This is a genomic window from Stenotrophomonas sp. ESTM1D_MKCIP4_1, assembly GCF_003086895.1.
Lineage (GTDB): Bacteria > Pseudomonadota > Gammaproteobacteria > Xanthomonadales > Xanthomonadaceae > Stenotrophomonas.
In genome coordinates this window covers 2,703,241-2,759,238 of sequence record NZ_CP026004.1, presented here as the reverse complement: position 1 = coordinate 2,759,238, position 55,998 = coordinate 2,703,241, and the positions used below count along the sequence as shown (strand labels likewise).

At 67.0% G+C, this 55,998-nt stretch carries 51 protein-coding genes (2 of these 51 cut by a window edge); 24 read left to right on the top strand and 27 right to left on the bottom strand.

The window, feature by feature from the left end; all coding sequences use genetic code 11:
* Together C1924_RS12640 and cfa are read left to right on the top strand one after the other, a co-directional pair.
* Nucleotides 1-160: the 3' portion of a DUF3298 and DUF4163 domain-containing protein gene (locus C1924_RS12640; RefSeq protein ID WP_254051135.1), read on the top strand. It extends 695 nt beyond the left edge of the window; only the last 160 of its 855 coding nucleotides appear in the window; its start codon lies beyond the left edge, outside the window; the stop codon is at nt 158-160.
* 17 nt (nt 161-177) lie between these two features.
* Nucleotides 178-1,293, top strand: coding sequence for a cyclopropane fatty acyl phospholipid synthase (gene cfa, locus C1924_RS12635; protein ID WP_108765621.1), 1,116 nt, complete (start codon nt 178-180; stop codon nt 1,291-1,293).
* 124 nt (nt 1,294-1,417) lie between these two features.
* Here the strand turns inward: cfa and C1924_RS12630 are convergent, their stop codons facing one another.
* On the bottom strand, nt 1,418-3,586 hold the full coding sequence (locus tag C1924_RS12630; protein WP_108765620.1) for a M3 family metallopeptidase: 2,169 nt from the start codon (nt 3,584-3,586) through the stop codon (nt 1,418-1,420).
* 141 nt (nt 3,587-3,727) lie between these two features.
* On the opposite strand from C1924_RS12630, the gene C1924_RS12625 reads away from it, so the two are divergent.
* Nucleotides 3,728-4,207, top strand: a complete 480-nt coding sequence (locus C1924_RS12625) for a glutathione peroxidase (protein ID WP_108765619.1) — start codon at nt 3,728-3,730, stop codon at nt 4,205-4,207.
* Nucleotides 4,208-4,332: 125 nt separating this feature from the next.
* On the opposite strand, the gene C1924_RS12620 is transcribed toward C1924_RS12625, so the two are convergent.
* From C1924_RS12620 to C1924_RS12600, 5 genes are all read right to left on the bottom strand, one after another.
* Nucleotides 4,333-4,875, bottom strand: coding sequence for a TlpA disulfide reductase family protein (locus C1924_RS12620; RefSeq protein ID WP_108765618.1), 543 nt, complete (start codon nt 4,873-4,875; stop codon nt 4,333-4,335).
* 122 nt (nt 4,876-4,997) lie between these two features.
* The gene (locus C1924_RS12615; protein WP_108765617.1) at nt 4,998-5,777 is read right to left on the bottom strand and encodes a ferredoxin--NADP reductase; all 780 of its coding nucleotides are present in this window, start codon (nt 5,775-5,777) and stop codon (nt 4,998-5,000) included.
* A gap of 94 nt (nt 5,778-5,871) precedes the next feature.
* Nucleotides 5,872-7,725 carry an ABC transporter ATP-binding protein gene (locus C1924_RS12610; RefSeq protein WP_108765616.1) on the bottom strand — a complete coding sequence of 618 codons (1,854 nt, stop codon included), beginning with the start codon at nt 7,723-7,725 and terminating at the stop codon, nt 5,872-5,874.
* A gap of 143 nt (nt 7,726-7,868) precedes the next feature.
* Nucleotides 7,869-8,318: a carboxymuconolactone decarboxylase family protein gene (locus tag C1924_RS12605; RefSeq protein ID WP_108765615.1), complete on the bottom strand. Its 450-nt coding sequence runs from the start codon at nt 8,316-8,318 to the stop codon at nt 7,869-7,871.
* Nucleotides 8,319-8,354: 36 nt separating this feature from the next.
* Nucleotides 8,355-9,251, bottom strand: a complete 897-nt coding sequence (locus C1924_RS12600) for an RNA polymerase sigma-70 factor (protein WP_108765614.1) — start codon at nt 9,249-9,251, stop codon at nt 8,355-8,357.
* A gap of 147 nt (nt 9,252-9,398) precedes the next feature.
* Here C1924_RS12600 and C1924_RS12595 point away from each other — a divergent pair, with 147 nt between their 5' ends.
* Nucleotides 9,399-10,916 carry a fumarate hydratase gene (locus C1924_RS12595; RefSeq protein WP_108765613.1) on the top strand — a complete coding sequence of 506 codons (1,518 nt, stop codon included), beginning with the start codon at nt 9,399-9,401 and terminating at the stop codon, nt 10,914-10,916.
* A 117-nt stretch (nt 10,917-11,033) separates the two neighbouring features.
* On the top strand, nt 11,034-11,366 hold the full coding sequence (locus C1924_RS12590) for a hypothetical protein (RefSeq protein WP_108765612.1): 333 nt from the start codon (nt 11,034-11,036) through the stop codon (nt 11,364-11,366).
* 357 nt (nt 11,367-11,723) lie between these two features.
* Here C1924_RS12590 and arsC read toward each other — a convergent pair whose 3' ends face one another.
* The 3 genes from arsC to C1924_RS12575 form a co-directional block, all read right to left on the bottom strand.
* Entirely contained in the window at nt 11,724-12,065 is a 342-nt protein-coding gene (gene arsC / locus C1924_RS12585) for an arsenate reductase (glutaredoxin) (RefSeq protein WP_108765611.1), read from the bottom strand.
* Nucleotides 12,065-13,219 (bottom strand): phospholipase A, encoded by a 1,155-nt coding sequence (locus tag C1924_RS12580; RefSeq protein ID WP_108765610.1) that lies wholly within the window; start codon nt 13,217-13,219, stop codon nt 12,065-12,067. The genes arsC and C1924_RS12580 overlap by 1 nt, the downstream gene beginning before the upstream one ends.
* A 123-nt stretch (nt 13,220-13,342) precedes the next feature.
* Nucleotides 13,343-13,828: a DUF456 domain-containing protein gene (locus C1924_RS12575; protein WP_108765609.1), complete on the bottom strand. Its 486-nt coding sequence runs from the start codon at nt 13,826-13,828 to the stop codon at nt 13,343-13,345.
* Between the two features lie 236 nt (nt 13,829-14,064).
* On the opposite strand from C1924_RS12575, the gene C1924_RS12570 reads away from it, so the two are divergent.
* Nucleotides 14,065-14,274: a cold-shock protein gene (locus tag C1924_RS12570; protein WP_108765608.1), complete on the top strand. Its 210-nt coding sequence runs from the start codon at nt 14,065-14,067 to the stop codon at nt 14,272-14,274.
* A gap of 72 nt (nt 14,275-14,346) precedes the next feature.
* Here the strand turns inward: C1924_RS12570 and C1924_RS12565 are convergent, their stop codons facing one another.
* Together C1924_RS12565 and C1924_RS12560 are read right to left on the bottom strand one after the other, a co-directional pair.
* A complete protein-coding gene (locus C1924_RS12565) occupies nt 14,347-14,841 on the bottom strand; it encodes a glycine zipper 2TM domain-containing protein (RefSeq protein ID WP_108765607.1) in 495 nt (164 codons plus the stop codon).
* Nucleotides 14,842-14,969: 128 nt separating this feature from the next.
* Nucleotides 14,970-15,404, bottom strand: coding sequence for a cytochrome c (locus tag C1924_RS12560; protein WP_108765606.1), 435 nt, complete (start codon nt 15,402-15,404; stop codon nt 14,970-14,972).
* A gap of 93 nt (nt 15,405-15,497) precedes the next feature.
* Here C1924_RS12560 and C1924_RS12555 point away from each other — a divergent pair, with 93 nt between their 5' ends.
* Complete coding sequence (locus tag C1924_RS12555; protein WP_108765605.1) at nt 15,498-16,322, top strand: tRNA threonylcarbamoyladenosine dehydratase; 825 nt, start codon at nt 15,498-15,500, stop codon at nt 16,320-16,322.
* A gap of 164 nt (nt 16,323-16,486) precedes the next feature.
* On the opposite strand, the gene C1924_RS12550 is transcribed toward C1924_RS12555, so the two are convergent.
* Together C1924_RS12550 and C1924_RS12545 are read right to left on the bottom strand one after the other, a co-directional pair.
* The gene (locus C1924_RS12550; RefSeq protein ID WP_108765604.1) at nt 16,487-17,260 is read right to left on the bottom strand and encodes a TatD family hydrolase; all 774 of its coding nucleotides are present in this window, start codon (nt 17,258-17,260) and stop codon (nt 16,487-16,489) included.
* A complete protein-coding gene (locus tag C1924_RS12545; protein ID WP_108765603.1) occupies nt 17,257-17,469 on the bottom strand; it encodes a DUF6116 family protein in 213 nt (70 codons plus the stop codon). The genes C1924_RS12550 and C1924_RS12545 overlap by 4 nt, the downstream gene beginning before the upstream one ends.
* A gap of 163 nt (nt 17,470-17,632) precedes the next feature.
* Here C1924_RS12545 and C1924_RS12540 point away from each other — a divergent pair, with 163 nt between their 5' ends.
* The 11 genes from C1924_RS12540 to C1924_RS12490 all read left to right on the top strand — a co-directional run bounded on the left by C1924_RS12540 (nt 17,633) and on the right by C1924_RS12490 (nt 33,390).
* On the top strand, nt 17,633-18,469 hold the full coding sequence (locus C1924_RS12540) for a glycine zipper 2TM domain-containing protein (protein WP_108765602.1): 837 nt from the start codon (nt 17,633-17,635) through the stop codon (nt 18,467-18,469).
* 119 nt (nt 18,470-18,588) lie between these two features.
* On the top strand, nt 18,589-19,131 hold the full coding sequence (locus C1924_RS12535; protein WP_108765601.1) for a GNAT family N-acetyltransferase: 543 nt from the start codon (nt 18,589-18,591) through the stop codon (nt 19,129-19,131).
* 84 nt (nt 19,132-19,215) lie between these two features.
* On the top strand, nt 19,216-19,875 hold the full coding sequence (locus C1924_RS12530) for a glutathione S-transferase family protein (protein ID WP_108765600.1): 660 nt from the start codon (nt 19,216-19,218) through the stop codon (nt 19,873-19,875).
* A gap of 73 nt (nt 19,876-19,948) precedes the next feature.
* Nucleotides 19,949-22,228 (top strand): transketolase C-terminal domain-containing protein, encoded by a 2,280-nt coding sequence (locus C1924_RS12525; RefSeq protein ID WP_108765599.1) that lies wholly within the window; start codon nt 19,949-19,951, stop codon nt 22,226-22,228.
* 3 nt (nt 22,229-22,231) lie between these two features.
* A complete protein-coding gene (gene asnB / locus C1924_RS12520) occupies nt 22,232-24,175 on the top strand; it encodes an asparagine synthase (glutamine-hydrolyzing) (protein ID WP_108765598.1) in 1,944 nt (647 codons plus the stop codon).
* A gap of 63 nt (nt 24,176-24,238) precedes the next feature.
* Nucleotides 24,239-24,799, top strand: a complete 561-nt coding sequence (locus C1924_RS12515) for an NAD(P)H-dependent oxidoreductase (protein ID WP_108765597.1) — start codon at nt 24,239-24,241, stop codon at nt 24,797-24,799.
* Nucleotides 24,800-25,025: 226 nt separating this feature from the next.
* Nucleotides 25,026-26,456 carry a replicative DNA helicase gene (locus C1924_RS12510; RefSeq protein WP_108765596.1) on the top strand — a complete coding sequence of 477 codons (1,431 nt, stop codon included), beginning with the start codon at nt 25,026-25,028 and terminating at the stop codon, nt 26,454-26,456.
* Nucleotides 26,457-26,487: 31 nt separating this feature from the next.
* On the top strand, nt 26,488-26,982 hold the full coding sequence (locus tag C1924_RS12505) for a hypothetical protein (protein WP_108765595.1): 495 nt from the start codon (nt 26,488-26,490) through the stop codon (nt 26,980-26,982).
* A 230-nt stretch (nt 26,983-27,212) separates the two neighbouring features.
* Entirely contained in the window at nt 27,213-32,768 is a 5,556-nt protein-coding gene (locus C1924_RS12500) for an autotransporter domain-containing protein (RefSeq protein WP_159094800.1), read from the top strand.
* Nucleotides 32,769-32,908: 140 nt separating this feature from the next.
* On the top strand, nt 32,909-33,121 hold the full coding sequence (locus tag C1924_RS12495; protein ID WP_108765593.1) for a hypothetical protein: 213 nt from the start codon (nt 32,909-32,911) through the stop codon (nt 33,119-33,121).
* On the top strand, nt 33,118-33,390 hold the full coding sequence (locus C1924_RS12490) for a hypothetical protein (RefSeq protein ID WP_108765592.1): 273 nt from the start codon (nt 33,118-33,120) through the stop codon (nt 33,388-33,390). The genes C1924_RS12495 and C1924_RS12490 overlap by 4 nt, the downstream gene beginning before the upstream one ends.
* 119 nt (nt 33,391-33,509) lie before the next feature.
* Here C1924_RS12490 and lpdA read toward each other — a convergent pair whose 3' ends face one another.
* The 6 genes from lpdA to purB all read right to left on the bottom strand — a co-directional run bounded on the left by lpdA (nt 33,510) and on the right by purB (nt 43,670).
* Nucleotides 33,510-34,946, bottom strand: coding sequence for a dihydrolipoyl dehydrogenase (gene lpdA / locus C1924_RS12485; RefSeq protein ID WP_108765591.1), 1,437 nt, complete (start codon nt 34,944-34,946; stop codon nt 33,510-33,512).
* A gap of 63 nt (nt 34,947-35,009) precedes the next feature.
* Nucleotides 35,010-36,212, bottom strand: a complete 1,203-nt coding sequence (sucB, locus tag C1924_RS12480; RefSeq protein ID WP_108750050.1) for a dihydrolipoyllysine-residue succinyltransferase — start codon at nt 36,210-36,212, stop codon at nt 35,010-35,012.
* A gap of 40 nt (nt 36,213-36,252) precedes the next feature.
* The gene (locus tag C1924_RS12475) at nt 36,253-39,084 is read right to left on the bottom strand and encodes a 2-oxoglutarate dehydrogenase E1 component (protein ID WP_108765590.1); all 2,832 of its coding nucleotides are present in this window, start codon (nt 39,082-39,084) and stop codon (nt 36,253-36,255) included.
* Nucleotides 39,085-39,270: 186 nt separating this feature from the next.
* Complete coding sequence (locus C1924_RS12470) at nt 39,271-40,173, bottom strand: GNAT family N-acetyltransferase (protein WP_108765589.1); 903 nt, start codon at nt 40,171-40,173, stop codon at nt 39,271-39,273.
* A 3-nt stretch (nt 40,174-40,176) separates the two neighbouring features.
* The gene (locus C1924_RS12465; protein ID WP_108765588.1) at nt 40,177-41,589 is read right to left on the bottom strand and encodes a cupin domain-containing protein; all 1,413 of its coding nucleotides are present in this window, start codon (nt 41,587-41,589) and stop codon (nt 40,177-40,179) included.
* A gap of 713 nt (nt 41,590-42,302) precedes the next feature.
* The gene (gene purB, locus C1924_RS12460) at nt 42,303-43,670 is read right to left on the bottom strand and encodes an adenylosuccinate lyase (RefSeq protein ID WP_108765587.1); all 1,368 of its coding nucleotides are present in this window, start codon (nt 43,668-43,670) and stop codon (nt 42,303-42,305) included.
* Between the two features lie 232 nt (nt 43,671-43,902).
* On the opposite strand from purB, the gene C1924_RS12455 reads away from it, so the two are divergent.
* Nucleotides 43,903-45,342, top strand: a complete 1,440-nt coding sequence (locus C1924_RS12455) for a class II fumarate hydratase (protein ID WP_108765586.1) — start codon at nt 43,903-43,905, stop codon at nt 45,340-45,342.
* 82 nt (nt 45,343-45,424) lie between these two features.
* Here C1924_RS12455 and C1924_RS12450 read toward each other — a convergent pair whose 3' ends face one another.
* The 6 genes from C1924_RS12450 to C1924_RS12425 form a co-directional block, all read right to left on the bottom strand.
* Entirely contained in the window at nt 45,425-45,850 is a 426-nt protein-coding gene (locus C1924_RS12450; RefSeq protein WP_108765585.1) for a hypothetical protein, read from the bottom strand.
* A 106-nt stretch (nt 45,851-45,956) separates the two neighbouring features.
* Nucleotides 45,957-46,559 (bottom strand): hypothetical protein, encoded by a 603-nt coding sequence (locus tag C1924_RS12445; RefSeq protein ID WP_108765584.1) that lies wholly within the window; start codon nt 46,557-46,559, stop codon nt 45,957-45,959.
* Between the two features lie 36 nt (nt 46,560-46,595).
* On the bottom strand, nt 46,596-47,483 hold the full coding sequence (locus tag C1924_RS12440) for a hypothetical protein (RefSeq protein WP_108765583.1): 888 nt from the start codon (nt 47,481-47,483) through the stop codon (nt 46,596-46,598).
* Nucleotides 47,484-47,504: 21 nt separating this feature from the next.
* A complete protein-coding gene (locus tag C1924_RS12435; protein WP_108765582.1) occupies nt 47,505-48,527 on the bottom strand; it encodes a hypothetical protein in 1,023 nt (340 codons plus the stop codon).
* Nucleotides 48,524-49,399 (bottom strand): ABC transporter ATP-binding protein, encoded by an 876-nt coding sequence (locus C1924_RS12430; protein WP_108765581.1) that lies wholly within the window; start codon nt 49,397-49,399, stop codon nt 48,524-48,526. The genes C1924_RS12435 and C1924_RS12430 overlap by 4 nt, the downstream gene beginning before the upstream one ends.
* A complete protein-coding gene (locus C1924_RS12425) occupies nt 49,399-49,758 on the bottom strand; it encodes a GntR family transcriptional regulator (RefSeq protein ID WP_108765580.1) in 360 nt (119 codons plus the stop codon). Before C1924_RS12425 ends, C1924_RS12430 begins: the two co-directional genes overlap by 1 nt.
* A gap of 612 nt (nt 49,759-50,370) precedes the next feature.
* Here C1924_RS12425 and C1924_RS12415 point away from each other — a divergent pair.
* The 5 genes from C1924_RS12415 to C1924_RS12395 all read left to right on the top strand — a co-directional run bounded on the left by C1924_RS12415 (nt 50,371) and on the right by C1924_RS12395 (nt 54,326).
* On the top strand, nt 50,371-50,958 hold the full coding sequence (locus C1924_RS12415; protein WP_108765578.1) for a glutathione peroxidase: 588 nt from the start codon (nt 50,371-50,373) through the stop codon (nt 50,956-50,958).
* 96 nt (nt 50,959-51,054) lie between these two features.
* On the top strand, nt 51,055-52,032 hold the full coding sequence (locus C1924_RS12410; RefSeq protein WP_108765577.1) for an FKBP-type peptidyl-prolyl cis-trans isomerase: 978 nt from the start codon (nt 51,055-51,057) through the stop codon (nt 52,030-52,032).
* 21 nt (nt 52,033-52,053) lie between these two features.
* Nucleotides 52,054-53,403 (top strand): UDP-glucose/GDP-mannose dehydrogenase family protein, encoded by a 1,350-nt coding sequence (locus tag C1924_RS12405; protein ID WP_108765576.1) that lies wholly within the window; start codon nt 52,054-52,056, stop codon nt 53,401-53,403.
* A complete protein-coding gene (locus tag C1924_RS12400) occupies nt 53,396-53,635 on the top strand; it encodes a SlyX family protein (RefSeq protein ID WP_108765575.1) in 240 nt (79 codons plus the stop codon). The genes C1924_RS12405 and C1924_RS12400 overlap by 8 nt, the downstream gene beginning before the upstream one ends.
* Nucleotides 53,636-53,645: 10 nt before the next feature.
* The gene (locus tag C1924_RS12395) at nt 53,646-54,326 is read left to right on the top strand and encodes a DUF2058 family protein (protein WP_108765574.1); all 681 of its coding nucleotides are present in this window, start codon (nt 53,646-53,648) and stop codon (nt 54,324-54,326) included.
* A 48-nt stretch (nt 54,327-54,374) separates the two neighbouring features.
* Here C1924_RS12395 and C1924_RS12390 read toward each other — a convergent pair whose 3' ends face one another.
* Both C1924_RS12390 and metH read right to left on the bottom strand, forming a co-directional pair.
* Nucleotides 54,375-55,562, bottom strand: coding sequence for an MFS transporter (locus tag C1924_RS12390; protein ID WP_108765573.1), 1,188 nt, complete (start codon nt 55,560-55,562; stop codon nt 54,375-54,377).
* Between the two features lie 86 nt (nt 55,563-55,648).
* On the bottom strand, nt 55,649-55,998 hold the 3' end of the coding sequence (metH, locus tag C1924_RS12385; RefSeq protein ID WP_108765572.1) for a methionine synthase. The gene runs 2,335 nt beyond the window's last position; only the last 350 of its 2,685 coding nucleotides appear in the window; its start codon lies beyond the right edge, outside the window; the stop codon is at nt 55,649-55,651.

Genomic DNA, 55,998 nt, shown 5'->3' with positions numbered 1-55,998 from the left:
GCTGACCGACGACAAGGGCCAGATCACGGCGCTGCGCTTTGTGTTCCCGCCCTACCAGGTGGGGCCGTATTCGGATGGCACGCAGACCGCGGATGTGCCTGCTGCCGTGCTGCTGCCGCACGTGGCCAAAGAGTACGTGGGGTTGTTCGCACGCGGGTAACCGCAGACGGAGGACACGTGGATACAGGGTTGCAGGAGCGGGTTGCCGGCCTGCTCCAGGAGGCCGGGGTCCGCATCGGCGGTACCCAGCCACAGGACATCCAGATACATGACCGGCGCTTCTTCGCGCGGGTCATCGGCCATGGTTCGCTCGGCCTGGGCGAAAGCTACATGGACGGTTGGTGGGATGCCAACGTCCTGGATGAGTTCCTGGTCCACCTGATGATGGCGCACCTGGACGAGCGCGTGCACGGCTGGCGAGAGGTGGCCGATGCGCTGAAGGCGCGGCTGTTCAACCTGCAGGCCGGGCAGGGCAGCTATGAGGTCGGCCGCCGCCATTACGATCTCGGCAATGACCTGTACCGGGCCATGCTGGGCCAGCGGATGGTCTACAGCTGCGGCTACTGGCGCAACGCGGCCGATCTGGATGCCGCGCAGGAGGCCAAGCTGGACCTGGTGTGCCGCAAGCTGGGCCTGCGCCCGGGCCAGCGCGTGCTGGACATCGGCTGCGGCTGGGGCGAGGCGCTGAAGTTTGCCGCCGAGCGCTATGGCGTGAGCGGTGTGGGAGTGACCATCTCGCAGGAGCAGGCCGCCTACGCACGTGAGTTGTGCGCCGGCCTGCCCATCGAAATCCGGCTGCAGGACTACCGCGACGTGGACGAACCCTTCGATGCGGTGTTCTCCATCGGCATGTTCGAGCACGTGGGTGACAAGAATTACGATCGCTTCTTCGAGGTGGCCCGGCGCTGCCTGTCGCCCCGTGGGCTGCTGCTGTTGCATACCATCGGCAGCAACGTGTCGCGCCACCGCACCGATCCGTGGATCGCCCGCTACATCTTCCCCAATTCGATGCTGCCTTCGGCGGTGCAGATCACCCGCGCGTTTGAAGGGCGCTTCGTGCTGGAGGACTGGCACAACTTCGGCACCGACTATGACCTGACCCTGCAGGCCTGGCGGCGCAATGTCGAGGCGGCATGGCCGCAGCTCGATGCACGCTACGACGAGCATTTCCGCCGCATGTGGCGGTTCTATCTGGCCGGGTCAATGGCCAGCTTCCGCTGCCGGCATGCGCAGCTGTGGCAGCTGGTGCTGTCGCGGGAAGGCGTGCGCGGCGGGTACGTGGCACCGCGGTGAGGGTGCGGCTGGGGTCAGAGCCCTTTCCGTTGGAAAGGGATCCGACCCCGGGCTCTGCCCCCGTCCCAACAAAAAACCGCCCGGTCTCCCGGGCGGTTTTCGTTTCACTCAACCGCGCAGGCGATCAGTTGGCGGCGCCGGTCAGGCCACGCTTTTCCAGCAGCGGTTCGATCTGCGGCTCGTGGCCGGCGAAATCGCGGAACAGCTGCATGGCATCCACGCTGCCGCCCTTGGACAGCAGGGTGGCGCGGAAGTGATCGCCGTTCTTGCGGCTCAGGCCGCCGTTGTCCTTGAACCACTTCTGGGTGTTGGCGTCCAGCACTTCCGACCAGATGTAGGCGTAGTAACCGGCCGAGTAGCCGCCCATGATGTGGCTGAAGTACGGGGTCCTGTAGCGCGGCGGGACCGGCGCGTAGTAGATGCCGTCCTTCTCCAGCGCGGCGCGCTCGAACGCCATGACGTCCTTGGCGGCCGGCACCTGGTCGGCGCCGATCTGGTGCCAGCGCTGGTCCAGCATCGCCGCGCCCAGGTATTCGGTGGTGGCAAAGCCCTGGTTGAACTTGGCGGCGGCCAGCACCTTGTCCAGCAGTGCCTGCGGCATGGCCGAACCGTTCTGGTAGTGCTTGGCGTAGTTCTTCAGGATGGCCGGGTTGTCCGACCACATTTCGTTCACCTGCGAGGGGAACTCGACGAAGTCACGCGGCACCGAGGTGCCCGAGAAGTACGGGTACTTCACGTTGGAGAACATGCCGTGCAGGGCGTGGCCGAACTCGTGGAAGGTGGTGGTCACTTCATCCCAGGTCAGCAGGGTCGGCTGGCCGGCCGGCGGCTTGGGGATGTTGAGGTGGTTGGCCACCACCGGCTTGAAGCCGGTCAGCTTGGACTGCGACACGTACGAGTTCATCCAGGCGCCACCACGCTTGGAGGCGCGTGCGTAGGGGTCGAAGATGAAGATCGCCAGCTGGCTGCCGTCGGCATCGAAGACGTCATAGACGGTGACGTCGTCGTGGTACACCGGCAGGTCGGTGCGCTGCTTGAAGGTCAGGCCGAATTCCTGGTTGGCGGCGAAGAACACGCCGTTTTCCAGCACGTTCTTGATCTCGAAATACGGCTTGAGCTGCGATTCGTCGAAGTTGTACTTGGCCTGGCGCACCTTCTCGCTGTAGAAGGCCCAGTCCCACGGCTCCAGGGCGAAGGTCTTCTTGCCGGCGGCCTTCTGTTCCTTGTCGATCATCGCCTGCAGGTCGGCGGCTTCGCGCTTGGCGTTGGCCACGGCGGCCGGGGCCAGCTTGCCCAGCATCGCGTTGACCGCTTCGGGGGTCTTGGCGGTCTGGTTGGTCAGGTTGTAGGCGGCAAAGTTCGGGAAGCCCATCAGCTTCGCCTTGTCGGCGCGCAGCTGCATGATGCGCGACACCAGCGCGGTGTTGTCGAACTCACCGCCGCGGCTGCCACGGCTGACCGACGCCTCGAAGATCTTCTGGCGCAGCTCGCGGTTGGCCAGGTTGGTCAGCGGCGGCTGGCCGGTGGTGTTCAGCAGGGTGATCACGTACTTGCCGTCCAGGCCGCGGGCCTTGGCGGCTTCGGCGGCGGCGGCGATCTGTTCCTTGGACAGGCCGTCGAGCTGCTTGACGTCGTCGACGGTGATCGCCGAAGCGTTCACTTCCGACTGCACGTTCTGGCTGAACTTCGTGCCCAGGTTGGCCAGCTCGGCATTCATGGTCTTCAGCGTGGCCTTGTCGGCCTCGGACAGCTTGGCGCCAGCGCGCACGTAGTTGTCGTAGTACTTCTCGACCAGGCGCACGCCTTCGGCGTCCAGGCCCAGCTGGGTGCGGGTGTCATACAGCGCCTGGATGCGGGCGAACAGCTTGCCGTTCAGCGCGATCGCATCGCTGTGCGCGGCGAACTTCGCCGAATAGTCGGCCTGCAGCTTCTTGCGCGCATCATTGGTGTCGGCGCCGACCAGGCTGAAGAACACGGTGGTCGCGCGGTCCAGCACGTCACCGCTCTTTTCCAGGGCGATGATGGTGTTGTCGAAGGTCGGCTTGGCCTTGTTGTCGGCGATCGCCGCCACTTCCTTCAGCTGCTGCGCCATGCCGGCGTCGAAGGCCGGGGCGAAGTCCGTGTCCTTGATCCTGTCGAACTGCGGGAAGTGCAGCGGCAGCGGGCTCTCGGCGAAGAACGGGTTGGCCTGCTGGGCGTTGGCAGCGGCGGCCTGGGGGGCGGCGCTGGCCGAATAGGCGGGCAGGGCAAGGCCGAGGGTCATGGCCACGGCAAGGGCAAGGCGGGTGGTCAAGGCGGTACTCCGGTAAGGCAGACAAGTGCCCGAGCGTAACCCGCCTGCACCGGGCGCCACTTGTGTCAAAAGGCATGCCCAGCGGCGCCGGCCGGCGTGGCCTGCGATTACCATGGGGCTTCCCCATTCGGACCGTCTGCCATGCCCAACGCCTTCGACTTCGGTTTCGTGGACCTGGACGGCCAGCCGCAGGCGCTGGCGCAGTACCAGGGCCGCCCGTTGCTGCTGGTCAACGTTGCCAGCCGCTGCGGCTTCACCCCGCAGTACACCGGCCTGGAACAGCTGTGGCAGGACTATCGCGAGCGCGGCCTGGTGGTGATCGGCTTCCCCTGCAACCAGTTCGGCGCGCAGGAGCCCGGTGATGCGGCGCAGATCCGCCAGTTCTGTTCGCTGGATTACCCGGTCAGCTTCCCGTTGTCGCAGAAGATCGAGGTCAACGGCGAAGGTGCCGACCCGCTGTGGCACTGGCTGTCGCACGAAAAGCGTGGCCTGCTGGGCATCGCCCGCATCAAATGGAACTTCAGCAAGTTCCTGCTCGACCGCCAGGGCCAGGTGGTGGCGCGTTATGCGCCGACCACCGCACCGGAACAGCTGCGCGGCGCGATCGAAGCGCTGCTGTGACGGGGTAGTGCCGGCCGCTGGCCGGCAACCCATGACGGCCTGAGAGCCGGCCAGCGGCCGGCGCTAACCGCGCAGGGCTGAGAGCCGGCCAGCGGCCGGCACTACCGGTGCAGGCCTGAGAACGGTCAGGTACGGTCGCCTGCCGGACGGCTGCGCACGTCCTCAGGCAGCATGGCCATGATCTCGTCGATGATCCGCGGCAGGCTGTCTTCCGAGTAGCCGCGGTGCACATGGGCGATGACGCCGTCGTGGCCGATGATGAACATGTGCGGGATCGCCTGGATGCCGTACTGCTCACTGACGTGGCCTTTGCCGTCGTGGATGTAGTCCAGCACCGGCCAGTTGCGGTTGCGTACCAGCGCGGCGAACTCGGCGCGCGGTTCCTTGAAGTTCACCGCATAGACCTGCAGGGCATCGTGGCCGATGACCGACTGCAGCTTGGCCAGGATCGGCAGTTCCTTGCGGCAAGGGCCGCACCAGGACGCCCAGAATGTGACGATGACGACCTTGCCGTGCTGGGTCGACAGGTCGACCATTTCGCCTTTGCGGTCCTTGCCGAGCAGCTGCGGCGGAATGTCGCCAGCTTTCGGCGAGGGCGCAGCGGCGCTGGCGCTGGCCGCCAGCAGGAGCAGCAGGGCAACAAGGGTGGGGTGGATCATCCTGATCATCTGTTTCTTTTCCGCAATACAAAGGGGACGGAGGGGATTATGTCGTTTGTGCACAAACGACATAATCCCCTCCGTCCCCTTTTTGAGGAGAGCCGGCCTGCGGCCGGCTCTACCGTCAACGATTACTTCTCGACGAACGCGCGCTCGAACACGTAGTGGCCCGGCTGGCCGATACGCGGCGACACCTGGAAACCCCGTGCATCGAGCACCGCGCGCAGGTCGGCCAGCATCTGCGGGCTGCCGCAGATCATCGCGCGATCGTTTTCCGGGCTCAGTTCGGGCAGGCCGAGGGTGCGCTGCATCTCGCCGCTTTCCATCAACTGCGTCAGGCGGCCCTGGTTGGCGAACGGCTCGCGGGTGACGGCCGGGTAGTACAGCAGCTTCTCGCCGATCATCTCGCCCAGGAACTCGTGCTCACGCAGTTCCTTCTCGAAGTAATCGCGATAGGCCAGGTCCTTTTCGTAACGCACGCCGTGGCAGAGGATCACCTTCTCGAAGCGCTCGTAGGTTTCCGGGTCCTTGATGACCGACAGCCACGGCGCCATGCCGGTGCCGGTGCCCAGCAGGTACAGGTTCTTGCCGGGGTGCAGGTCGCTGATCAGCAGCGTGCCAGTGGGCTTCTTGCCGACCAGCACCTTGTCACCCGGCTTGATGTGCTGCAGGCGCGAGGTCAGCGGGCCGTCCTGCACCTTGATGCTGAAGAACTCGAGATGCTCTTCCCAGTTGGCGCTGGCGATGGAGTACGCGCGCAGCAGCGGCCGCGCTTCGGTCTCCAGGCCGATCATCACGAACTGGCCGTTCTCGAAACGGAAACCGCTGTCGCGGGTGAGGGTGAAGCTGAAGTAGGCATCGGTCCAGTGGCGGACCTCAAGCACCGTTTCGGCGCCGAAAGCGGAAGACATGGGGGCACATTCAGGCAATGGAGACGTCGGCCCCATTCTACCTCAAATGAGAGGGGTTCTCATTATCCGGAACGAGAGGCGTTCTCAGGGCCGTTCATCGGTAGCCGGCAGCCTGCAGCTCGAACAGTTCGGCATAGCGTCCACCCTGGGCCATCAGCTGGTCATGGGTGCCGCTGGCTTCCAGCCGGCCCTCGGCCAGCACCAGGATGCGGTCGGCCATGCGTACCGAGGAAAACCGATGCGAGATCAGCACGGCGGTGCGCTTGTCGGCCAGTTCGCGGAAGCGCTGGAACACCTCGAATTCGGCGCGTGCATCCAGCGCGGCGGTTGGTTCGTCGAGGATCATCACTTGTGCATCGCGCATCCACGCGCGCGCGATGGCGATCTTCTGCCACTGCCCGCCGGACAGGTCCACGCCCTGCTTGAAGCGGCGGCCGATCAGCTGATCGTAGCCGCCGGGCAGGGCATCGATCACTTCTTCGGCCATGCCCCGGCGCGCAGCATCGGCGATGCGCGCCTGGTCGGCCATCGCTTCCACCTGGCCGACGCCGATGTTCTCGCCAGCGGTCAGGTTGTAGCGCACGAAGTCCTGGAAAATGACGCCGAGATTGGCACGCAGGTCGTCCAGGTCGTAATCGCGCAGGTCGCGGCCATCCAGCAGGATGCGGCCTTCGTCCGGTTCGTACAGGCGTGCCAGCAGCTTCACCAGCGTGGTTTTGCCGGCGCCGTTCTCGCCCACCAGCGCCAGCACTTCACCGGCATGCAGCTGGAAATCGAGATGGCGTACGGCCCACTGCTCGGCATCGGGATAGCGGAAGCCGACGTTCTCGAACACGAAACCCTGCTGGATCGGCCGCGGCACGGCAACGGCGTCCTGGCGCGAATGGATTTCCGGCTCGATCTGGAAGAACGAGTACAGATCGTCCAGGTACAGGGCCTGGCTGGCCACCTGCGAAAAACCGATGAGCAGGCCTTCCAGCAGTTGGCGCAGGCGCAGGAAGCTGCCGGCGAGGAAGGTCAGGTCGCCGATGGAGAAATCGCCGCGCACCGTGCGCCAGGCAATGTAGGCATAGGCCGCGTAGTAGCCCAGCGTGCCCAGCGCGGCCAGTACCGTGCCCCAGAACGCGCGCCGCCGTGCCAGTGCCCGGTTGGCCAGGAACAGCGCCGCCGACAGCCGGCGGTAGCGATCCACCAGGAAGCGGTGCAGGTTGAAGATCTTCACTTCCTTGGCCGTTTCGACGCTGGCGCCGAGCTGGCGCAGATAGTCCAGCTGGCGCCGCTCCGGCGTCCACAGGAAGTTGAGGCTGTAGCCGGCGGCGTTGAAGTGCGATTCGCCGATGAAGGCCGGCACCAGTGCCAAAGCCAGCAGCAGGATCAGCCAGGGTGCATAGACCAGCAGGCCCACGGCCAGGCTGGCCACGGTGATCGCGTCCTGCACCTGGCCGAACAGCTGGCTCATCAGGTTCATCCGGCCCATGGTCTGGCGCCGCGCGCGGTCCAGCTTGTCCTGCAGGTCGGGATCCTCGAAGTCTTCCAGGTCCAGCGTGGCGGCGTGTTCCATGAGGCGCACGCTGGTGGCGTTGGCGAACAGTTCCGACAGCAGTGCATCGGCATAGCTGACCAGCCGGCCGAGCAGGTCCGAGGCGATGGCCAGGCCGAATTCCAGCGCGAGCAGGGCCAACAGTGGGTTGAGCAGGCCGCTGGACAGCGCCTCGCCCAGCGGCGGGAAGCCGGCGCCGTGCTGGCTGAGGTGCAGCGCCGTGTCGATGATGAGCTTGCCCACGTACAGCATGGCCACCGGCAGCAGCGCGCGGATCAGGCGCAGGCCAAGGCTGGTAAGGGTCAATGCGGGACTGGTCTGCCACACCTGGCGCAGGAACGGTGGCAGGTTGCGCATCGCCTTGAAGCGTTGGCGCAGGCTGGGTTTCTTCTCGGGGGCGGCAGGCATGCCGACATTGTGCGCGCGTTGCGCGTGCAGAGGGGGTCAGAGCCCTTTGCCAGGCAAAGGGCTCTGACCCCGCAAACGTGGGTGGGGGTCAGAGCCCTTCGCGTTGCGAAGGGATCCGACCCCGTGCGCGACCCCCTGCGCGATCACGGCAGCGGCGGGAGCAGTCCGGCACCCAGCCGGTTCCAAGCATTGATCACGGCGATGCCCATGCTCAGGTCGCTGATGCCCTTTTCATCGAAGTGTGGTGCCAGCGCATCGAAGGCGGCCTGCGACGGCGCGCCATCGGTCAGGCGGGTCAGGGCTTCGGCCCAGCCCAGCGCAGCACGCTCGCGTGCATCGAAGAAACGGCTTTCATGCCAGGCGGGCAGGGTGTCCAGCTTGCGCGGCTCGATGCCGCCCTTGCGCAGCGCGGTGCCATGCATGTCCATGCAGTAGCCGCAGCCGTTGAGCTGGGACACGCGCAGGAACAGCAGTTCCATCAGCGTCGGGTCGATCGAACTGTCATGCACCGCCTTGCTGGTGGCCAGCAGGCCCTTGAACGCATCGGCGGCCAGGCGGGTGTAGGGAACGCGGGGAGAGGCGTGGTCGGACATTTTCGGCTCCACGGCGGCCACGATGGCCGCCTTTCACTACCAGGACGCCGCCGCGTCTCCCACCGTGACAAGCGCCGACAGTTTCTGCGGATTCAACACGCTGTAGACCTGGGTGATGTACCCGTCCACCACTTCCACGGTGGTGACCGAATGCAGGCGCGGGCCATCGAAGCGCAGGATGGCCGGTTCGCCGTTCACGTAGCCCAGCTGCGCGGTATGGCCCAGGCCGCGTTGGGCAATGGCCCAGAACAGGCGGCCGATACGCTCGGCGCCCAGCAGCGGCCGGATCGCGGCGGTGACTACGCCGCCGCCATCGGACACCAGCCGCGCGTTGGCATGCAGCAGGGCCTGCACGGCCTGGCTGTCGCCTTGCTGGGTGGCGTGCATGAAGCGCGCCAGCAGGTCCCGGTGCTGGCTGGCATCGGCGTTGAACCGACGGCGCCCGGCCTGCAGCCGTTGCCTGGCACGATGTACCAGCTGGCGGCAGTTCGCCTGGCTGTGGCCGATCAGCGCGGCGATCTCGGCATAGTCATGATCGAACACGTCCTTCAGCAGCAGCGCCGCGCGCTCCTCCGGGCCCAGTTGTTCCAGCAGGGTCAGGAAGGCCACCGACACGTCGTCGGCCAGCGCGTGGCGCTGCGCCGGCCCGGGCGCCGGGTCGGGTTCCAGACTGATCGCCAGGGGTTCGGCCAGCCAGGGGCCCACGTAATGCGCACGCTCGCGCCGGGCCGCGCGCAGGCGGTCAAGGCCCAGCCGCGTGGTGGCGGTCACCAGCCACGCCTCGGGGTCGCGCACGCTGGCCGGGTCGGCCCCGGACCAGCGCAGCCAGGCATCCTGCACGACGTCCTCGGCATCGGCGCGGCTGCCCAGCAGGCGGTAGGCCAGCGCCATCAGGCGTGGGCGGTGGGTCTGGAAGGTCGATTCAGCGTTCATGTGGGCAAGGACGCCGTAGAGGGTGGGGACGTGACACGGACCTGGTGCGATCTTGCCGGCCAGCGGCCAGCACCACCACCCCTGCGGCCGGGGGAGGGGGTAAAATGGGCGGATTACCCCCGCCAGCCTTGAGCAAGCGAGCAAGCCGTGACATCGATCAAGCAGGAAGACCTCATCCAGTCCATCGCCGACGCGCTGCAGTACATCTCGTACTACCACCCGGTCGACTACATCAAGAACCTCGCCGCCGCCTACGAGCGTGAGGAGTCGCCGGCCGCGAAGGAAGCGATGGCCCAGATCCTGATCAATTCGCGGATGTGCGCCGAAGGCCACCGTCCGATCTGCCAGGACACCGGCATCGTCACCGTGTTCCTGGAAATCGGCATGGACGTGCGCTGGGACGACGCGACCATGGGCGTGGAAGACATGGCCAACGAAGGTGTCCGCCGCGCCTACCTGCACCCGGACAACAAGCTGCGCGCCTCGGTGCTGGCCGATCCGGCCGGCAAGCGCGTCAACACCAAGGACAACACCCCGGGCGTGGTCAACGTCAAGGTGGTGCCGGGCAACACGGTCGATGTGATCGTGGCCGCCAAGGGCGGTGGTTCGGAGGCCAAGACCAAGTTCGCCATGCTCAACCCGTCCGATTCCATCGTCGACTGGGTGCTGAAGACCGTGCCGACCATGGGTGCTGGCTGGTGTCCGCCGGGCATGCTCGGCATCGGCATTGGTGGTACCGCTGAAAAGGCGATGCTGCTGGCCAAGGAAGCGCTGATGGAGCCGATCGACATCACCGATCTGCAGGCCCGTGGTGCGTCCAACCGCATCGAAGAGCTGCGCCTGGAGCTGTACGAGAAGGTCAACGCGCTGGGCATCGGTGCACAGGGCCTGGGTGGCCTGACCACCGTGCTGGACATCAAGATCAACGATTACCCGACCCACGCGGCCAACCTGCCGGTGGCGATGATCCCGAACTGCGCTGCGACCCGCCATGCGCATTTCACCCTTGATGGCAGCGGCCCGGTGATGCTGGATCCGCCGTCGCTGGAAGACTGGCCGAAGCTGACCTACGACGCGTCCAAGGGCACCCGCGTGGACCTGGATACGATCACCCCGGAAGACGTGGCCAACTGGAAGCCGGGCCAGACCCTGCTGCTCAACGGCAAGCTGCTGACCGGCCGCGACGCCGCGCACAAGCGCATGGTTGACATGCTCAACAAGGGCGAGGAACTGCCGGTCGACCTGAAGGGTCGCTTCATCTACTACGTCGGCCCGGTCGATCCGGTGCGCGATGAAGTGGTGGGCCCGGCCGGCCCGACCACTGCCACCCGCATGGACAAGTTCACCGAGCAGGTGCTGGCGCAGACCGGCCTGCTGGGCATGGTCGGCAAGGCCGAACGTGGCCCGGCCGCGATCGAGGCCATCAAGAAGCACAAGTCGGCCTACCTGATGGCCGTCGGTGGTTCGGCCTACCTGGTGTCCAAGGCGATCAAGGCGGCCAAGGTCGTCGGCTTCGCCGATCTGGGCATGGAAGCAATCTATGAATTCACCGTGCAGGACATGCCGGTGACCGTGGCGGTCGACTCCACCGGCGAATCGGTGCACAAGACCGGCCCGCGCGAATGGCAGGCCCGCATCGGCAAGATTCCGGTGGTGGTGGAGTAACGCCACCGGAAGCAGGAAAACGGCGCCGCAGGGCGCCGTTTTTCGTTTGACGCCACGGAAAGGTCGGGATTGCTAGCCTTCGCTGGGTTGTCCGGTGTATTGAACAGGGAGTGTCCAATGTCATTGTTCCGTTGCTTCGCCATGCTGTGCGTGTTTTCTCTTGTCGCCTGCAGCAGTGGCGGTGATCTGTACGACGGTGTGCCCGGCAACAACGCCAGCGCTCAATGCGTGATGGCGTGCCAGCAGTACCGCAGCGCCTGCCTGGCGCGCTCCGATTCGGACCGTCGTTCGACCTGCGATGCGCAGGCGGCAAGCAAGTGCGACCGGATCACCGATGACGAACTGCGGCGTTCCTGCATGTCGCAGGCACAGGCCTGCATGGACCAGTCGCCGTTGATCAGCTGCAGCCAGAACGCCGACAGTTGCATGGCGTCGTGCGGCGGCGGGTGAGTCTTCGGGCGGTGCAAGGAGCAGTCGACCAACGGTCGACTCTACCGGGTGTGCCTGCGGGGTAGAGTCGACCGTTGGTCGACTATCGCGCACAGCGCGGGATTTCTGTGGCCGGTGCGAAGGGCAGTCGACCAACGGTCGACTCTACCGGGTGTGCCTGCGGGGTAGAGTCGACCGTTGGTCGACTATCGCGCACAGCGCGGGATTTCTGCGGGCGGTGCGAAGGGCAGTCGACCAACGGTCGACTCTACCGGGTGTGCCTGCGGGGTAGAGTCGACCGTTGGTCGACTATCGCGCGCAGCGCGGGAATTCTGCGGGCGGTGCGAAGGGCAGTCGACCAACGGTCGACTCTACGGGTTACAGCAGCTCCAACACGATCTCCGGCGGGCGGCACAGGCGCGTGCCCTTGGGCGTGCGCACCACCGGGCGGTTGATCAGCCGCGGGTGCCCGGCCATGGCTGCCAGCAGGGTGCCTTCATCGGCATCGGCCAGGCCCAGTTCGGCGAAGGTGGCTTCCTTGCTGCGCACCAGGTCACGGGCGGACAGGCCGGATTCGGCCAGTACCGCACGCAGCGTTGCTTCATCGGGCGGGGTGGCCAGGTAGTCCACCACCACCGGTTCGATGCCGGCTTCGCGGATCAACGCCAGCGCGCCACGCGAATTGCTGCACGCAGGGTTGTGCCAGATCGTCACCGACATCAGAACCACTCCAGCAGCGATACACCCACGCCCACGTAGGTGGCCTTGTGGTTGTAGTCGATCATGCTTTCGCCGTAGCCATCGAACACCTGGATGTGGCCGCGCAGCAGGTTGCTGATCGGGAAGCCGTAATCCAGCTGCAGCGCGCCGTGCGAACGGTCGCCGGTACGCAGCGAATGGCGCGCCATCAGGGAAATTTCGTGGCCGTTGCGGTTCCAGATCAGGGTCGCATCGCCGCGGCCCATGTAGTCCTCGATGTCCGGATTGTTGTCATCGCTGCGGGTTTCCGGAATGCGGTACCAGGGGCGCAGCACCAGCGCCCAGTTCTCGCGGTCCAGGCCGATGTTGAGCATCACCCGGTTCCAGCTGCGCGACAGCGGATCGGCACGGCCGTTGGACTGGTGGTTGAGGCTGATGCCGGTCATCCGCCCGCGCCAGCCACCGATAGAGTAGCCGTTGCGGAACACCATCATCACTTCCGGCTCGTAGTTGGTTTCGCGGAACGGGCGCGAGTTTTCGGCGTTGTAGGCCTGCCAGCGCGAGCTCTGCGTGTAGCCGGCCCAGATGTCACCGTTGTCGCCGAACAGGTTCTCGGCGATCTTGGTCTTGAAACTGATCTGGAACTTCAGCTCGGTACTGTCCAGCACCTGCGGGGTGGTCACGCTGTTGGCCGGGTTGGGCGACTGCGGCATCTGGTTCTTGTCGCTGGTCCAGAACGCGGGCAGCAGGTAGACGGGCTTGTAGGCACGCAGCTGGAACGGGCCCAGCTTGGAATCCTCGGCCAGCTCCCAGCGGCTGTCCAGCAGCGAGCCGCGGCCGGCATTGGCCAGGGCGCTGTCATCCGGTGCCGGGCGGAAGATGTCGCCCACGCGCGCGCGCAGGTTCTCCTCGCCCTGGCTGAGGCGGGTGGCGCGGCGCTGTTCGCGCAGGGCCTGTGCGGCCTGCTGCGCGGCGGCGTCCGCTTCGGCCGTGGCCTGGGCATTGCGGCCGAACAAGCGGTCATAGCAGGCCAGGCGTGCGGCATCGGTGTCGATGGCAGCGCAGCCGGCGGGCGTGGTGGTCGCGGTCGGTGCGATTTCCTGTGCGGCCAGCGGCGCACTGGCCAGGGCCAACGCCAGCGGGGCGAAGCGGGGGAGCAGCGTGGGGAGGGTCATTGCAGCAGGCCCTTCAGGGGGTGAATGCGGATAGACATACAGTGTGGCGGCTGCCCGTGACGACGGCCAGCCCCCTTGAGTTATGCCCGGCGCGGGCGTGCGTGTGGCGTGAAGGCCGGTGGTTCACAGGAACCAGGCGAAGGCGAACAGTCCCAGCATGGCGATCACGACGGCCAGCTTCAGCGCCAGCCCCAGCAGGATGCCGAGCCAGGTCGCCAGGCCTACCTTGGTCGAACGCCCAAGCTCGCGGGTGTGCCAGTACTCGCCCAGCAGGGCCCCCAGCAATGGACCGGCAAACAGGCCGACGGGCATGAAAAACAGGCCGACGATGCTGCCGATGAAGGTGCCCCACAGCGCCTTTCGGCTGGCGCCCACCCGCTGCGCACCCACTACGGTGGACAGGATGTCCACCAGCAGGGACAGCGCGGTGAGCACGCCAAGCGCCAGCAGGGTGGGCCAGCCGACATGGTTGAAGCCATCGGCCCACGCGGCCAGCAGCAGGCCGGCGAAGACCAGCGGTACGCCGGGCAGGGCGGGCAGGACGATGCCGGCGATCCCGACCAGGACAAAAATGACCGCTAGCAGATACAAGATGAATGAGAGGTCCATGCTGTTCCGTATGGTTGTCTTTTTGGGGTTGACAGTAAGCGATTTTGCCAGTTGCTTTTTCGTTTTGGTCGGGTTAAGTTGCAGTCGCTGAGCTTGGCAAGGTCACCGTGGATCGTGGCCTGATGAAGCAAGATCTCACCGATCCGCTGCATCGTTGCACCTCGCTTCCCCCTTGCTTGTCAGCCGCCCAACAGGCGTTTCCAACAACAAGAGAGAGTCACCAGGGAGTGAGTGAGATGTCTGATCGCGAGACCGGTACCGTCAAGTGGTTCAACGATGCAAAGGGCTTCGGCTTCATCAGCCGTGAAAACGGCGAAGACGTGTTCGTGCATTTCCGTGCCATCCAGACCCAGGGCTTCAAGAGCCTGAAGGAAGGCCAGAAGGTCACCTTCACCGTCGTGCAGGGCCAGAAGGGCCTGCAGGCCGATGCCGTGCAGCCGGTCTGACCGGCCACAACGCATCGCACGAAAAAGGCCCGCGCAAGCGGGCCTTTTTCATTGCCACCTTCGCCTGCCGGATCAGCGCAGGATGACGCGGCCGTTGACCACGCGCACGTAGGTGTTTTCGCGGATGCCCGCCAGATCGCGCTGGTTGACCACGATGGTGCGACCATCGTCCATGCGTACGGTGATGTCGTACGTATCGCTGGTCACGTTCTTCTGGATCTGGTTCCCGGCCAGGGCGCCGCCCACTGCGCCTGCGGCGGCGGCGACGTTCTTGTTGCCACGGCTGCCACCGGTGTGGTCGGAGATCTCATGACCGGCCACAGCGCCCACGATGCCGCCGAGGATGGCGCCGGTCGCGCTCGGCGCGGTACGGCCCGAAGCCACGGTGTTGATGCGGGTGACGATGCCGCAGTCGGCACAGCGGTTCTGGTTGTAGCCGTCGTTGCCGTAGCCGCCATTGTTGTAGCCGCCGTTGTTGTAACCACCGCCGCCGTAACCAGGCGAGGTGGCGCAGCCGGCCAGGGCGAGGGTAGCGATGGCGCTAGCGGCGATGAGCTGGATCTTCATGGGGCGTCTCCTGGCCGTGAAGGCGGCGGTAGGGTGGTACTGCGTCATGCAGCAGGGTGATCGAATCGTCCACTTTCCAGCGTGAACGAAGCGCCAATCGCGCCTGCCTTCCCCGGCTGCAGGATGAATCAGCGGAAATCCTGATGGCAGGCCCGACAATCGTCCTGCACGTTCTGCACAACTCTGGCCAGCGCCGCGCAGTCGCTGGGCGGTGCAGCGAGCGCGGCATTGAGGCTGGCCCGGTACTGGCTGGCGTGCTGCTGGAAGCGCGCATCCTCCTTCAGCCCGGGAAAGGCCAGGTCCAGGTCGTTGGAGAGCAGGCGCAGCGACTGCAGGCGCGGCACGCTGTCAGCCAGGCTGCAACGGTTCTGCTGCTGGGCCTGCTGCAGCAGCTCGGCCTGCCGCTGCATCACGTGCATCAGGCTGTGCGGGAAGGGATCGCGCCCCGCCTGCAGTGCACGGCCCACCATCACGGTGGCCACCAGGCCGATCAGCAGGCCCAGGGCGAGCACGAACAGGTAGCGCTGGGTGGCAGACGGGCGACGGGACGGGCTGGCGTTCATGCGTGCTCCTCCATGCGGAATCTCCGGCCGTGCAACGGTGGGTTTGATGGCGACCTGCTGTGGCCGCCGTTGCCTGCACGCTAAAATAGCCCGATGAACGAACAGGTCAAACAACGCTTTGCCGGCATCGAACGGCTGTATGGCGTCGGCGCGATCGAGCGCCTGCAGGGCAGCCGCGTGGCAGTGGTGGGCATGGGCGGCGTCGGCTCGTGGGTGGTGGAAGCGCTGGCCCGTTCGGCCGTGGGCCACCTGACCCTGATCGATGCCGATGACATCTGCGTGTCCAACACCAACCGGCAGCTGCCGGCAATGGAGGGCAACTACGGCCGCAACAAGTCCGAAGCGATGGCCGAGCGCTGCCGCGCGATCAATCCGCAGATCGACGTCGAGGCCGTGCAGGCCTTCCTCACCACCGGCAACATGGCCGAGCTGCTGGATCGGGGGTTCGACCTGGTGATCGACGCGTGCGACAGCTTCCGGGTGAAGGTGGAAACCATCGCCTGGTGCCGCCGCCGCAAGCTGCCGCTGCTGACGGTGGGGGCTGCCGGTGGGCGCACCGATCCGACCCTGGTGCGCATCCGCGATGTCTCGCGCACCGAGCACGACGCGATGCTGGCGCTGATCCGCAAGAAGCTGCGCAGCGAGTTCAATTTCCCCAAGAACGCCAAGCGTTACTTCGGCGTACCGGCGGTGTACTCGCTGGAGAACGTGAAGTATCCGCAGGCCGATGGCAGCGTCTGTGGCCTGCGGCCGAACCTGGGGGCCGATGCGGCGCTGAAGCTGGATTGCGGCGCCGGCCTGGGCGCGGCGACCCATATCACCGGCGCGTTCGCGTTCGCTGCGGTGGGCAAGGCGCTGGAGATGCTGCTGGAGCCGAAGAAGAGGGGTGTGCCGGCTGCTGGCCGGGATCCGGCCTGATTCGGGCGTTGCTGGGTTGCCGGCCAGCGGCCGGCACTACCGTTGGGATTTCTGGGTTGCGGGTCGGCGGCCGGCGTTACGGTTGGGTATTTCTGGGTTGCCGGCCAGCGGCCGGCATTACCGTCTGGCATTTCTGGGTTGCCGGTTGGCGGCCGCATTACCCGTCAGGGGGTTGGCAGGCCGAACAGTCGGCGGGCGTTTTCGCTGGTGGCCTGTGCAACCGCCGCCACGTCGGTGCCGCGCAGTGCAGCCACATGGCGGGCGATCACCGAGAGCCGCGCCGGTTCATTGCGCTGGCCACGGATGCCTGCGTCGGGCTGGTCCGGGGCATCGGTTTCCAGCAGCAGCTGATGCAGCGGCATCTCGCGTATCAGGCGCTGCAGGCGCTGCGCGCGCTCGTAGGTCAGCGGCCCACCGAGCCCAAGCAGGAAGCCGAGCTTGTCCAGCTGCGCCGCCTGTTCCGGGCTGCCGGAAAAACTGTGCACCACGCCGCGCAGGCCACCGACGCGGCGGATCGCAGCAATCACCGCATCCACGGCCCGGCGCGCGTGCACGATCACCGGCAGCTCGAAGTCGCGCGCCAGCTTCAGCTGGCCGATGAAGTAGTCCTGCTGGGCGTCGGCATCCAGGTCCTCAACGAAGAAATCCAGCCCGCATTCGCCGATCGCGCAGGGGCGTTCGCGCTCGATCCACGCGCGCAGCTGCTGCAGGTGCTCGGGGCGGTGCTCAGCCAGGAACATCGGGTGCAGGCCGTAGGCTGGGTAGAGTCCCGAGGCCTGCTGGCAGACCTTGCGCAGTTTCGGCCAGCTGGCGGCGGTTACGGCCGGCACCACCTGGGCCTGCACGCCCGCGGCACGGGCGCGTTCGATCACCGTGCTGCGGTCGGGGTCGAACTCGCTGGCATCCAGGTGGCAATGGGTGTCGACCAGCATGTTCAACGCTGTTCCAGCGGTGGCGGCGCCGCGCTGCGCTGCTTCCAGTTGGCCAGCAGCAGGGTGCCCAGGCCCAGCACCAGTTCGTCCACGAAGGGAATCGGATCGGGAATGAACAGGGTCAACGCGAACAGACCGGCAGTCAGCTTGAACAGGGTGGGGTAGCGCAGCCGGCGTGCCCATTGCAGGACCGGCAGCAGCATCGGGTTGGCCATGGCGGCGCTCCACGTGGGCGAGGTGCAAACGCTACCACGGGCCGTGCATTTCCCGATGCTGAATGGGTTACGGCCATGAGCAGGAAATGTGGAGATTCCGTTCAGGCAGCGCATGCTGCAATCTGCATCGAGAACGTTGCGGACGGTCCGCAAGGAGCAGGTCATGAAAAGCACAACTACAACTGTCCTGGTCGCAGCGGGCGCGCTGCTGGTGGGTGGCATTGCAACCGCCGCCTTCATGAAGAGTGGTGACAAGGCCCCGGCACTGGGTGCCGCCAACCCCGCGGAATCGCGCCTGGTCGACGGCAGCGCTGCCGACGATGGCGCGCGCGGCGATGCGGTCGATGCCACGGCGCCGCGTGGCCTGGAATATGCCGATGTGCTGAAGGTCGATCCGCTCACCGAAAAGCAGAAGGCCTATGCCACGGTCATCGGTACCGAGCCGGTGCGCGAGACCTCCACCACGCAGACGCCGCATGAGGTCTGCCAGGACGTGGTGGTGCAGGAACGCCTGCCTGAGCGCGATGGCAACGTGGGCGGCACCGTCGTCGGCGCCGTGGTCGGTGGCCTGCTGGGCAACCAGGTCGGTGGCGGCAACGGCAAGAAGGCTGCCACTGCCGCAGGCGCCGTGGCCGGTGGCTTCATCGGCAACCAGGTGGACAAGCGTCACGTGGGTGGCCGTGTGGTCAACCGCACCGAACGCCAGTGCCACACGGAAACCGCGACCTCCGAGTCGAGCCGCGTCACCGGTTACAACGTGACCTACCGCAACGAAGACGGCACCACCGGCACCATGCGCATGGCGAGCAAGCCGGGTACGCGCATCGCGATGGGCACCAACGATGTGGTCAAGGGTTACAACGTGACGTACCGTTATGACGGCGCGGAAAAGACCGTGCGGATGGACAGCAAGCCGACCAGTGACCGCCTGCCGGTGGTGGATGGCCAGCTGGTCACGCAGACCGCAGCCGCGGGTGATGCAGCGGCCAACCGCCAGTAACGCTTTACCTGCGGGACGTATTGCACAGGCCGGCGTTTGCCGGCCTGTGTCGTTTGCGGGCATGGATTCCGTGCGCCGATCGACGATGATGACCCGTCACGTATCTGGCGGGAGCCTGCATGAGCATCTTCGACCTGCGCATCGAAACCGATCGATTGATCCTGCGTCCGCCGCAGGCCCAGGACCTGGAACCCTACCTGGCCTTCTGCGCCGATGAAGAGGTGATGCGCAGCCTGGGCGGGGTGCAGCTGCCTTCGGTGGCCTGGCGGAGTTTCTGCAGCCTGGCTGGGGCCTGGCAGCTGTTCGGCTGTTCCATGTTCAGCGTCATCGAGAAAGCCAGTGGCGAATGGGTCGGCCGCATGGGCCCGTGGCAACCGTTGGGATGGCCCGGCCCCGAAGTGGGCTGGAGCATCCGCCGTGCAAGCTGGGGCCGCGGCTATGCCCCGGAAGCGGCGGTGGCTGCCATCGATTGGGCATTTGCCACGCAGGGCTGGGACGAGGTGATCCATACCATTGCCGAGGACAACGAGAAATCCAAGGCGGTGGCGCGCAAGCTGGGCAGCCGACTGTTGCGCATGGGTGAGCTGCCGCCTCCTTACGAGGGCAAGCCGCTGGAGATCTGGGGCCAGTCGCGCGCGGACTGGCAGCAGCGCGGCCGTTGATGCTGCACCCGCGCTTGGCATCGGCCGATGCGCTTGCCAGACTGCACGCAGCCGGCCGTCGGCCGGGGAGCCCTGGAGCAGCTGATGGTGGATGAACGCGTACCGTTGACGGTGCATGGCATGTCGGTCTCCGGCAACTGTTACAAGGTGCGGCTGCTGCTGGAGCAGCTCGGCAGCCGCTACCGCTGGGTGGAAGTGGACAGTGCGCATGGGCAGACCCATACCCCCGAATTCCTGGCGCTCAACCCCAACGCGAAGGTGCCGCTGATCGTGCGCGACGACGGCCGCGTGCTGACCGAATCGAACGCGATCCTGTTCTGGCTGGCCGAAGGCACGCCCTACCTGCCCAGCGATGGCTGGGAACGGGCGCAGGCGTTGAGCTGGATGTTCTTCGAGCAGTACAGCCATGAGCCCTGCGTGGCCGTGGCGCGCTTCATCCGTGGCTGGACCGGCCTGGATTCCCCGCGTCGCGCCGAACTGCCGCGCCTGCACGAGCGCGCGGCCACGGCGCTGGCGGTGATGGAGCAGCATCTGCGGCAGGCGCAATGGTTTACCGGCAGCGAGTACGGCATCGCCGATATCGCGCTGTTCGCCTATACCGACGTCGCCGCCGACGGTGGCATTTCGCTGCAGCCGTTCGCGGAAGTGCGTGCCTGGTTGCAGCGGGTACGCGAGCAGCCAAGGTTCGTGGCGATGCCGGCGGTCACGGCGGAAGTGCGCGCACGCCTGGAGGGACGGGGGTAGCGTCGAGCAGGCTCGACGCTACGGAAGCAGGGCCGCGCCCGGCGGAATGCAACAACGACACGGAGGGTGTTCGATGTTTGCTGTGGTTCCCGATCCGATTCCTGCACGCATGCGCGCGCTCAACCGCGCCGAGGTATGCGACGTCAATTTCCTCGAGGCCGTGCGCGGCTGGCGCGGTCTGCCGCGTGCGAAGCCCGCACCCGAAGCGCCGATCCTGCCGGGCAGTACGCTGAGCGCAGCGGCGTTCGCCGAGCTGTTCGATTCGCAGATGGCCAGCCGCCAGCTGGATCTGATGGCGCGCGTGCTGCGCCTGCAGAACAAGGTCTTCTACACCATCGGGTCCTCCGGCCACGAAGGCAACGCGCTGCTGGCACGGGCCTGCCGGCATACCGATCCCGCGTTCCTGCACTACCGCTCCGGAGCCTTCATGGCCGAGCGTGCGCGGCAGGTGCCGGGGCTGGATCCGTTGCGGGACGCCGCGCTGTCCTTCGCCGCCAGTGCCGATGATCCCGCCAGTGGTGGCCGCCACAAGGTGTGGGGCAGCCGTCCGTTGTGGGTGCTGCCGCAGACCTCGACCATTGCCTCGCACCTGCCCAAGGCGCTGGGCACCGCGCTGGCCATTGAAAGCGGCAAGCGCCTGGGCCAGCCGCTGCCGATCCCTGCCGACAGCATCGTGCTGTGTTCCTTCGGCGATGCGTCGGCCAACCATGCCACCGCGCAGACGGCGTTCAACACGGCGATGTGGTCGGCTTACCAGAAGCTGCCAGCGCCGATCCTGTTCGTCTGCGAAGACAACGGACTGGGCATCTCGGTGCGGACCCCGGACGGCTGGATTGCCGAACGCTTCAGCCGCCAGCCGGGCCTGGACTACTACTACGCCGACGGCCTGGACCTGGCGGCGGGCCACGCCCAGGTGCAGGCCGCCGTCGAGCATTGCCGTCGTACCCGTCGGCCGACTTTCCTGCACCTGCGCACCACCCGCCTGATGGGCCACGCCGGTACCGATTTTGAAGTGGAATGGCGTGCGCTGGCCGATCTGTGCGCGGCCGAGGCACAGGATCCGCTGCTGCGTTCGGCGCAGATCGCGCTGGAATCGGGCTGGATGGATGCCGCCGGCATCGAAGCCGCCTACGAGAGTCTGCGCGCGCGCTGCCTGTCGGCCGCCTCGGAGGCCGAAGGGCGGCCCAAGCTGCAGTCGCTGGATGAAGTGGTCGCGCCGCTGGCGCCGTATACGCCGGCGGCGGTGATGGCCGAAGCCAGGCGCGCGGTACCGGCGGAAGCGCGCGAGGCGCTGTACGGCGGCGCCGAGTCGCTGCCGGAACGGCAGCCACCACGGCACCTGGCGGTGCAGATCAACCATGCGCTGCAGGAACTGCTGTGCAAGTACCCGCAGGCGCTGCTGTTCGGCGAGGACGTGGCGCAGAAGGGCGGGGTCTACACGGTCAGCAAGGACCTGATGCGCCGCTTCGGCCCGCGCCGGGTGTTCAACACGCTGCTGGACGAGACGATGATCCTGGGCATGGCGCAGGGCCTGGCCAATGTCGGCCTGCTGCCGATTCCGGAAATCCAGTACCTGGCCTACCTGCACAACGCCATCGACCAGCTGCGCGGCGAGGCCTGTTCGCTGCAGTTCTTCTCCAACGACCAGTTCCGCAACCCGATGCTGGTGCGGGTGGCGGGCCTGGGCTACCAGAAGGGCTTTGGCGGCCATTTCCACAACGACAACTCGATCACTGCGCTGCGCGACATCCCCGGCCTGGTGGTGGGGTGCCCGTCGCGGGGCGATGACGCGGTGATGATGCTGCGCACCCTCTCGGCGCTGGCCCGGGTGGATGGCCGGGTGGCCGTGTTCCTGGAGCCCATTGCGCTGTACATGAGCAAGGACCTGCACGCGGCCGGTGATGGCCAGTGGCTGTTCGAGTACCCGCCGCCGGGGCAGGCGCTGGTGCTGGGCGAGGGCCGGGTCTACGCACCGGATGCCGACGACCTGGTGATCTTCACCTACGGCAACGGCGTACCGATGGCATTGCGCGCGCTGCCTGCCATCGAGGCCCGGACGGGCTGGCAGGTGCGGGTGGTCGACCTGCGCTGGCTGGTGCCGCTGGACGCGGCCTTCATTGCTGCCCAGGCCGCCAGCGCGCGGCGGGTGCTGGTGCTGGACGAGGGGCGGCACAGCGGCGGGGTGGGCGAGGGCGTGGTCACCGCCCTGGTCGAGGCCGGGCAGGGCCACCTGCCGCTGCGGCGGGTCTGCGGCGCCGATACCTATACGCCGTTGGCGGGGGCAGCAATGTTCGGTCTTCCAAGCGACAATGCAGTGATTGGCGCCGCCCTCGATCTGGCGCAGGAACCCTGATGCATGTGTGGATTGGCGGGAATGTTGTTGCCGGCGGCGCAGTCGCCGGCCGAGGCGCTGCAGGCGCAGGTGCTGGCCATGGGGCAGGCGCTGCACCACCGCGGGCCGGATGACGGCGGCAGCTGGGTCGACGCCGCCGCTGGCATCGCTCTGGCGCACCGCCGCCTGAGCATCCTCGACCTTTCGCCGCTGGGCCACCAGCCGATGGCCTCGGCCGACGGCCGTTACGTGATGGCCTACAACGGCGAGGTCTACAACTTCGCCGCGCTGCGTGCCGAGCTTGAACCGCTGGGGCATACGTTCCGTGGCCATTCCGATACCGAGGTGCTGCTGGCGGCGATCCTGCAGTGGGGCGTCGAGGACACCCTGCAGCGTGCCAACGGCATGTTCGCCATAGCGTTGTGGGACCGCCAGGAGCAGTGCCTGTGGCTGGCCCGCGACCGGGTGGGCAAGAAGCCGCTGTACTACGGCTGGGCCGGCGACACGCTGGTGTTCGGTTCCGAGCTGAAGGCGCTGTGGCAGCACCCGGACTTCGACAACGACATTGATCGCGATGCACTGACCCTGCTGCTGCGCCTGGATTACATCCCGGCCCCGCACAGCATCCACCAGCGCTGCTACAAGCTGATGCCGGGCCGCGTGCTGCGCCTGGATGCGGCGATGGTGGCCGCCGGTGCCGCCGCGCACCGCCCCGAGCAGGCCCAGCGCCCGTACTGGGATGCGCGCGCGCGCATGCAGGCGGCGCTGGCCGCACCGTTCCAGGGCCGCATCGAGGAGGCCGAGGAACAGCTGGACGGCCTGCTGCGCGATGCCGTGGCGCTGCGCATGGTGGCCGACGTGCCGGTGGGCGTGTTCCTGTCCGGTGGCACCGATTCGTCGCTGGTAGCCGCGCTGATGCAGGCGCAGAGCACGCAGCCGGTGCACAGTTTCAGCATCGGCTTCAGCGGCTCGCACCATGACGAGGCGCCGCTGGCGAAAGAGCTGGCCGGCCACCTGGGTTGTGACCACACCGAGCTGTACGTGAGTGGCGCCGATGCGCTGGCGGTGGTGCCGCAGCTGCCGGCGATGTTCGACGAGCCCTTCGCCGATGCCTCGCAGGTGCCGACCGCCCTGGTAGCGCGGCTGGCGCGGCAGGGCGTGACCGTGGCCCTGTCCGGTGACGGTGGTGATGAACTGTTCTTCGGCTACACCCGCTATGTGCGCGCGCTGCGCAACTGGCAGATGCTGGGCCGCGTGCCGGCGCCGCTGCGGCGCTGGATGGGCGCGCGTGCACACCAGCAGGGCGAATCCTCGCGCACGGGCGGCCTGGCCGCGCTGCTGGCCGAGACCGGCGCGCGCGGCATCGGCGATGTCTACCGCAACCGCATCTCGCGCTGGCGTGACCCGGCGTCGGCGGTGATCGGCGCGCGCGAGGCCGGCAGCTTCTACGATCTGGCCGACCCGCTGCACGGCGCCGGTACGCCGGCCGACGCGATGATGCTGGCCGATTTTGTCAGCTACCTGCCCGACGACCTGTTGTGCAAGGTGGACCGGACCTCGATGGCGGTCAGCCTGGAAGCGCGGGCACCGCTGCTGGACTGGCGTGTGGCCGAATTCGCCTGGTCGCTGCCGCTGGCCTTCAAGCGCAGCGAGGACACCAGCAAGGTGCTGCTCAAGCGCGTGCTGGGCCGCTATGTGCCGCAGTCGATGGTGCACCGGCCCAAGCGCGGCTTCGGCGCGCCGGTGAGTGAGTGGCTGAAGGGCGACCTGCGGCCGTGGGCCGATGACCTGCTGCAGCCGGCACGGCTGGAACGCGAAGGCGTGTTGTCGGCGGCGGCGGTGCAGCCGCTGTGGCAGCAGTTCCTGGGGGGGCAGCGCAAGTGGCACACCCACCTGTGGAACGTGCTGATGTTCCAGGCCTGGCAGGACCATTGGCGGCAGGTGCGGGCGGGCGTGGCGCGCGGTTGATCTTCACCGGGGCACACCGGGCTGGCCGCTAGGCTGGCCTTTTCCCGCCAGGAGTGCCCCACCATGCCTGTTCCCACCATTGCCGTGTTCGTTGGCAGCCTGCGCAAGGAATCCTGCAACCGCAGGCTGGCCCTTGCACTGGAAAAGCTGGCCGGCGATCGCGCGCGTTTCCAGTACGTGCGCATCGACGATCTGCCGCTGTACAACCAGGATTTCGATGGCAGCTATCCGGCGCAGGGCACGCGCCTGAAGGACGAGGTCCGTGCCGCCGATGCGGTGCTGTTCGTCACCCCTGAGTACAACCGTTCCGTGCCCGGCGTGCTGAAGAACGCCATCGATATCGGCTCGCGGCCGTATGGTGACAGCGCGTTCGGCGGCAAGCCGGCGGCGGTGATCGGCGCCTCCATCGGCCAGATCGGCACGGCGGTGGCCCAGCAGCACCTTCGCAACAGCCTGGCCTTCCTGGACATGCACGTACTGGGGCAGCCGGAGGCGTTCATCCATTTCAAGGATGAACTGATCGGCGCCGATGGCACGATCCATAACGAGGGCACGCAGAAATTCCTTCAGGGCTATGTGGACCGCTTCCTGAAGCTGATTGCGGTGCACGCCAAGGGCGATTGACGCTGCCTTTGGGGTCGGAGCCCTCTGCTGCGCAGAGGGATCCGACCCCATTCTGCGGCGGGCTCTGACCCCATGCGATAATGGGTCTCCATAGGCCGGACAGGTACGTCGCACAGCGGCGGATATCCCCCGTTCGGCCACAGCTTATCCACAGGCTTGTCCATGGCCGCCGGGGTCGGCGCATGCCTACACTCGTCTGGCCTACTTTCGCAGGAAACACCGCAGCATGTCCGCCCGTCCCGGCTTCCGTTCCAACCGCAAAGAGCGCGGTGATGGCTTCGACCGCGAACGCGACGAGTCGCGCATCGATCAACTGCGCGTGCCGCCGCATTCGGTGGAAGCCGAGCAGGCGGTGCTGGGTGGCCTGATGCTGGCCCCGGAAGCCTACGACCGGGTCAACGACCAGCTGACCGAGACCGATTTCTACCGCCGCGATCACCAGATGATCTACCGGGCGATCCGCGAGCTGTCCGAGCGCGAGCGTCCGTTCGACGCGGTCACCCTGGGCGAATGGTTTGAATCGCAGGGCAAGATGGAACTGGTCGGCGATGGCGCCTACCTGATCGAGCTGGCCAGCACCACGCCCTCGGCGGCCAATATCGTCGCCTACGCCGAGATCGTGCGTGACAAGGCGGTGCTGCGGCAGCTGATCCAAGTCGGTACCGACATCGTCAATGACGGTTTCCAGCCCGAAGGTCGCGACAGCAGTGAACTGCTGGCGTCGGCCGAGAAGAGCGTGTTCGCGATCGCCGAGCAGGGTGCGCGCGGCCGCACCGACTTCGTGGCCATGCCCGGCGCGCTGAAGGACGCCTTTGAAGAACTGCGCAACCGCTTCGAGAACGGCGGCAACATCACCGGCCTGCCGACCGGTTACACCGATTTCGATGCGATGACCGCCGGCCTGCAGCCGACCGACCTGATCATCCTCGCGGCGCGCCCGGCGATGGGCAAGACCACCTTCGCGCTGAACATCGCCGAGTATGCGGCGATCAAGTCGAAGAAGGGCGTGGCGGTGTTTTCGATGGAAATGTCGGCCTCGCAGCTGGCGATGCGCCTGATTTCCTCCAACGGCCGCATCAACGCCCAGCGACTGCGTACCGGCCAGCTGGAAGACGAGGACTGGAGCCGGGTCACCAGCGCGATCAAGATGCTGAAGGAAACCAAGATCTTCATCGACGATACGCCGGGCGTGTCGCCGGAGATCCTGCGTTCCAAGTGCCGCCGCCTGAAGCGCGAGCACGACCTGGGCCTGATCGTGATCGACTACCTGCAGCTGATGAGCGTGCCGGGCAACAGCGAAAACCGCGCGACCGAAATCTCGGAAATCTCGCGATCGCTGAAGGGCCTGGCCAAGGAGCTGAACGTACCGGTCATCGCGCTTTCGCAGTTGAACCGATCGCTGGAAACGCGTACCGACAAGCGCCCGGTGATGGCCGATCTTCGCGAATCGGGCGCAATCGAGCAGGACGCGGACATGATCGTGTTCATCTACCGCGACGATTACTACAACAAGGAAAACTCGCCGGACAAGGGCCTGGCCGAGATCATCATCGGCAAGCACCGTGGTGGCCCCACCGGTTCGTGCAAGCTGAAATTCTTCGGCGAATACACCCGCTTCGACAACCTGGCCCACGACTCGGTCGGTTCGTTCGAGTGATGCCGTGCAGCGCAGGCGCGGAGATGCGTTGATGCTCATGCTCGGCAATCCCGAGGTGTTCGCACTGGAGTTCAGTCTCGACAACCCAGCCAGGGGCTATGGCCGGGCATGCTTCTGGTGCGCAGGGCAGCCCCTGGGGGCACTTGACGGCGGCGTCTATTTCGACGGCTACGTGGGCAGCTTCCTGCAGGCGCTGCTGCGGTTGCCGGCGCTGCCCAGCGCGCTTCGGACGATGTCACTGAGCCAGGCCGATGCCGCGCTGCTGCATATGTTCTCCGCCTCGGAACAGGATGCGGAAGACCCCGCTGCCGAGACCCTTTACACCAGGGCGCAGCGCCATCTGCTCAGTTGTGGCGATCTGCTTGATGACTGGAAGGTGGTGGGCTGGCGGGATGATTCCGGTCGCATCTGCCTGGCGTGGCAGCCACCGCGTTCGCGTTCCCGCCAGCGGGCGGTCCTGCCGCAGGGTGCCGTGGCGGGCGTGGCCACGGCGTTGCGTGAAGTGCTTGCGCGGGCGGTCGGCTAGCGCCAGTTTGCAGCAGGCAGGTCCGTGGCGAGAGCCCTGCGACAGGCGCTCAAGTTCCCCCGTTGCGTGCCGTTACCGCACCGGTACCAGGGGGAACCACACCGACCATGAGCCATTGCCGCACGCGCGGCGATGGACCGGCGTGTGCGCCCCCTTCATTCAAGGGGAACGGATCGATGTCGGCGGTAGCAGGGAAGAGTGGGGCGGGGCGCGTCGTCGTCTGGATGTGTGTGCTGCTGTTGCAGCTGCTGGCAGGTACGGGTGTAGCGCAGGCAGCATCGCAGGTCTGCGACGCCATCAATGCGCTGGGCACCACGACGAGCGTTATCCGGACGGTCGCACCCGGCATGTTCCTGGCAGGCGAATCGCTGGAACTCAGCTTCACCGACAATGGGGCAGGCATCGGCGGATCGCCGGCCTCTGCCGAAATGGTCAATCTCCGCAGCCAGAATGTCGCTCAGGTGGCCTACGACTACCGCAGCCATACCGGTTCTGCGGGGCCACACAGCGCAACCGTTCCCAGCAGCTTCCTCGTGGCCAGCGGCCTTTACATGCGGATCGCCACGGGCACCTACATCAGTCCGGTCCAGATCCGCTGCATCACCGCCGCTGCGCAGCCCCTGCAACTGGCACCGCCCGCCGTGCAGCAGCTCACCGTCGGTAGCGAGGTGGATTTCAACCTGAGCGCCAGCGGCGGCACGTTGCCGTACACGTTCAGCGTCCGCGACGGCACGCTGCCTGCTGGGCTGCTGCTGGAAACCGACGGTCGGCTGCATGGCACGCCGCAGTCCGCTGGCGCGTTCGGCGTCACCGTGCAGGTCACCGATGCAGCGAACGCAAGCGCCCACGAGCCGCTGTCAGGCAACATCGCGGCCATCGCGCCCGATGCGCCCACCGCGGTGGTAGCCGTGGCCGGCGATGGCCAGGCCGAGGTGAGCTTCACCGCACCTGCGCAGACCGGCGGTATGCCCATCCTGCAGTACGCGGTGATGGCATCCACCGGCTTCATCGCCGTGGGTGCCCAGTCGCCGATCCTGGTGACCGGCCTGGCCAATGGCACGCCGGTGCAGTTCCAGGTCATCGCGCACAATGGCAGCCGCACCAGCCCGGCGTCGCAGGCGAGTGCGCCGGTTACGCCGATGAGCGCGCAGACGATCCAGTTCGACGCCCCTGGTGACCAGCCGCTCGGGTCGCTTCTGGCGCTGAACGCCACGGCCAGCAGCGGCCTGGTCGTCGTGTTTGAAAGCCTGACCCCGCTGACCTGTGCGCTGGAAGGGCCGAGCAGCCTGCGCCTGTCCGCGCTGGGCACCTGTACGGTGCGCGCGCTGCAGCCCGGCAATGGCGGTACGCGCGCCGCACAGCCGGTGGAGCAGAGCGTCACTGTGCTGGCAGTGCAGGCGTCGGCGCCGACACTGCGCCGCGTCGAGCGCGTGGGTGCGACCAGCGTGGACGTGTACTTCGATGTCCCCAGCAGCGATGGCGGCAGCCCGATTCTCAGCTATGAAGTGGTGACGCGGTCGACGCGTGCCGTGGTCAATGGTGCATCCAGCCCGGTGCGGGTGACCCGCCTGCAGCCCGGCCTGACCTACACCTTCGCGGTGCGCGCGCGTACGGCGACGGGCCCAGGACTGTTTTCGGCCGAGTCCGACGCGGTGACGATGCCGACGGTGCCGCGCCTGACCGGCCTGCAGGTGCCGGCCGCCGGTCGCTACCTGGCCGGTGCCACCCTTGAGTTCCACCTGCAGCTGGACCAGCCGGTGGTCGTGCAGGGCGTGCCGGAGCTGCAGTTGTCCATCGGCGGCCAGCACGTGGCGGCCCAGTACCGCTCCGGTTCGGGCAGCAACCAGCTGCTCTTCAGCTACACCGTGTTGCCAGGCCAGTCCGACGAGGACGGCATCGGCATCGACGGTCTGCAGCTGGCAGGTGGCAGCCTCCGCAACATCGATGACGTCGATGCAGTGTTGACGCTGGCGGGTGTGGGATCCACGGGCGGCATCCTGGTGGGGGCGCAGCCGGCCGGTGCGCCGTCCATCACCGATGTGGTGGCAGGCGATGGTGCAGCGACGCTGCAGTTCGCCGCGCCTGCGCAGGATGGCGGCAGCCCGGTGCTGGATTACCTGATGACCGCCCAGCCAGGTGGATTGCAGCAGCAGGCCACCACCTCGCCCGCCGTGTTCAATGGCCTGCAGAATGGCACCGCGTACCGCTTCACGGTCACCGCGCGCACGCAGGCGGGATTGGGCGCGGCGTCCACCGCGTCGGGCGAGGTGGTGCCCATGGCGCAGCAGCTGATCCAGTTCGCGCCGCTGGATGCACAGCCCTTCGGCAGCACGCCGCAGGTGCTTGTCAGCGCGAGCAGCGGCCTGCCGGTGGCCTTGGCCAGCAGCACGCCGCAGGTCTGCAGCATCAGCGCCGATGGCCGGGTGACACTGCTGGCCATCGGCACCTGCAGCATCGACGCCGACCAGCCGGGCGATGCCGCGACCCAGCCCGCACCACGTGTCAGCCGCGCGTTCGCGGTGCAGGCGGTGGTGCCCGGCGCGCCCCGCATCACGGCGGTCGCGCTTGTGGCCGGCAGCGTGGAGGTGAGCTTCCAGGCCCCGGCGTTCGATGGCGGCAGTGCCGTCGACAGCTACCTGCTGCAGGCATTGCCGGGTGGCCTGCGCGTGCGCGGCAGCGGCAGTCCGCTGCGTATCGACGGGCTGCCGGCCGGTATCGCACATCGCTTCGTGGTGACCGCCTTCAACGCGGCAGGTGCCGGCCAGGGATCGGTGCCGTCCGAAGCCCTCACCGTGCAGGACGCTCCGTCGGTGACCGGCGTGCAGGTGCCCGCCGAGGGGCGGTACCTGGCCGGGCAGGTGCTGTCGTTTGCCGTGCAGTTCGACCAGGCCCTGCAGGTGGGGGCCGCACCGCAGCTGCTGCTGCGGATCGGCAGCCTGGGCCGTGTTGCGCTGCTGGCGGCACACGAAACAAACGCGCAGGGCAGCATGCTGCGCTTCCAGTACACGCTGCAGGCCGACGATCGCGATGAGAATGGCATCGCGGTGGAGTCGCTGCAGGCCGCTGCGGGCAGCCTGCGCAATGCGCAGGGTACCGATGCGCGCACTGTGCTGGCCAACGTGGGAGCGACCACCGGCATCCGTGTCGGCGCCGATCTGCCCTCGGCGCCCGCCAACGTGCGGGGCGTGGCTGGTGATGGACAGGTGCAGGTGCATTTCGATGCGGCACAGCCCGGCAGCGGCGCCATCGTCGATTACACCGTGACCGCGCAGCCGGGCGGCATCACCGCAACGGGCACGACGTCGCCGATCACCGTGCGCGGCCTGGTCAATGGCAGTGCCTATCGCTTCGTGGTGGTCGCACGCAGTGCGTTCGGCACAGGCGTCGCATCGGCGGCTTCGGCCGCCGTGGTGCCGGTGCCGGACCTGTCGGTGACCGATTCCAGCGCCGCAGTGGCTTACGGTGCGACGGCCGTGGTGCTGCCACTGGCGGTGGACGGCGTAGCCGACCAGCTCCAGGTGACCGCAGGCCCGCAGCATGGCCGGGTGGACGTGCAGGGCACGACGCTGCGCTATACCCCGGCCGCAGGCTATGCCGGCACTGACCGCATCACCTATACCGTCAGCGATGCATTCCGCACCTCGGCACCGGCCACGATCACGATCATCGTCGGCACGCCGACCGTAACGCTGCAGTCGGCCGTGTTGCCGCAGGGCGTGGCGGGCACACCGCTGGACGCGCAGCTGTCCGCCACTGGAGGTGCAGCCCCGTACGCCTACGCGATCGTCGCCGGCCAACTGCCGACGGGTGTCAGCCTTGACCGCAGTGGGCGCCTGGCGGGTGCGCCGATGGTGGCCGGTCGATTCGAGATCGAGGTCGAGGTGAGTGACAGCAGCTCCGGCAGCGGTCCCTTCCGTGCGCGCCGGGCGTTCGTGCTGGATGTGGTGGCCCCGCAGATTGAAGAAGATGCGGCGCCGCTGCCGCCGGCCACCCAGGCCGGCCCGGTCAGCCTGCGCCTGCAGGCACGCGGCGGCACCGCGCCGTACGCGTTCCGTCTGCTGTCCGGCGCGCTGCCGCCGGGCGTGCTGCTGTCGAGCGATGGCCAGCTGCAGGGCGTTGCGACGCGGGCCGGCGTGTTCGATTTCGATGTGGAGGTCAGTGATACCTACGGATTCACCGGCGTTGCGCGCTACCAGCTGCAGGTTGCTCAAGCTGCGCAGGCGATCACCGGTTTTGCCGTGAACCCGGCAACGCCGGTCTACAGCGAGGGCGGTGCTTTCGAGGTCTCCGCACAGGGCGGCGCCTCGGGCCAGCCGTTGCGTTTTGGCAGCAGCAGCCCCGCCGTCTGCAGTGTCAACGGCAGCCGCGTGGCCATGCTGGCGGCAGGCCGCTGCGTGCTGACCGTGGACCAGGACGGTGACGCCAACCACGAAGCGGCCCCACAGCTGCAACACGTCGTCGAGATCGCGCTGGCCGTACCCACCCTCGTGTGGAGTGCGGACCTGCAGCGACTGCTGGAACAGGGTAGTTTCGAGCTGCCGCTGCCGACCAGTGCCAGCCCGGGCACCTTCAGCTTCCACAGCAGCGACACCGCAGTGGCCAGCATCGAGGGGCGCACCGTGCACGTGCATGGGGAAGGCCGTGTCGTGATCACGGCCGAGCAGGCCGCTGCGGGCGGCTATGCCGCGGCCCGTGTCGACCTGACCCTGGTGGTGACGGTGCGCCCGGACCCGACCCGCGATCCGGGCGTGACCGGACTGCTGCAGGCCCAGGTCGATGCCAGCGTGCGCTTCGCCAACGCGCAGCAGGCCAACATCCGCGATCGCCTGCGTCAGGTGCGTGCGGGCGGCAACGCTGACAGCAACACGCTGTCGGTGTCGACCGGTGCGCGGGGCCCGGATGCGGCGTCGCTTCCGCTGGGCCAGGCCGTGGCACGCGACGGCCCGCTGCTGCCGGCGGGGTGGGGCACCTGGGCTTCGGGAACGGCCACCTACGGTCGCGGCGGGCCGACGGGGGCAGGGCGGTACGATCTGCGCAGCGACGGCCTGACCGTGGGCGTGGATCGTCGCCTTGGCGAGAACGCGCTGTGGGGCGTGGCCGGCAGCGTCGGCCGCAACGACAGCGAGCAGGGTGATGCGCGCACGCGCCTGCAGGCCGATCAGCGTTCGCTGGCGGTGTACGGGCTGTGGCGTGGCAACGCGCACGTGTTCGTCGACGCGGTGCTGGCCACGGGCGATCTGCGCTTCGACCTGCAGCGCTGGAGCCGCGATGCCAACGCGATGGCGACGGCCCGGCGCGAAGGTTCGCAGTGGTTCGGTTCGCTGTCGCTGGGCTATGAGCAGGTGCTGTCCGGAATGCGCATGAGTGGCTACGCGCGCATGGATGGCAGCCGCAGCACGCTTGATGCCTATCGTGAGCAGGGCCTGGGCGAGTTGGATCTGGCCTATGGCCGCCACGTGGTCGACAGCCGCGCGCTGGCGTTCGGTCTGGAAGGCAGCGCGGTGCAGACGGATGAGGCGCGCCTGCGTCCGTTCTGGAACATCGAGTACCGGCAGGCCCTGCAGGACCGGGGCGAGGCAACGCTGAACTACGCCGAGTGGGCGCGTCCGCAGGACTACCGCTTGGCGATGCGCAGTTACAACGATGACCTGCTGTCGTTGTCGGCTGGCGTGGACGTGTTGATCGCACGCGGCTGGATCCTGTCGCTGCTGCTGGGCCATGAACAGGCCCGCGGCAGTGATCGTTCCAGCAGCGTCGGCCTGCGTCTGAGCAACGGCAGCCGCTGAGCAGGAAGCGCCGGGCAATGCCCGGCGGCTTTCCCGGGTTTCATCGCCCCCTGCCGGGTTTCGTCGCAAACCGTTTGCGGCGCGCGCGGTGGGGCGGCACGGTGGTCACAGGCGGCAGGGTGCCGCCCAAGGAGACCGTCATGAAGACCCTGTTCGCGCTGGGCGTGTGGTGCCTGCTGTTCGTGCTGTGCTGGCCGTTGGGGCTGCTGGCGCTGATCGCCTGGCCGTTCGTCTGGCTGCTGAGCCTGCCGTTCCGCCTGGTCGGGATCACGTTCTCGGCGCTGTTCGCGTTCCTGCGCGCGCTGTTCATGCTGCCGGCGCGGCTGCTGGGCGGCCGGGCGGTGGCAGCATGAAGGCGTTGCTGATGGTCGGGTTGGCCCTGCTGGCAGGCCCGGCACTGGCCGAACCGCCGCCATCGGCGCCGCCCACGCCTTCATCGGCGTGGCTGGAACGGCAGCAGGTGGCCGGCGCCGATGAGGCGGATGCGGCGGCGGCGAAGGCTGCGGAGGCCGGCGGTGCCAAGCCGCGTTGCCGAGTGGCCAAGGAGTGGAAAGTGGGTGGCACGGTGGTCAAGCACACCCTGTGCGATGACCCGCCGAAGAAGCCGGCTGGAAAGGTGTAGAGCCGGGCCCATGCTCGGCTCTGAATGAAAACGGACAACAAAAAACCCCGCCGAAGCGGGGTTTTCTGTTTGCAGTTCAGTGCCGACCAACGGTCGGCACCCACCACGAAGGCAAACGATCAGTTCGCCTTGTGGATGGCGCGCTTGCTGACGGCCATGGCGGCGTCATGCACGACTTCCGACAGCGACGGGTGGGCGTGGCAGATGCGCGCCAGATCGTCGGCCGAGCCGCTGAACTCCATGGTCAGCACACCTTCGTGCACCAGCTCGGAGACGTTGGCACCGACCAGGTGCATGCCCAGGATGCGGTCGGTTTCAGCGTGTGCCAGCACCTTCACGAAGCCTGCCGGTTCGATCATCGCCACGGCACGGCCGTTGGCGGCGAACGGGAAGCTGCCGGCCTTGTACGGGATGCCCTCGGCCTTCAGCTGCGCTTCGGTTTTGCCGACCCAGGCCAGTTCCGGCTCGGTGTAGATGACCCACGGGATGGTGTCGAAGTTGACGTGGCCCGGCAGGCCGGCGATCAGTTCGGCAACCGCGATGCCTTCCTCGAAGCCCTTGTGCGCCAGCATCGGGCCGCGCACGCAGTCACCGACCGCCCAGACGCCGTTGACGCCGGTGTGGCAGTGCGCGTCGACTTCGATCTGGCCACGCTCGTTGACCTTGACGCCGGTGCCTTCAGCCAGCAGGCCCTTGGTGGCGGCGCGACGGCCGACGGCCACCAGCAGCTTGTCCACGGTCAGGGTCTTCTCGCCTTCGCTGTCGGTGTAGGTGACAACGACTTCCTTCTTCTTGCCCTTGCCGGTGATCTCGGTCTTGGAGACCTTGGCACCCAGGCGGATGTCCAGACCCTGCTTCTTGAATTCCTTGGCAGCGGTCTTGGCCACTTCGGCGTCGGCCACGGCCAGGAACTCCGGCAGTGCTTCCAGGATGGTGACTTCAGCGCCCAGGCGCTTCCACACGCTGCCCAGTTCCAGGCCGATGACACCGGCGCCGATCACGGCCAGGCGGTTCGGCACTTCGGTGAAGTCCAGGCCGCCGACGTTGTCGACGATGGTCTCGCCGTCGAACTTGGCGAACGGCAGTTCGATCGAATCCGAACCGGCGGCGATGATGACGTTGGTGCCCTTCAGTTCAACTTCCGAACCGTCGTGCTGCTTCACCTTGACCACGTTGCCCGGCTGCAGTTCACCGAAACCGTAGTAGGTGGCGACCTTGTTGGCCTTGAACAGCATGGCGATGCCGCCGGTGAACTGCTTGACGATCTTGTCCTTGCGGCCAACCATCGCTTCGACGTCGATCTTGGCATCCTTGAAGCTGATGCCGTGGTCGCCAAAGATGTGGCCCATGTTCCAGAACTGGCGCGAGGAATCCAGCAGCGCCTTGGACGGGATGCAGCCCACGCGCAGGCAGGTGCCGCCCAGGGCCGGCTTGCCGTCCTTGCCCAGCGCTGCGTCGATGCAGGCGGTCTTCAGGCCCAGCTGTGCCGCGCGGATGGCAGCGTGGTAACCGGCCGGGCCGGCACCGATGACGACGACGTCGAATTGTTCAGCCATTGAAATAGTCCTTGTTGCTATACCAGAACCCCTCCGCGCAGGCGCGGAGGGGCGGGAGGTCTCTTACAGGCCGAACAGCATGCGGCCCGGGTTTTCCAGCTGGTTCTTGATGTCCACCAGGAACTGCACCGAGTCCTTGCCATCGATGATGCGATGGTCGTAGGACAGCGCCAGGTACATCATCGGCGCGATCACGACCTGGCCGTTCTGGGCGATCGGACGCTCCTTGATGGCGTGCATGCCCAGGATGGCGCTCTGCGGCGGGTTGATGATCGGGGTCGACAGCAGCGAACCGAAGGTGCCGCCGTTGGTCACGGTGAAGGTACCGCCCTGCAGTTCGTCCAGGCCCAGCTTGCCGTCACGCGCCTTCTTGGCGTAGTCGGCGATGGTCTTTTCGATGTCGGCGAACGACATGCGCTCGACGTTGCGCAGGACCGGGGTAACCAGGCCCTTCTCGGTGGACACGGCGATCGAGATGTCCGAGTAGCCGTGGTAGATGATGTCGTCGCCGTCGATCGAGGCGTTGACCAGCGGGAAGCGCTGCAGGGCGTTGGCAGCGGCCTTCACGAAGAAGCTCATGAAGCCCAGCTTGATGCCGTGTGCCTTGACGAACTCGTCCTGCAGTTCCTTGCGCGCGGCCGACACCTTGGACAGGTCGACTTCGTTGAAGGTGGTCAGCATGGCGGTGGAGTTCTTCGACTCCATCAGGCGCTCGGCGATGCGCTTGCGGATGCGGGTCATCGGCACGCGTTCTTCCGGACGTGCGCCACCGGCCTTGCCGGCGCCGCCGTTGCGGGCGAAGTTGACGATGTCTTCCTTGGTGACCGCGCCGCGACGGCCGGTGCCGTCGACGTCAGCCGGGTTCACGCCTTCGGTGATGGCGGTGAAGCGGGCGCCCGGGGGCAGGCTGTCGGCAGCCGACTTGGCAGCCGGGGCCGGCGCAGCAGCGGCTGCCGGAGCAGCAGCGGCCGGGGCAGCGGCTGCCGCCGGAGCGGCTTCAGCGGCCGGAGCCGGGGCAGCAGCCACGGCGCCTTCTTCGATGATCGCCACGACCTGGCTGGAGGTCACGGTGTCGCCTTCCTTGAACTTGATCTCCTTGATCACGCCGTCGACCGGCGACGGCACTTCCAGGACGACCTTGTCGGTTTCCAGGTCAAGCAGGTTTTCGTCGCGCTTGACGGCGTCGCCCACCTTCTTGTGCCAGGTGGCGATGGTGCCGTCGGCGACGGATTCGGGCAGTACCGGGGCTTTGACTTCGGTGGCCATTGCGGGAGCTTCCTGGTTTGTCTTCTAAATAGGGGGAGGGTTATTCAGCGAACGTGTCGTTGAACGGGTTGACCAGTGCATCGGCGATCAGCTGCTGCTGTTCGCGGACGTGGTCAGCCATGTGGCCGGCAGCCGGCGAAGCCGAGCGCGCGCGACCGGCGTAGTGCAGGTTCTGGCCATCTGCCAGGCAGAACTGCAGGTGGTGGCGGATCTGGTACCACGCACCCTGGTTCTGCGGTTCTTCCTGCGTCCACACCACGTCGGTGGCATTGCCGTACTTCTTCAGTTCGGCGGCCAGCAGCGCACGCGGGAACGGGTACAGCTGTTCCACGCGGATGATCGCCACGTCGTCCTGGCCACGCTTGGTCTGGTCTTCCAGCAGGTCGTAGTAGACCTTGCCCGAGCACAGCACCACGCGCTTGACCTTCTTCGCATCGGCATTGGCATCGCCGATCAGATGCTGGAACTCGCCGTTGGCCAGTTCGTCCAGGGTCGACACGGCCAGCTTGTGGCGCAGCAGCGACTTGGGCGACATCACCACCAGCGGCTTGCGGGTGGTCAGGTGCAGCTGGCGTCGCAGCATGTGGAAAGCCTGTGCCGGGGTGGACGGCACCACGACCAGCATGTTTTCCAGCGCGCACAGCTGCAGGAAGCGCTCAAGGCGCGCCGAGCTGTGTTCCGGGCCTTGCCCTTCATAGCCGTGCGGCAGCAGCAGGGTCAGGCCGGAAATACGGCCCCACTTGGCTTCACCGGCAGCGATGAACTGGTCGATCACCACCTGGGCGCCGTTGGCGAAGTCGCCGAACTGGCCTTCCCAGATGCACAGGGTGTTGGGATCGGTGGTCGAGAAACCGTACTCGTAGGCCATCACCGCTTCTTCGCTGAGCAGCGAATCGATGATGGTGGCCTTCTCCGGCGAATCCACCAGCTGCCGCAGCGGCAGGTAGTAGTTGTCGGTCTTCTGGTCGTGCAGGATCGCGTGGCGGTGGGTGAAGGTGCCGCGGCCGACGTCCTGGCCGACCAGGCGCAGGGCACTGCCCTCGTCCAGCAGGGTGGCGTAGGCCAGGTTCTCGGCAAAGCCCCAGTCGCCCGGGATCTCGCCGGCGGCCATCCTGCGACGGTCGTCGTAGACCTTGGAGACGCGGGAGTGCAGCTGCACTTCTTCCGGCACGGTGTTGATCAGCTTGGCCAGTTCGACCAGCTTGTCCTTGTCCACCTTGGTGGAAATCTCATCGGACAGCTTGCCTTCCAGCAGCTTCGGCCAATCGACGAACAGCGGGCTGGTCGGCGGGGTCTTCTCGACCTTGGCCAGTTCGGTGGTCACTTCGCCACCGTCCAGCTTGTCACGGTAGGCATCGACCATCGCCTTGCCGGCGCCGGCGGCGATCACGCCTGCCTTTTCCAGCTGCTCGGCGTACAGCTCGCGGGTGGTCGGGTGCTTGCGGATCACCTGGTACATCAGCGGCTGGGTGATCGCCGGTTCGTCGGCCTCGTTGTGGCCCCAGCGGCGGTAGCACATCAGATCGATGACCACGTCCTTGGCGAACTTCTGGCGGAACTCGAAGGCCAGCTGTGCAGCGAACACGACGGCTTCCGGGTCATCGCCGTTCACGTGCAGCACCGGGGCGGCGATCATCTTCGCAACGTCGGTGGCATAACGCGTGGAGCGCGTATCCAGCGGGTTGGAGGTGGTGAAGCCGACCTGGTTGTTGACCACGATGTGCACGGTGCCGCCGACGGCGAAGCCGCGGGCCTGTGACATCTGGAACAGCTCCATGACCACGCCCTGGCCGGAGAAGGCCGCGTCGCCGTGGATGAGGATCGGCATGACCTGCTTGCGGGCGGTGTCCTTGCGGCGCTCCTGGCGCGAACGCACGGAACCGGCCACGACCGGGTCGGCGATTTCCAGGTGCGACGGGTTGAACGCCAGTGCCAGATGCACCGGGCCACCTTCGGTGGCCACGTCGGCGGAGAAGCCCATGTGGTACTTCACGTCGCCGGCCGAGGCGTGCTCGTCGTGCTCGAACTTGCCTTCAAATTCGTCGAACAGCTTGCGCGGGTTCTTGCCGAGGGTGTTGACCAGCACGTTCAGGCGGCCACGGTGGGCCATGCCGACGACCACGTCCTTGACGCCGTCCTTGCCGGCGCTGCGGATGATGGTGTCCATCATCGGGATCAGCGAGTCGCCGCCTTCCAGCGAGAAGCGCTTCTGGCCGACGTACTTGGTGTGCAGGTAACGCTCGAGGCCTTCGGCGGCGGTCAGGCGTTCCAGCGTGCGGCGCTGGGTGTCAGCGTCCAGCTGGTAGTTGCCACCGGCCAGTTCCAGCTTCTTGTAGATCCACTGGCGCTGCTCGACTTCGGCGATGTGCATGAACTCTGCACCGATCGAACCGGTGTAGGTCGCCTTCAGGCGCGCCAGCAGGTCACGCAGCTTCATGCGCGGCTGGCCGCCGACGCCGCCGGTGCTGAACTCGCTGTTGAGATCGCCGTCGGACAGGCTGTGGAACGGCAGGCCCAGGTCCGGGGTGTTGACCGGCGTGGTCAGGCCCAGCGGGTCCAGGCGGGCATCGAGGTGGCCGCGCGAACGGTAGGCGGTGATCAGACGACCGACATTGCGCTCACGCTCGTCGCCCGCACCAGTGCCGGTGCCAGCTTTCAGCGCATCCTTGGCCGCGTCCGCAATGTGGGAGATGACGGCCGAGTGCGGAATGTCGCCTGCTTCACGGCCCTTGAAGCCGTCGAAGTAGGTCTTCCATTTGGGATCGACACTATCCGGGGAGACCAGGTACTGCTCGTACAGGTCCTCGACATAGGAGGCGTTGCCGCCGGCGAGTTGCGAAGATTGCGCAAACTGCTTCAGTTGATTGTCCACGATGGAGGGTGTTGATTCGCTTTGTGGGGTATGGCTTCAGAAGGACCCTGCAGGAAGATGAATAGCCCTGCACGGGCGCGTTCAAACGGCCAAATTGTACCCCCATCCGGACACGAAGGGGCACCGCCAGCGGTATTGCGCGTCCCCCGATGTCGCTCCCAGACAGGTTTGTCCGGGGCGGCAGCATCAGATGCCGAGCGCGCGCAGTTCGCTGCAATCGCGCGAACGGTCCCAGACGCGCTGCAATTGCTGCGCGAACGGCTGCGAACGTGCCGGAAGGCCGATGCCTGCCTCGCCATCCAGTCGATGGCCGATAAGACGAAAGTAGAAGTCACCCGCGTCGTTGACCAGGCAGGCCGAAGCGAACGCACGGTCGATCGGATCGCTCACTTCGCGGAACTGGATCACGGTGGGCAGGCGCTGGGCCAGCGCCAGCAGGGGTGACCCGGCCGCAGCGATCGCCGCCGCGTCGTGCACGATCACCCGCAGCTGCTTTTCGTGGCGGGCCGTGGCGAAGCGGCGCAGGGCCGCCTGCACGGGGGGCGCATCGAGCAGGCCCGGGTCCAGCTGGCGGCTGTGCAGCCACAGCTGGCGCCGGGCGCGGTGGATGATGGCGGTGGTGATGGCCACGGCTTCGGCGCGGCTGTCGATGGCGCTGGCCACGCCCAGCCGGCGGCGCATCTGCTGGTGGCCGATGCCGGCCTCCTCGAACACCTCGCCTTCGGGCAGGAAGCCCTGGCGGGCGTAGAAATCACGGGCCGGCAGCTGCGCGTGCAGGTGCACCTCGGCCAGGCCGAGGGCCTGCCCGGCAGCGACCAGCGTGTCCAGCAGCGCCTCGCCGACGCCCTGGCTGCGGTGGCTGGCCAGCACCGCCATGCGGCCGATGCGGCCATCGGGGGTCAGGCGACCGGTGCCGACCGGCTGGCCGTCGGCGTCCAGCGCCAGCACGTGGGCGCAGACCGGGTCGAGCGCATCACGCTCCAGCTCGGCGGCGATGCCCTGTTCCTGCACGAACACCCGCTGCCGCACATCGTGGATGGCGACGTGGGCATCGGCGTGGTTGACCTGCTGGACCCGGACCGTGGCCATGGCTCAGGCGCGGCCGTCGCTGCTGTCGTCTTCGTCGTGGTCCTCGAAGTTGACGATGACCTCGATGCCGTCGTCATGCACGGTCACGGCATGCACGTCGTCGGACACCACCTCGTCGTCGAGTTCGGCCACCTGGGCATGGCCTTCGACCACCTCGCCGAGCACGCCGTCCTGGTCTTCAGCGTCGTCTTCGCCGTCATACACCTCGTTGGGATCGATGAGCTGGAAGACGCCGCCGACCAGCAGCTGCTGCAGCACGGCGCGGCCCTTGTCGGACAGGCCGCGGTAGGCGGCCGCGTCGAGCTGCTCGGCACCGGCCAGGCGCTGGGCATCCTTGACCGGCAGGGCGAAATCCTGCCCGCTGACATACAGGCTGGCGCCACGCTTGGCCCGGCGCCAGGCCAGGCGCGCCCACGGGTGGCGCTGCAGCAGCAGGCCCGAGGCCAGCGCCTGCACCACTTCTTCCGGCGCGGGTGCGGCCTGGTGGGCCATCACCTCGCCCGCTGCGCGGTAGGTGGTGATGAAGCGGCCGAACCAGTCACCCAGCTTGTCCGGGTCGTTCATGCGGATCGCGTTGAGCGCGGTGATCACCCGCGCCATCGCCACCGTGTCGATCTCGTTCGGGTCGGCCGGCACCTTCAGGTCGGGATCCTGGTAGCGGATGTTCTCGTCGGCATCGGCGATGAGCGTATCCAGGTAATCGCTGATCAGCTCGGCCGACGCCGGTGCGCGCATGCCGAAGGAGAAGGTGAGGCAGGGATCCTCGGCCACGCCGTGATGCGGCACGTTCGGCGGCAGGTACAGCATGTCGCCCGGCGCCAGCACCCAGTCATGGGTGGGCTTGAACACCTGCAGCAGCTTCAGTTCCACGTCGGGGCGGAAGCCCAGCGGCGGGCGCTTGCCCTTGATCGATTCGCTGGCGTCGATCTGCCAGCGGCGGTGGCCATGGGCCTGGAGCAGGAACACGTCGTACTGGTCGACGTGGGCGCCGACCGAGCCGCCGGTGGCGGCGAAGCTGATCATCACGTCATCCATGCGCCAGCGCGGCAGGAAGCTGAAGTGCTCGATGAGGGCTCGCACATCCGGGTCCCACTTGTCGACGTCCTGCACCAGCAGGGTCCAGTCGTGGTCGGGCAGGGCGGGGAACACGTCTTCCTGGAACGGGCCGCTGCGCACGCGCCAGCCATCCTGCGCCTTGTCGTGCTGGATCAGGCGTGCCAGCACGCCTTCTTCGCAGGCCAGCCCGGCCAGGTCTTCCGGCTGGACGGGGGTCTGGAAATCGGGGAACGCATTGCGGATGAGCAGTGGGCGCTTCTGCCAGAAGTCGCGCAGGAAGGTGGCCGGGGCCATGCCCAGCGGCTTGCCGGGTCGGGCGGTGACTTCGATGAGCGGAGCGGAGGACTTGCGGGCGGCCATGGGGGATTCCTTGCAGCGGAAAGCGGGAGGGGCGGCGTGGCGGGCCGCCGAGGTGCCCATTGTCCGCCGTTCGTCCGGATTGCGCACGTGCGATGGTTTGTCGCGGGGGTATCGGCCAACGGCGGAGCCCCTCGTGGCGACCTTTTGGTAGGGTCGACTGTTAGTCGACCGGCTTCATGGGCTGGGCCGGGCGGGTGGGCTGCGCGGGGGACGCTGCAAGTACGTCCATGTAAGCTCGGTCGCCGCATCCATGCGGCTCACGCCCCCGCGCAGCCCACCCACCCGGCCCCTGGCAGTTTTCTGCGCGGCCCGCCACGCCAGTAGATCCACGCCATGCGTGGATGGAGCTTTCTCCCCGCAACGTCATCCACGCATGGCGTGGATCTACCATTGTCGGGAATGTGCGGGCGCCCCAAAACAAAGAGGGACGCGGCGAAGCCGCGTCCCTCTTTCAAATTCCGTCCCGACAACGTCATCCGCGCATGGCGTGGATCTACCGTCACCAGGAAACTGTCAGGGGTGGGGCGGGTTGGGTTCGCGGGACCGCAGGCGCCATGGATGGCGCCTACGAGCCCCCATGGACGGGTTCACGGCGTGTCCCGCGAACCCAACCCGCCCCGCCAAGCTAGCAGCAACCCAGAGCCAGAATCGCCGTTGCTGTTGCTGTTGCCTGCCGCAGGCAGCGCCCGCGGCCGCCGCCGCAAAGGAACCCCTCAGATCTTGCGAGCCAGCGCCTCAGCCAGACCCGTGTAACTACCCGGGGACATCTCACGCAGCGACTGCTTGGCATCCTCCGGCAGCGCCAGCGTCTCCACGAACGCACGCATCGACTCCGCCGTGATGCCCTGGCCACGGGTCAGCGCCTTCAGCTGCTCGTACGGGTTCGGCAGGCCATGGCGACGCATCACCGTCTGCACCGCCTCAGCCAGCACCTCCCAGGCCGCATCCAGGTCCGCGTCCAGGCGCTGCGGGTTCACTTCCAGCTTGCCCAGGCCCTTGGCCAGCGAATCCAGCGCCACCTGGCCGTGACCGAACGCGGTGCCCAGTGCGCGCAGCACGGTGGAATCGGTCAGGTCGCGCTGCCAGCGGCTGATCGGCAGCTTCGCGCTGAAATGCTCGAACAGTGCATTGGCGATGCCGAAGTTGCCCTCGGCATTCTCGAAATCGATCGGATTGACCTTGTGCGGCATCGTCGACGAGCCGACTTCGCCTTCCTTCAGGCGCTGCTTGAAGTAACCCAGCGAGATGTAGCCCCAGATGTCGCGGGCCAGGTCGATCAGGATGATGTTGGCGCGGCGCGCGGCATCGCCGATCTCGGCGATGTTGTCGTGCGGCTCGATCTGCGTGGTGTACGGGTTGAACACCAGGCCCAGGCTGGTCACGAAGCGCTCGGCGAAGGCCGGCCAGTCCACCGCCGGGTAGCTGGCAACGTGGGCGTTGTAGTTGCCCACCGCACCGTTGATCTTGCCGGTCAGCTCTACCGCGGCGATCTGCCGGCGCTGGCGCTCCAGGCGGGCGACCACGTTGGCCAGCTCCTTGCCCAGGGTGGTCGGCGAGGCGGTCTGGCCGTGGGTGCGCGACAGCATCGGCTGTGCGGCCTGGGCGTGGGCCAGGGTGCGCAGGGTGGCGGCGATGCCGTCCAGGCTCGGCAGCAGCACTTCGCGGCGGGCCTGTTCCAGCATCAGGCCGTAGCTGAGGTTGTTGATGTCCTCGCTGGTGCAGGCGAAATGCACGAATTCCAGCGCCGGGGCCAGCTCGGCGTCGTCCTTCAGCTGTTCCTTGATGAAGTACTCCACCGCCTTGACGTCATGGTTGGTGGTGCGCTCGATCTCTTTCACGCGCGCGGCCTGGGCCGGGGTGAGGTTGGCGGCCAGGGCACGCAGGCGGGCGGTGGCGGCCTCGGAGAACGCGGCCAGTTCGACGATGCCCGGCTCGGCGCCCAGGGCCAGCAGCCACTCGACTTCGACCGTGATGCGGGCCTTGATCAGGCCGTACTCGGAGAAGATCGGGCGCAGGGCGTCGACCTTGCCGGCATAGCGGCCATCGAGCGGGGACAGGGCGAGCAGGGCGTAATCGGACATGTCGGCAGGGCTGGGGCGAGCGGCGGGGGCCATATTCTACGACGCTGCGGGCTGCCGCGCTTCGCGCTCGCCGGCCATCGGACGGTGCGACCCATCGGACGATGCGGTCCATTGGCGTTGTCCCCTGCTGCGGACAAGGGAGTATCGTTGGCACAGCCGCCAGCCCCGGGAAGCGACCCGCTGCCAGCCGCCGCTTCCCTTTCCCCAACAGAAGTAGTGCGGAGTCGATGCAATGAGCAAAGCTGCAAGCAAGGGTGGAACCGCGAAGTTCCGTATCGAACACGACAGCATGGGCGAGCTGCAGGTGCCCGCTGACGCCCTGTGGGGCGCGCAGACCCAGCGCGCCGTCGAGAATTTCCCGGTCTCCGGCCAGCGCATGCCGCGCGGTTTCATCCGCGCACTGGGCCTGGTGAAGGGGGCCGCCGCTGGTGTCAACGCCGAGCTGGGCCACCTGCCCAAGGTCGTGGCCAAGGCCATCCAGGTGGCCGCCGCCGAAGTGTCGGCCGGCGACTGGGACGCGCATTTCCCGATCGACGTCTACCAGACCGGCTCGGGAACGTCCTCGAACATGAATGCCAACGAGGTCATCGCCACCCTGGCCAACCGTGCGGGCAAGGCGGGCAAGACCACGGTGCATCCCAATGACCACGTCAACCAGGGCCAGAGCTCGAACGATGTGATCCCGACGGCGCTGCGCGTGTCGGCGGTGTTGGCCGTGCATGAGCATCTGCTGCCGGCGCTGGTGCACCTGCGCAAGACCCTGGACAAGAAGGGCCGCAGCCTGCGCAAGGTGGTCAAGACCGGCCGCACCCACCTGATGGATGCAATGCCGCTCACCTTCGAGCAGGAATTCGGCGCGTGGTCGGCGCAGCTGGCGTCGGCGCAGGAGCGCATCGAGGACAGCCTCAAGCGCGTGCGTCGCCTGCCGCTGGGCGGCACCGCCATCGGCACCGGCATCAATGCCGATCCGCGCTTTGGCGCGCAGGTGGCCAAGTCCCTCAAGCAGCTGACCGGTTTCAAGTTCGACAGCGCCGCAAACAAGTTCGAGGGGCTGGCCGCGCAGGACGATGCGGTGGAACTGTCCGGCCAGCTCAATGCGCTGGCGGTGGCCCTGATCAAGATCGCCAACGATCTGCGCTGGATGAATGCCGGTCCGCTGGCCGGGCTGGGCGAGATCGAACTGCCGGCGCTGCAGCCGGGCAGCTCGATCATGCCGGGCAAGGTCAACCCGGTCATTCCCGAGGCGACGGTGATGGCCTGCGCGCAGGTGATCGGCCACCACACCGCCATCACGGTGGCGGGCCAGACCGGTAATTTCCAGCTCAACGTGACGCTGCCGCTGATTGCGGTGAACCTGCTCGATGGCATCGGCCTGCTGGCCAACGTGTCCACCCTGCTGGCCGACAGTGCCATCGCCGGGCTGAAGGTGCGCGAAGACCGCGTAGCCGAGGCGCTGGCGCGCAATCCGATCCTGGTGACCGCACTGAACCCGATCATCGGCTATGAAAAAGCCGCCGCGATCGCCAAGCGTGCCTACAAGGAGCAGCGCCCGGTGCTGGACGTGGCGCTGGAAGACAGTGGCCTGGGTGAAGCCGAGCTGCGCCGCCTGCTGGATCCGACCGCGCTGACCGCCGGTGGCATCCAGGCCGGTGGTGGTGGCGCCGGCGGCTGATTGCGTGATGGGTAGCGCCGGGCCATGCCCGGCGGATTGCCGGATCAAACAAAAACGCCGCCCTGCGGCGGCGTTTTTCGTGTCAGCGACGGTCGGCGACGATGTTGCCGAAGGTCTCGGTGTAATCCTTGAACTCCGGAATGGTCTGCACCAGGTCCGGCGGGATCACCTCCATGCCCTCCGGCGGCTGGATCTTCACCGGCTGCATGTCCGGGTCGGCCGGGGCGGCCACCAGGGTGTTCTGGCGCAGCACCTGCAGCTTGCCGAACATCGTCTGCAGCATCTGCCGCTGGCCATCGTTGAGCGGAATCTGGATCTCGTCGATCTTCATCGTGCCGTCGGGCAGGATGATGATGTTCGGTGCGGGCTGGCGGCGCACGGTCACCATGCTTTCGCTGACGGAGATCTTGGGCTTGCCGCGCTCGGCGCGGTGGTTGCGGTAGTCCTGGTCGCAGCCGGCCAGGCCCAGGCAGAACAGGGCGACCAGCAGCAGCAACAGCTTCTTCATGGCGGTTCAATCAGGTGCATCGGGGGCGGCCATTGTAAGCCCGGGCGGCCCCGCGCGGCCGGCAGCGGGTCAGGCTGCCGGCCGGGTGCGGCGAAGTGTCACAGGGTCAGCGGTTGACCACGACGTTCTTGTCGCAGTCGTAGATGTCGCTCTGGTCCATGGTTGCGTAGGGCTGGAATGCCGGCAGGTCACGGGCCAGCGCCTGCTGGCTGGCCAGCATCGCCGGCAGGCGGTTGCACAGCTGTTTGGCCTGGGCCTCGATCTTCTCGGCTTCGGCGTTGATGCGCTTTTCGATGCCGTCGGTGTCGCCACTGAACACGCCCTTGATCGCTTCGCTGGCGGCGCTGGCGCCGAGCTTGGCGCCGGCCACGCCGATCGCCATGCCGTCTTCGGCGATGCCGGCGATATGGCCACGGTAATCCAGCAGCTGGCGGCGCTGGGCGGGCGTGGTTTCCACTTCCTTGCCGGCAATCAGCAGGCGGCCATCCGGGGTGATCTCCGCGCGCGGTTGCTTGTCAGCGGAGATCTTGATGTTGCCCTTGGCGATTTCCTCGCGGGCCTTGTCGGTGGCCTCCTTGACGGTCTGGCCGATGCCGCCGGTGGCTTCGGCCACCGCCTTGCCGGGCGAGTTGTCGGTGGAGGAGGGGCCGCCACAGGCAATCAGCGGCAGGCACAGCAGGACGGCAGGCATCAGGCGCAGCAGGTTCATGGCGTTTCCCTTCAAGGCAATGGATGGATGGGGGGCTTACTTGCCGCGGGGCAGGGTGACCTTGCCGCCGACGTTGCGGTGGCGGACTTCACCGCTGCCGCTGTGATCGACGGTGAGGCTGCCGCCGGCCGTGTCGACGGAGATGTCGCCGGAACCGTGGCTGCGCACGTGCACGTTGCCACCGGTCTGGTCGATGTCCACGTCACCCGAACCCACCACGCCGATCTCGACGTTGCCCTTCACCTGGCGGAACCCGATGTCGCCCGAGCCGACCGTCTCCAGCCGTGCGTTGCCGCGCACATCGCTGATCTTCAGGTCGCCCGACCCGACGGTGCCGACCACGGCGTCGCCGCCGATGTTGCGGGCCTTGACGTCACCCGAGCCCAGCGAGAGCAGGTTCAGCGAAGCGGCGCCGGCAATATCGAGGTCGCCCGAGCCGACCGCCGCATGCACGCTGCCGCGCGTGCCGCGGGCGATGCCATCACCGGAGCCGACGTCCATGCTCAGCGATTGCGCGTTGTCCACGCTGGCGTCGCCCGAGCCGATGCGGAACTGCAGCGGCAGGTTGTCCGGAACGCTGCCACGGATGTCCAGCCACGCATAGCTGTTGCCCATGGTCAGGCCGCTCCGGCCGTCGCGCCGCAGGCTGACCACCAGCTTGTCGCCTTCGCGGCGCTGGTCCAGCACCAGCTGGTCCAGCCAGCCCTGGTCCGAGGCGCAGGCGCGGCCGTCCAGCTGGCCGCCGCCGGCATTGGCGATCACTTTCAGGTCGTGCTGGTTGACCTCGAACACGACGGCCTTGGCGCCCGCAGCATCGAGCTTCAGCGAACGCGGCGCGGAGAACTTGCAGTTCGGCGCGTCGGCGGCCTGCACCGACAGCGGCAACAGCAGCAACAGGGCACTACAGGCGAGCAGGGTACGCATGGTGGTCTCTCCGGAAAGGGATCAGATTTCGCCAGCGCGCTTGCGCAGGCGGATGGCCAGGATGATGAAGACAACGCCGAATGCTGCGCCGATCCAGGCGTCGGGCATGGCCAGCGTCCGCAGGTGCTGCGCCGGGCTCAGCAGCGCGGCGATCGAATCCAGATCGTTGCTGCCACGCAGGCCTTCGCGGTACAGCAGGTCCATGCCCGGCACGGTGCCCAGCAGCAGGCGGCCGACCACATGCTTCCAGAACCAGCCGGAGGTCATGTCGAACAGGCTCATCGCCTTGGTCGTGCTGACGATGATGCCGGCGAACAGCGGCAGCATCACGGCCCACAGGAACGGCTTGCTCTTGGCCCAGGCCGAGCACAGCAGCAGCCAGCCGGCGGTCGGCAGGGCCCACATCACGAACACCGGAATCCACGCCAGCAGACCCACCGCCAGGGTGAGCGGGCTGGCCGGCCCCCAGATCAGCGTGGTCGGGCTGCCGCCGTGGGTGAGGGCGACGATGCTGATGATGACCAGGAAACCGAACATGGTGACGATGGCTGCCAGGGTGGCCACCAGCGGCGCCACGATCAGGGCGCTGAGCACCTTGGACAGCACGGTCTGGGTGTCCGACAGCGGCAGCGACTTCCAGAACAGGATGCTGCGGTCGCGGCGATCGTCATACAGCGCGCCCAGGCAGTAGAAGAACACCACGAAGGCCAGTACCAGGAAGGGCCAGGTCGAGCTCAGTACCAGGGTCAGGTCCAGGCCGTTGCCGAGGTCGGCCATGTCCTTGGCACTGATGTCGCGGGTCAGCAGGGCCAGGTCCAGGCCGTTGATGTTCACGTTCTCCCCGTCGATATGCAGGCCGCCGTCGCGGGCGGCGCGGTGCAGGGCGAACAGGCCGAAGCCGATGCCGATGGCACTCATCAGCAGCGAGACGAGGCCGGCGATGACCGGGGCGTAGAGGAAGCCGCCACGGTTTTCCCAGTATTCGCGCTTGAGCAGCCAGCGCAGGGTGCCTGCGGGACTGACCGGATGGTTGACGGCATTCATGCGTAGGTCCCCTTCATGACAGCAACGAACAGATCGGCCAGGCCCGCATTGCGGATCTCGCCCAGGGTGGACAGCTGGCTGCGCGGCACGCCGTCATACAGCAGCACGGTCTTGCCGAAGGCCTGCGCGCGCTCGTCGATCGGCTTCAAAGCGCGGGCGGTGTCCAGCTGGTCGGCACCCACCAGCAGCTCGGTGTAGCGCTCGCCGACTTCGTCCATCTCCGCGCTGAGCACCACGCGGCCATCGCGGATGAACATCACATCGCTGAGGATGTGCTCGATCTCCTCCACCTGGTGGGTGGTGACGATGATCGTCTTCTGCTCGTCGAAGTAGTCCTCCAGCAGGCGCTGGTAGAACTCCTTGCGGTACAGGATGTCCAGGCCGAGGGTCGGCTCGTCCAGCACCAGGATGCGGGCGTCGATGGCCATCACCAGGGCCAGGTGCAGCTGCACGATCATGCCCTTGGACAGTTCACGCACGCGCTGCTTCGGCTGCAGCTTGGTGTTGGCCAGGAAGCGCTCGCAGCGGGCGCGGTCGAAGCGCGGGTGCACGCCCGCCACGAAATCGATGGCCTCGCGTACCTTCAGCCAGCGCGGCAGCACGGCCACGTCGGCGATGAAGCAGATGTCCTTCATCAGTTCATCGCGGTGCACGCGCGGGTCGCGGCCCAGCACGGACAGTTCGCCTTCCACCGAGGTCAGGCCGAGGATGGCCTTCAATGCGGTGGTCTTGCCAGCACCATTGGGCCCGATCAGGCCGACGATGCGGCCTGCGGGAATGGCAAAGCTGGCGTTGTCGAGGGCAACGGTGTTCTTGTAGGCCTTGCGCAGGCCTGTGGCGGTGATGACGGCGTCGCTCGCTACGGTACTCATCAGATCTTCCCCTGGGGCAGCAATTCATCGAGGCTCAGGCCCAGGCGCTGGATGCGCTCCAGGACGGCCGGCCATTCTTCGTTGAGGAAGCGGTCACGCTCGCTGCTGCGCAGCTGCGTGGCGGCCTGCTCGGTCATGAACATGCCCAGACCGCGGCGCTTTTCCACCAGGCCTTCATCGGCCAGTTCCTGGTAAGCGCGCGAAACGGTAATGGGGTTGAGCTGGTAATCGGCGGCCACCTGGCGCACCGAAGGCAGGGCATCGCCCGGCTTGAGGATTCCGTCGAGCATCATGGCGATCACGCGCTCCTTCAGCTGGCGGTAGATGGGAGCGCCGTCGCTCCACTGGATGTCGCTCATATTCAGCTCCGTGGGGTCAGCGGCTGTGCGAACGAGAAGTACGGCATGAACAGGGAGCTGTGCAGCCGACGCGGGGGAGGGGGAGAAGATTCGGCGTTCCCGGCCGTGAAGGGTGCTGCGTCCTGCGGGGTGTCGGAAGGGGACGGCGCCGGTGGCGCCGGCAGGGCCAGCCAGAGCAGGGCCAACAGCGTTGATACGGTCGCCACCGCAGAGGCGGTATGGCGGTGTCGCATCCGGATGTTCATGGTTTCCCCCTGTCTCAGGTGACTGGTGTTGTATGCAACTATAACACCGGCACGCCGTCGTGCAAGTCCTGATTCCACCCAACTGATGGCAGGGGTGGTCACAATTCAGGGTGTGGCATTCAAGTCATTGATCCTGAAGAAGATAATGCCTTGCGAAGGGCTGGCGTCCTGCCGGCATCCATTCAGGAACAGGGATGCCGCAGTGTTCCCGTGCGCACAACGGGGCTGTCCAGGGCCCAACCGCCACGCCGTGCACCGTGAGGCGCCCGCTGCCATGGCAGGCGCTTCGGGGCCCGGTGCTATAGTTCGGCCGATTCCCGGCCGGAGCGGGCCGGCCCCTTGAAACAGCTACCGCGGAACGACCCTCATGCCTCTGCTCACTGCCTTCCCGCGCCGCCTCCGCGGCCTGTCCCTGTTGACCGTGCTGGCCTTTGGCCTGGCCGGTTCGGCCAGCGCCCTGGCCGCCGACCTGCTTGATGTGAGCTACCGCCCGCTGGCAGGCAAGCAGCAGGTCAATCTGGAAAAGCGCTACCACGGGCAGGTGCTGCTGGTGGTCAACACCGCCAGCAAGTGCGGCTACACCCCGCAGTACGAAGGCCTGGAAGCGCTGCACAAGCAGTACGCCGGCAAGGGCTTTGCCGTGCTCGGCTTCCCGTCCAACGATTTCAAGGGCCAGGAGCCCGGCGACGAGAAGCAGATTCAGGACTTCTGCACGCTGACCTATGGCGTCAAGTTCCCGATGTTCGAGAAGGTGCATGTCATCGGTGCGGAAGCCACCCCGCTGTACCAGCGTCTCACCGCCGCCACCGGCGTCGCCCCCGGCTGGAACTTCCACAAGTATCTGGTGGGCCGCGATGGCAAGGTCATCGCCCAGTTCCCCAGCAAGGTGACCCCGGATGATCCGCAGCTGAAAGCGGCCATCGACAAGGCGCTGGCTGCACCGGCTACCCATTGAATGACGGCACGCATGCCTCGACATCTCCGGCGTGCGTGCGACAATGTTTGCTTTCGCGCCGACGTCGGCGCCCAGACACTTCCAGGAATGCAGCGAATGAAGATGGGAATGCGCGGCGCAGCGGCGTCGGTTCTGATTCTGGCGATGGGCACCTCCGGTGTCGCCCTGTCGCAACAACCGGCCGCACCGGCGGCCGCCAAGGAGACCGCAACCTTGAATTCCCCCAAGCAGAAGCTCGGCTACGCCATCGGTCTGGATGTGGCCAAGTCGTTCGCCCCCATCGCCGATGAAATCGATGTGGCCGCCCTGCGCACCGCTGTCGAGCGTTCGTTCGAGGGCCTGCAGCCGCAGATCACCCAGGAACAGGCCAAGGCAACCGACGCGGCCCTGCGCCAGGTCGTGATGGCCCGCAACGGCCAGCAGGTTCCGGGCATGGCCCCGGGCTCGCAGCCGGCCAAGGTCGACCGCGTCAAGGTCGCGCAGATGATCGGTTCCTACTCGGTCGGCCCGTCGCTGGCCCAGCTGAAGGACGACATCGATACCGCTTCGCTGTTTGAAGCGATCAGCACCGGGCTGGCCAAGGGCCAGCCGAAGATGACCGAAGCGGACGCACAGGCCACCATCCAGGCGTTCATGGGCACCAAGCAGGCCGAAATGCAGGCCAAGGCCGCCCAGGCCGCGCAGACCAACCGTCAGGAAGGCAACGCGTTCCTGGCCAAGAACAAGACCCAGCCGGGCGTGGTGACCACTGCTTCGGGCCTGCAGTACCAGGTGATCCGCCCGGGCAGCGGCGAGCGCCCGCTGCCGAGCAGCAAGGTGCGCGTGAACTACGAAGGCAAGCTGCTGGACGGCACCGTGTTCGATAGTTCCGCCAGCCGCGGCCCGGCCGAATTCGGCCTGGACCAGGTCATCAAGGGCTGGACCGAAGGCGTCGCCCTGATGCCGGTGGGTTCCAAGTACCGCTTCTGGATCCCGGGCGAACTGGCCTATGGTGAAAACGGCACCCCGGGTGGTCCGATCGGCCCGAACGCAACGCTGACCTTCGACGTCGAGCTGCTGGGCGTTCTGCCGTAAGCCCCAGGAGTCTGCACGGACATGCGCGTTGCGATTTTCGGTACCGGCTACGTCGGTCTGGTGACAGGGACCTGCCTGGCGGATGCCGGGCACCAGGTGGTCTGCGTGGACATCGACCAGGCCAAGGTGGATGGCCTCAACCAGGGCATCATCCCGATCTACGAGCCGGGGCTGGAACCGATGGTGAAGGCCAACCACGCCGCGTCGCGGCTGGCGTTCACCACCGATGCCGCAGCCGCCATCGGCCATGGCCAGGTGGTCTTCATCGCGGTGGGTACGCCGCCGGATGAGGATGGCAGTGCCGACCTGCAGTACGTGCTGGCCGTGGCCCGCACCATCGGCCAGCACATGCAGGTGCCGACCGTGGTGGTCAACAAGTCGACGGTGCCGGTGGGCACCGCCGACAAGGTCCGTGCGGCCATTGCCGCCGAACTGTCCGCGCGCGGTGCCGACATCGCCTTCGACGTGGTGTCCAACCCCGAGTTCCTGAAGGAAGGCGACGCGGTGGCTGACTGCATGCGCCCGGACCGCATCATCATCGGCGCCACCAGCGCCGAATCGGTGGCGGTCATGCGCCGCCTGTATGCACCGTTCAACCGCAACCACGATCGCGTGGTGGAAATGGATGTGCGTTCGGCCGAGCTGACCAAGTACGCCGCCAACGCGATGCTGGCGACCAAGATTTCGTTCATGAACGAAATCGCCAACATCGCCGAGCGCGTCGGCGCCGATATCGAGCAGGTCCGCCAAGGCATCGGTTCGGACCCGCGCATCGGCTGGCATTTCATTTACCCGGGCGCCGGTTACGGCGGCTCGTGCTTCCCCAAGGATGTGCAGGCGCTGGCCCGCACCGCGCAGCAGTACGGCCTGGAGCCGAAGCTGCTCAACGCGGTTGAAGCCGTGAACGATGCACAGAAGGGCCATCTGTTCGAGCTCATCCAGCGCCATTACGGCGCGGATGCGGGCGCCAGCCTGCGCGGCCGGACGTTTGCGGTCTGGGGCCTGGCCTTCAAGCCCAATACCGATGACATGCGCGAGGCGTCCAGCCGACGCCTGCTGGCCCAGCTCTGGGAGGCCGGCGCCACGGTGCGCGCCTACGACCCGGAAGCCACCCACGAAGCGCAGCGCATTTTCGGCCAGCGCGACGATCTGGTGTTCTGCGGCAGTGCCGAAGAAGCCCTGCAGGGCGCCGACGCGGTGGTCGTGGTGACCGAGTGGAAGCAGTTCCGCAGCCCCGATTTCCAGGCGCTGCGCACGCAGCTGAAGGACGCGGTGGTGTTCGATGGCCGCAACCTGTACGACCCTTCCGAGGTCGAGGCGGCGGGTCTGGCTTACTACGGCATTGGCCGGGGGCGTTCGTTGCATGTCTGAGTTGCCGAGTGAACGCGAACAGGCGCTGGAAGCGCGCCTGGTCGAACTGGAGATGCGTGTGTCCTTCCAGGAACATGCGCTGGCCGAACTGAGTGATGCATTGGCCGATGCGCGCATGCAGGGCACCCGCAATGCCGATGTGCTGCGCGTGCTGCTGGAAGACCTGGGCAAGGTCCGCAATGCATTGAATTCTTCCGATCCGGCGAGCGAACCGCCGCCGCCGCACTACTGATCCGATTCTTATGAGCGATACTCTCCGCGACCAGCTGATGGGCCTGGGCTTCAAGCCAGCGCCCAAGCCCGAGCGCAAGAACGATGGCCCCCGCCGCGATGGCCGCCCGCAGGGCAAGGGTGGCAATGGCAACGCAAAGCCGCAGGGCGCTGGCAGGGGCGAACACAAGCCCGGCGAGCGTCGTGGCCATGGCCAAGGTGCGGCGGGCAAGCCCGGCCAGTCCCGTGGCCCGGGCCAGCAGGGCCCGCGCAAGCCGCGCACCGCCGAAGAGATGGATCTGGCCAAGGCCTATGCCATCCGTGCGCAGAAGGAAAAGGAAGAGCGCATCGAGAACGAGCGCCTGAAGCAGGAAGAGGCGCGCCAGCGCCGCGAGGCCAAGGCCAAGCTGGAAGAACTGCTGAAGGACAAGGGGCTTAATGACGAGGCGGCTGATATCGCCCGCCACTTCCCCTACGGCGGCAAGATCAAGCGCATCTACGTGACCGCCGCACAGCTGACCGCCCTCAATGCGGGTGAGCTGGGCGTGGTCCAGCTCAATGGCCGCTACCTGCTGGTGACGGCCGAACTGCTGGCCCAGTCCGAAGCCGTGTTCGCCGCCTCGGTGGCGCTGAAGGTCGATCCGAACGCACCGGTCGAGGAAGATCCGTACGCCGATCCGCAGTACCAGGTGCCGGACGATCTGGTCTGGTAAGTCGACCTGCAGGATGACGAGGACGCCGGGCACTGCCCGGCGTTTTCGTTACGGCGCGCGGTGGGCGCTGCGTCGCGCGCGGATCAGCGGCAGGCTCAGCGCGAAGAAGCACAGCAGGGCGCCGACCAAGGCAAAGCCGCTGCCCGCCAGGAACGCCGTGCGGCCCTGGTCGATGGTCCACAGCTGGCCGGCGATGAGCGCGCCGAGCACACCGCCGACGCCGGACGAGAAACCGTACAGCAGGCCCTGGCCGTGGCCGTTGAGCCGGCCCGGGAAGTAGGTGGCCAGCATCTGCATGGCGGCAGCGAAGAAGGCGGCAAACCCCAGCGCGTGCGCCGTCTGTGCCAGCAGCATCACCGGCAGGTTCTGCGGGAACAATGCAGTCACCGCCCAGCGCAGGCACGAGCTGACCAGGGCGATCAGCAGCATCCAGCTGGCGTCGTAGCGGCGGAAAAAGCGGCCGATGGTGAAGAACACGCCCACCTCGAACACCACGCCGATGGTCCACAGCAGGCCGAGCGTGGACGTGCGGTAGCCGTGGTGATCCATGTAGACCGAAAAGAACGTGTAGTACGGCCCGAATGACAACTGTTCCATGAAGGCGGCCAGGAAGAACGCCAGCACCGGCGGCCGGCGCACGATCTGCCAGAAGCCGCTGGCATCACCCTCGGCCTTGCCGATGCCACGCGCGTACTGGTTGCTGAAGGCCGAAGCAACCAGCAGCGCGAACAGGGGCAGCATCATCCACGGCAACAGCCCGGCGCGGCTCTGCGTGCCATCGCCTTCGATCAACCAGCCAAACAGGGTGACGATGGCGATGAAGCCCAGCGAGCCCCAGACCCGGATCAAGCCGTAGCGATGGCTGTCGCTGCCCAGGTGGGTCAGGGTGATCGACTCGAACTGCGGCATCACGGCGTTGTAGAAGAAGCAGAACACCACCATCGCCGGGTACATCCACGGCTGTGGCATCGGCAGCAGGAACACCGCGAAACTCAGCAATGTCAGCACGCAGCCCACCCGCAGCAGGCGGATCGGGCGGGGCGAGGCCGCCGCCAACGACGTCCAGGTACTGGGCGCCACCACACGGGTGGCGTACCACAGCCCCATCATCACGCTGATGGCGGTGACGCTCATGCCGCGCGCGGTGAGGAACAGGCTCCAGTACGGCGTGAAGGCGCCCAGCGCCGCGTAATAGAACAGGTAGAAGCTGGACAGGCGGGCAGCGGGAACGGTCATCGCGGAATGATGAAGCAAAAAGGGCACGGAGGGGATCAAGTCGTTGGTGGCACAAACGACTTGATCCCCTCCGTCCCCTTCTTGCGTCATTCGGGGTCGTAGTCGAGGTTGGACGCCAGCCAGCGTTCGGCCTGGGCGCGGTCCACACCCTTGCGGCGGGCGTAGTCGCTCACCTGCTCGCGGCTGAGGCGGCCAACCACGAAATACTGGCTCTGCGGGTGGCTGAAGTAGTAGCCCGATACCGCTGCCGTCGGCAGCATGGCGAAGCTTTCGGTCAGCGACATGCTGGCGTTGGCCTCGGCCTGCAGCAGGTCGAACAGGCGGCGCTTCTCGCTGTGCTCGGGGCAGGCGGGGTAGCCCGGCGCGGGGCGGATGCCGCGGTACTGCTCGTCGATCAGCGCCTCGTTGTCCAGCGTCTCGGCGTGGTCGTAGCCCC

Bases quoted from the DNA above. Each gene is read 5' to 3' on its own strand.
- sucB (WP_108750050.1), bottom strand. From the start codon at position 36,212: ATGGCCACCGAAGTCAAAGCCCCGGTACTGCCCGAATCCGTCGCCGAC.
- C1924_RS12440 (WP_108765583.1), bottom strand. From the start codon at position 47,483: ATGCGTACCCTGCTCGCCTGTAGTGCCCTGTTGCTGCTGTTGCCGCTG.
- C1924_RS12545 (WP_108765603.1), bottom strand. From the start codon at position 17,469: ATGGCCAACCCGATGCTGCTGCCGGTCCTGCAATGGGCACGCCGGCTG.
- C1924_RS12570 (WP_108765608.1), top strand. From the start codon at position 14,065: ATGTCTGATCGCGAGACCGGTACCGTCAAGTGGTTCAACGATGCAAAG.
- C1924_RS12395 (WP_108765574.1), top strand. From the start codon at position 53,646: ATGAGCGATACTCTCCGCGACCAGCTGATGGGCCTGGGCTTCAAGCCA.
- C1924_RS12600 (WP_108765614.1), bottom strand. From the start codon at position 9,251: ATGAACGCTGAATCGACCTTCCAGACCCACCGCCCACGCCTGATGGCG.
- C1924_RS12535 (WP_108765601.1), top strand. From the start codon at position 18,589: ATGAGCATCTTCGACCTGCGCATCGAAACCGATCGATTGATCCTGCGT.
- C1924_RS12565 (WP_108765607.1), bottom strand. From the start codon at position 14,841: ATGAAGATCCAGCTCATCGCCGCTAGCGCCATCGCTACCCTCGCCCTG.
- arsC (WP_108765611.1), bottom strand. From the start codon at position 12,065: ATGTCGGTGACGATCTGGCACAACCCTGCGTGCAGCAATTCGCGTGGC.
- C1924_RS12625 (WP_108765619.1), top strand. From the start codon at position 3,728: ATGCCCAACGCCTTCGACTTCGGTTTCGTGGACCTGGACGGCCAGCCG.
- C1924_RS12410 (WP_108765577.1), top strand. From the start codon at position 51,055: ATGAAGATGGGAATGCGCGGCGCAGCGGCGTCGGTTCTGATTCTGGCG.
- C1924_RS12620 (WP_108765618.1), bottom strand. From the start codon at position 4,875: ATGATCAGGATGATCCACCCCACCCTTGTTGCCCTGCTGCTCCTGCTG.
- C1924_RS12540 (WP_108765602.1), top strand. From the start codon at position 17,633: ATGAAAAGCACAACTACAACTGTCCTGGTCGCAGCGGGCGCGCTGCTG.
- C1924_RS12530 (WP_108765600.1), top strand. From the start codon at position 19,216: ATGGTGGATGAACGCGTACCGTTGACGGTGCATGGCATGTCGGTCTCC.
- C1924_RS12605 (WP_108765615.1), bottom strand. From the start codon at position 8,318: ATGTCCGACCACGCCTCTCCCCGCGTTCCCTACACCCGCCTGGCCGCC.
- C1924_RS12415 (WP_108765578.1), top strand. From the start codon at position 50,371: ATGCCTCTGCTCACTGCCTTCCCGCGCCGCCTCCGCGGCCTGTCCCTG.
- C1924_RS12575 (WP_108765609.1), bottom strand. From the start codon at position 13,828: ATGGACCTCTCATTCATCTTGTATCTGCTAGCGGTCATTTTTGTCCTG.
- C1924_RS12430 (WP_108765581.1), bottom strand. From the start codon at position 49,399: ATGAGTACCGTAGCGAGCGACGCCGTCATCACCGCCACAGGCCTGCGC.
- C1924_RS12450 (WP_108765585.1), bottom strand. From the start codon at position 45,850: ATGAAGAAGCTGTTGCTGCTGCTGGTCGCCCTGTTCTGCCTGGGCCTG.
- C1924_RS12580 (WP_108765610.1), bottom strand. From the start codon at position 13,219: ATGACCCTCCCCACGCTGCTCCCCCGCTTCGCCCCGCTGGCGTTGGCC.
- C1924_RS12400 (WP_108765575.1), top strand. From the start codon at position 53,396: ATGTCTGAGTTGCCGAGTGAACGCGAACAGGCGCTGGAAGCGCGCCTG.
- C1924_RS12490 (WP_108765592.1), top strand. From the start codon at position 33,118: ATGAAGGCGTTGCTGATGGTCGGGTTGGCCCTGCTGGCAGGCCCGGCA.
- asnB (WP_108765598.1), top strand. From the start codon at position 22,232: ATGTGTGGATTGGCGGGAATGTTGTTGCCGGCGGCGCAGTCGCCGGCC.
- C1924_RS12455 (WP_108765586.1), top strand. From the start codon at position 43,903: ATGAGCAAAGCTGCAAGCAAGGGTGGAACCGCGAAGTTCCGTATCGAA.
- lpdA (WP_108765591.1), bottom strand. From the start codon at position 34,946: ATGGCTGAACAATTCGACGTCGTCGTCATCGGTGCCGGCCCGGCCGGT.
- C1924_RS12510 (WP_108765596.1), top strand. From the start codon at position 25,026: ATGTCCGCCCGTCCCGGCTTCCGTTCCAACCGCAAAGAGCGCGGTGAT.
- C1924_RS12555 (WP_108765605.1), top strand. From the start codon at position 15,498: ATGAACGAACAGGTCAAACAACGCTTTGCCGGCATCGAACGGCTGTAT.
- C1924_RS12445 (WP_108765584.1), bottom strand. From the start codon at position 46,559: ATGAACCTGCTGCGCCTGATGCCTGCCGTCCTGCTGTGCCTGCCGCTG.
- C1924_RS12590 (WP_108765612.1), top strand. From the start codon at position 11,034: ATGTCATTGTTCCGTTGCTTCGCCATGCTGTGCGTGTTTTCTCTTGTC.
- C1924_RS12505 (WP_108765595.1), top strand. From the start codon at position 26,488: ATGCTCATGCTCGGCAATCCCGAGGTGTTCGCACTGGAGTTCAGTCTC.
- C1924_RS12525 (WP_108765599.1), top strand. From the start codon at position 19,949: ATGTTTGCTGTGGTTCCCGATCCGATTCCTGCACGCATGCGCGCGCTC.
- C1924_RS12435 (WP_108765582.1), bottom strand. From the start codon at position 48,527: ATGAATGCCGTCAACCATCCGGTCAGTCCCGCAGGCACCCTGCGCTGG.
- C1924_RS12560 (WP_108765606.1), bottom strand. From the start codon at position 15,404: ATGAACGCCAGCCCGTCCCGTCGCCCGTCTGCCACCCAGCGCTACCTG.
- C1924_RS12405 (WP_108765576.1), top strand. From the start codon at position 52,054: ATGCGCGTTGCGATTTTCGGTACCGGCTACGTCGGTCTGGTGACAGGG.
- C1924_RS12425 (WP_108765580.1), bottom strand. From the start codon at position 49,758: ATGAGCGACATCCAGTGGAGCGACGGCGCTCCCATCTACCGCCAGCTG.
- C1924_RS12615 (WP_108765617.1), bottom strand. From the start codon at position 5,777: ATGTCTTCCGCTTTCGGCGCCGAAACGGTGCTTGAGGTCCGCCACTGG.
- C1924_RS12470 (WP_108765589.1), bottom strand. From the start codon at position 40,173: ATGGCCACGGTCCGGGTCCAGCAGGTCAACCACGCCGATGCCCACGTC.
- C1924_RS12610 (WP_108765616.1), bottom strand. From the start codon at position 7,725: ATGCCTGCCGCCCCCGAGAAGAAACCCAGCCTGCGCCAACGCTTCAAG.
- purB (WP_108765587.1), bottom strand. From the start codon at position 43,670: ATGTCCGATTACGCCCTGCTCGCCCTGTCCCCGCTCGATGGCCGCTAT.
- C1924_RS12390 (WP_108765573.1), bottom strand. From the start codon at position 55,562: ATGACCGTTCCCGCTGCCCGCCTGTCCAGCTTCTACCTGTTCTATTAC.
- C1924_RS12465 (WP_108765588.1), bottom strand. From the start codon at position 41,589: ATGGCCGCCCGCAAGTCCTCCGCTCCGCTCATCGAAGTCACCGCCCGA.
- C1924_RS12495 (WP_108765593.1), top strand. From the start codon at position 32,909: ATGAAGACCCTGTTCGCGCTGGGCGTGTGGTGCCTGCTGTTCGTGCTG.
- C1924_RS12515 (WP_108765597.1), top strand. From the start codon at position 24,239: ATGCCTGTTCCCACCATTGCCGTGTTCGTTGGCAGCCTGCGCAAGGAA.